Source organism: Streptomyces sp. CB02058 (assembly GCF_001905505.1).
Lineage (GTDB): Bacteria > Actinomycetota > Actinomycetes > Streptomycetales > Streptomycetaceae > Streptomyces.
Genome location: NZ_LIPG01000007.1, coordinates 510,832 through 565,071, shown reverse-complemented (window position 1 = coordinate 565,071; position 54,240 = coordinate 510,832). Strand labels below are relative to the sequence as shown.

The following is a 54,240-nucleotide window of genomic DNA, read 5'->3' as shown; positions in this document are numbered from 1 at the left end:
GTGTGGTCGCGGGTGAGGAACTCGCTTCGCTCCTGCGCGAACACCACGTCAACCATGTGATGCTCCCCCCGGCCCTGCTGGCCACCCTGCCGGACACCGACCTGCCCGACCTGCGCACGATCGCCACCGGGGGTGCCGCGGTGGGGGAGGAGCTGTCGCGGCGTTGGGCGGTGGGGCGGGCGATGTTCAATGCCTATGGGCCGACCGAGGCGACGATCTGTGCCACGCTGAGCGAGCGGCTGGAGCCGGGTGGTACGCCTCCGATCGGGGGTCCGATCAGGGGTCAGCGGGCGTATGTGCTGGACGAGGCGGTGCGGCCGGTTCCGGTCGGGGTCGCGGGTGAACTGTATCTGGCCGGGCCGGGTCTGGCGCGTGGTTATGTGAACCGTCCCGGTCTGACGGCGGAGCGGTTCGTGGCTGATCCCTTCGGTCCGGCGGGTTCGCGGATGTATCGCACCGGTGACTTGGTGCGCTGGCGCGCGGACGGCCAGCTGGAGTACCTGGGGCGTGCGGACGAGCAGGTCAAGATCCGTGGCTTCCGCATCGAGCCGGGTGAGATCGAGGCGGTGCTGGCCCGTTGCGCGGGAGTCCGCAGCGTGGTCGTGCTGGCGCGGGACGACACCCCGGGTGAGGTGCGGCTGGTGGCCTACGTGGTCCCCGAGGACGGCGCCGAGGCGGACCCCCGGGAGCTGCGCGGATTCGTGGGGGACCGGCTGCCGGAGTACATGGTTCCGGCTGCCGTCGTCCTTCTGGACGCCTTCCCGCTGACCTCGAACGGGAAGGTGGACCGGCAGGCGCTGCCCGCTCCGGTGCTGGAGGGCGGCGGCGAGGGCCGTGCGCCGCGGGGGCCGTACGAGGAGACGCTCTGCGTCCTGTTCGCCGAGGTGCTGGATGTGTCCTCGGTCGGTGTGGAGGACAACTTCTTCGACCTGGGCGGGCACTCCCTGCTGGGTACGCAGCTGATCAGCCGGATCCGGGCCGTGCTCGGCGCCGAGGTCTCGATCCGGGCCCTCTTCGAGGCCCCGACCGTGGAAGGGCTGGCGCGCAGGCTGGAGGCCTCGGCGGACATGATTGCGCGTCCACCGGTGGTTCCCATGAGACGGCCCGAGTCGCTGCCCCTGTCGTTTGCCCAGCGACGCCTGTGGTTCCTCCAGCGCTTCGAGGAGTCGTCCACGTATCACATTCCCATTGCGCTCCATCTGAAGGGAGAGCTGGTCGTCGAGGCGCTGCGCTGGGCCCTGGACGATGTGATGGCCCGGCACGAGAGCCTGCGCACCATCTTCCCCGAGGTCGACGGCGCACCTGTGCAGCAGATCCTCTGCCCGGCCGAGGCGGCCGTCGACTTCGAGGTCGTACCCGCCAGCGCCGACACCGTGGAGGACTCGGTCGGGGAGGAGTCCCGCCGGCCGTTCGATCTGCGCAAGGAGCCGCCGCTGCGCGCCCGGGTGTTCACGATCGACGAGAACACCCACCTGCTGCTCCTGGTGCTGCACCACATCGCCGGTGACGGCTGGTCGATGGGTCCGCTCACACGGGACCTGGCGCGGGCCTACGGGGCGCGGTCCATGGGGGCCACTCCCGACTGGGAGCCGCTGCCGGTGCAGTACGCCGACTACACCCTGTGGCAGCGACGGCTGCTCGGCGACCAGGGCGAACCGGACAGCGTGCTCACCCAGCAGGTCGAGTACTGGACGAAGACCCTGTCCGGGCTGCCCGACCGCATCTCGCTCCCCGTCGACCGGCCGTACCCGGAAGTCAGCTCCTATCGGGGCGCGTGGCGGCCGTTCGGGCTGGACGCCGACGTGCACCGGGGGGTCATCCGGATGACCCAGGAATCCGACGTCACGCTGTTCATGGTGTTGCAGGCGTCCTTGGCCGCGCTGCTCACCCGTATGGGCGCCGGTTCGGACATCCCGCTGGGCAGTCCGATCGCGAACCGCACGGACCGGGCGCTGGAGGATCTGGTCGGGTTCTTCGTCAACACGTTGGTGCTGCGCACCGACACCTCGGGTGATCCGACGTTCCGGGAGTTGCTGGACCGGGTGCGCCAGGTCGACCTGGCCGCCTACGCACACCAGGATCTCCCCTTCGATCTCGTGGTGGAGCGGCTCAATCCGCAGCGGACTCTCTCCCACCACCCTCTGTTCCAGGTCATGCTCGCGCTGCAGAACACCGCGCAGGGGCGGCTGTCCCTGAAAGGGCTGTCCGCCACCTACCAGAAGGTGGACACGGGGACGTCGAGGTTCGACCTCTTCTTCAGTCTCTGGGAGCGGTTCGAGGAGGAGGGCGAGCCGGCCGGTATCGACGGCACGATCGAGTACTCGGCGGATCTCTTCGAGACCGCGACCATCGACGCGCTCGTGCGGCGGTGGGCCACGGTTCTCCAGCAGGTGGTGGCCGACCCGGACCTGCGCATCGACGCGATCGAGATCATGACCGAAGAGGAACGACAGTGGCTGCTGGGTGACTGGTCGCAGGGTGACTGACGCACCAGGGCCCCTCCTTCGCCAAGGGGTGAAGGAGGGGCCCTCGTCTCGCGTACCGGGCTGCGACACCGCCTGCCGGCGGTGCGGACCGTCATGACGTCAACGGCAGATGGGTCCGGCGCCCGCGTTCGTACGCCGCGATCTCCTCCGCGTGGGAGAGGGTGGCGGCGATGGGGTCGAGCCCGGTCATCAGCCGGCGCCGTACCTCCGGGTCGAAGGTGAAGGACTGGGTCCGGTCGAGCCAGCGCACCTCCAGCCGTTCGAGGTCCACCGTGACCTCGGTCACCGGGTCGGCGGTGGCAGCCGCCCACAGCGACTCCACCACCTCGGTGGGGACGACTACGGTCAGCAGGCCGTTGAGCGCCGCGTTCCCCCGGAAGATCTCCCCGAAGCGGGGGGCGATGACGGCCCGTATGCCATAGTCCTGGAGTGCCCAGACCGCGTACTCGCGTGAGGAGCCGGTGCCGAAGTCGGTTCCGGTGACGAGGACCGACGCCCCTTGGTGCTCCTGTCGGTTGAGGACGAACGACGGATCGTCGCGCCAGTCCGCGAACAGCGCGTCCGCGTGGCCGTGCCGGGTGGACCGGGTGCAGAAGCGGACCGGGATGATCTGGTCCGTGTCGACGTTGCTGCGGCGCAGCGGTACCGCGGTGCCCCGGTGGACGGTGAACCTGGCCATGGCCGCTCAGCCCCTTGCTTCCAGGTCGGCGGGCCCGGCCAGTCGGCCGGCGACGGCGGTGGCCGCGGCGACCGCCGGGGCGACGAGGTGGGTACGGGCACCCTTGCCCTGGCGTCCTTCGTAGTTGCGGTTGGTTGTCGACGCGGCACGTTGGCCCGGGCCGAGCCGGTCCTCGTTCAGGGCGGCGCACATGGAGCAGCCGGCCGCTGCCCGGAAGTCGGCCCCGGCCTCCGCGAAGACCAGGTCCAGCCCTTCGGCGACGGCCTGTCTCCGCACCTGAGCCGAGCCCGGGACGATGATCACGCTGACCTCCTCGGAGACCCTGCGGCCCCTCAGTACCTCGGCCACGACCCGCAGATCCTCGATGCGGCCGTTGGTGCAGGACCCGATGAAGACTGTGTCGACCCGGATGTCGTGCATCGGGGTGCCGGGCTTCAAGTCCATGTACTCCAGAGCACGTTCGGCCGCCGCGCGCTCCTCCTCGTCCTGGATGGCGGCGGGGTCCGGAACGGTGTCGTGCAAGGGCACGCTCTGCCCGGGGTGCGTCCCCCAGGACACATAAGGACTCAGCTCGGCGGCGTCCAGGACGACCTCATGGTCGAAGACCGCGTCCTCGTCCGTGCGCAGCGACTCCCAGAAGGCGGTCTCGGCCTCCCAGTCGGCGCCCTGAGGCATGCCGGGACGGTCGCGCAGAAACGCGAAGGTGGTCTCGTCGGGTGCGACGAGACCGGCCCTGGCCCCCGCTTCGACGGACATGTTGCACAGCGTCATCCGCCCCTCCATGGAGAGGGAGGTGACCGCCTCACCCCGGTACTCGATGATGCTGCCCCGGCCGCCCGCCGTACCGATGCGGGCGATCAGGGCCATGGCGAGATCCTTCGCGGTCACTCCGGACGGAAGTGCGCCGTTCACGGTGACCGCCATGGTGCCCGGCCACCGCAGCGGCAGTGTCTGGGTGGCCAGTACATGCTCGACCTGACTGGTACCGATACCCAGGGCCAGGGCCCCGAACGCGCCGTGGGTGGTCGTGTGCGAATCGCAGCAGACGATGGTCATCCCCGGACGGGTCAGGCCCAGCTCCGGCCCGATGACGTGGACGATGCCCTGCCCCGGATCTCCGAGGCGGTGCAGCGGGATACCGAACTCCTGGCAGTTCGCCCGCATGAGCGCCGACTGCTCCACCGCCCTGGGGTCCTGGACGGCACGGTCGACGGAGATGGTGGGAGTGTTGTGATCCTCGGTCCCGACGGTCAGGTCGGGCCTGCGAACCGTGCGCCCCGCCGCGCGCAGCCCGTCGAACGCCTGTGGCGTGTTGACCTCGTGCAGCAGGTGCAGGTCGATGTAGAGGAGGTCGTCGCCCCCCAACGATGCCACCCGATGGAGATCCCAGATCTTCCTGGACAGTGTGGTGCCCATGCGGACGCGTCCCTCGGCCGACGCCACTCAGGCCCGGGCCGCGGCGCTGTCACGCTTGGCGAAGGCCACGCCGAGTCGCTCTTTGAGGACGTCCAGGTCCTCGCAGTCAGCGTTCACCCGCTCGGCTATGTGGACCCGGTACAGCTCGGCCAGCTCCGCCTCGTCGACCTCGACCCCAAGCTCTCCCAGGAGGTGACGCAGCACGGCGCGCCCGGAGTGGCGCCCGATCAGCAGGGAGCGCTCACGGCCGAACCTGGCCGGCTCCACGTACTCGTACGTCGCCGGGTTGCGCAGCACGCCCTGCTGGTGGATACCCGCTGCCGTGCCGAAGGCGTAGGTGCCGAAGACGGCCTTGGTCCGCGGCTCAGGCAGCCGGATCACGTCTCGCAGCGCGGAGTAGGCCGCGTACATGTCCTCGGTCGCGATGGTGGTGTAGAACCCGTAATGGTCCTTCTTGTAGAGGAGCAGAGCGGCCAGCTCCTCCAGGGGGGTGTTGCCCGCCCGTTCTCCAATGCCGCCCAGGGTGACCTGTGCCTCGTCGGCACCTGCCTGAAGTCCGCTCACCGCGTTGGCGAGGGAGAGCCCGAAGTCGTTGTGACAGTGGGTGGAGACCCCCACCGACGGCGGCGCCCATTCCCGGAAGGCGGCGATGACGTCGGCGTACTGGTCCGGTGTCGAGTATCCGCAGGTGTCCGCCGGTACGAGGCGTGTGGCGCCGGCCTCGACGGCGCCCTCCGTGTAGGCCCGCAGGAGATCGTGCTCGCCGCGACTGGCGTCCTCGATCGCGAGAGCGATGGACTCCACGCCGAGGGAGCGTGCGTAGGCCACGGCGTCGACGACCTCACGGATGCCTTCGCGACGGCTGATCCCGCGCTTGTGTTCCAGGTGCAGGTCGCTGCCCGAGACGAGCACCTGGATCTCGTGCCGCTCCGTGCCACCCGCCCGTACGGCGGTCTCGACATCCTCGCGGACCGCTCGGGAGAGGGTGGCGAATTGCGCCGTCGTCAGGTGCTGGGAGATGAGTCGGGCGGCTTCGAAGTCACTGGGGGAGGAGGCCGGGAAACCCAATTCGATACGGTCGACGCCGAGCTTCTCCACGTGGAGCGCGATATTCAACTTCTGCTTTGGAGACATGGCGTTTCCCGGAGCCTGTTCGCCGTCCCGCAGTGTGGTGTCAAAGATGGTTATTCGGCGCATTGGGTGGTCTCCCTCGGTGAGCTCCGGTGTGCGATGGGGGAACGGCCGATGAACACCCTGGACGGAGAGTCGCCCTGACGCCGCGTCTCCGGGCGGGAGGTGGACTTGATCAAGGGTAGCCCATCTCGTTGAGATGTTAGCTGAAGTCCTCCTTCTGGACAGCGACTTGGTGATGGATCCCCGCGGTACCCGGTGGAGGAACGGCTGCGGGGGAGACGGCGGAGGACACCGGCCACTCGACCTCACCGCCTCGCGCCGGCGCAGGGGTGACTACGGCCCATGCACGTTTGTCCTTGCAGGTCCGGCGTCCCGGAGCGGCAGGAAAAGCGCTGCTGCCGAATACCGCAACCTTGGAATAGGTACCTGGTTCCAGGTGTCCGGGCGAAACTGGATCCGATGGTGGTTACGAGGCTCGGCGAAGCCCGAGAAGACAGAAGCTCGCGACCCTGGGTGTTACCGCCCCACGCGGGTGTCGTTCGCAAAGATGCCCGAGCCCGCATGCCGAGATACTGATGGTCGTCCTTGCGGAGCAGGGCGCTCAGTCGTCGGCGATCTGAGGAGCCGGCGTGAAGTGCTCGCCGTCTGTCCCCGCGAGCAGGCTGTCGAAGAGCATCGACTGGCCACTCCGACGCGCACGCCTGGGGTGTCAGGCAGTGGGGCTGGGCGCGGACGGCCGTTTGGCGGTGTCCCGCTGGGAGATGGCCTCTGCCACCTCATCAACGGCGGTGCGCAGCAAGGCGCCATACGCGTCCTGGCGGAGGTTGGGGGCGTGCTCCTTGGCCGCGTTGATGTGGTCGGTGGCCGCATCGAAGGATCCGAGTCGGCGGTAGTTGTCGGCCAGGTTGAGGTGGAGGGAGGGATAGAACCCGGCGATGCTGAGGCCGGCGTGGTGCTCTTGGACGCGTTGCTCGGTCATGGCGCCGGCGGCGTCCAGGGCTCGGACGTCCCAGGCGAGGGCCTGGGCAGGATCTTCGTAGAGGTCTGCCAGATAGTGGGCGACTGAGCAACGGTGCAGCGGGTCGCCGGTGACGCCGATCACCGACCACAGGTTCAGAAGCTTCTGACGGGCAGAAAGCGTGTTGCCCGTTAGGCCCTCGGTAACGGCCTGGCCGATGGCTTCCATGGTCGGGTCGGGACTGGCGGGTGCGGAAAGCATGAAGTGTTCCTCGTTGTCGTTCTGAGGATGAGCGGTCGATCTTGAGGGGCATGGCCGGGGTGGTGAGATGGCCGCGGTCGGTGGAGCGGATGGTGACGAGCCCATCGTGTCCCCGGGGGCCGCCCAGTACGTCGGGACTGATGTCGGTGCTCACGGCGTGACAGAGCGTGGTCATCTTGGACCGGATATGGAGAGCCCCGCCCGCCACGGTGGCGGGGAGCTGAACACCAGGTGGGTCGTCGTCCGGGGCCGGACGTTCACTCCATGACCGGAGACGACGTCAGGCCGCCGACGTGGTCGTCCGGCAAGTCCAGGGACGGAGGGAATCTTCGTTTCCGGAAGGGCATCAGCTGGGAGACGTCGTTGCGGTTTCCGCCGGTCGGACACATCGCGAGTGGGATGCCCGTGCCCGTCGACGAGTGTGCGGTGCTGGCTGCCCGGCCGTGCGCGGTCAACCGGGCTGGGCCCGCTTCTGGGCCTCGCCGAGCGGCCCGCCCATGGGAGGAGACGATCACCGCCCGTGACCGGTCCAGCCGTTTCGCCGCTCACAGCCTTGCCGACAACACATCGTGGAGCCGGTCCCAGACGTCGGCCTCGCTCCAGGCCGCAAGCCGACGCAAGCATGTCATGCCCGAACCGAAGTTCGTCCCCTGCGGCAGGAACCTTCACTGGATCCCCGGTATGCAGCACGAAAAGGATCCCGCACAGCGCTTGGCGGTCAGGCATTCTCGGCCGACCTGCCACCAGTTTCGGCGCCGGATCAGGCAAAAACCGCTCGATCAGCGACCACGGTTCATCCGAGGCGACCCACGGACGCGACTCTCTCTTCCCCACGAACAACCCAACGAGCATCCAAGTCAACAGTCACAGCACCAGCGACTTCTGATAAGGATCACTGACTTGACTCTGTCGGGGATCTTGCAATTCCTCGGTGCGGCAGCATGCTCGGGCAGTTCCGACGACCGATGCGACTGCCCGAGGTGCGCGTTGTCCCTTCGCCCTCCTCGTACCGGTGAGCGAGCCCCTTCTCTGACCGCGCAGATCGCGCGGGCGAGCACCGTCCGTGTGCTGCAGTTCCGTCTTCTGGCCGGCTTGGCGGCCAGGGTCGTGTGGCCGCCATCGGGGATGTGGTGATCACCGTCACCGCACCCAACCTCCGTGGTGCGATACTCGCCTTGTGGACTGGTCGGAGCGAGCTCGGGCGGCGGAACAGCTTCAAGACTGGGATGAGGCGATCGCGCTGGTGAGCGCCCACGCCGAATGCTTCTCCTGCGATCCAGACATGCACGACAACCATCTGTGGCACATGGATCTGCTGGCCCGAGCGGAACGGATTTCAGAACTTACGGAGCGCGCCCTCACGGATAGCCACGCACGTCGAAGACTTAACAGATCGCTTCGAGAGCGGGGTATGGAGGCGGCGCTGTGTGACCGCGCCGAAGACGGCGACCGTGACGCCCTGTACGTCCTTGTTCGACTGATGTGTGAGACGGGTCGAGTGCAAGAAGCTCAGAAGGTGGTTGCGGACATCGGCCCGGAGGACCAGTACGCACGCCAGGTTGTGGCCGGCGATTGCTGGACATAGGTGTCCGGCTTCGGCCTTCTCGCGAGGTTTCCGGTGTCGGCCTCGGTGAGGATACCGAGCTTGACCAGGCGTTTCAGCTTGGCGCGGGCGCCTTCTACGTTCTTCGGCAACAGTTCGTGGCCGAGGGCTTCGCAGGCGTTCTTGGCTCGTAGCGGCCCGGTCGCGTGGTTGAAGGCGTCGAGGATGCGGGGACAGTCCGGGTGCTCCGGCAGATCCGGCGCGACAGCCGGAAGCCGGTCGGCGAGGCCGGTGACGGTCTTGCGGGTGATCGCGAGGTGCTCCAGGTACGGGCTCGGCCTGTCGCAATCGGCTCCGCAGGCCGTCGATCTGTGCACGGAGGTCGTCGGCCAAGGCCCGGGCGGCGTGTTCCGGCTCGATCAACGACCACTGCTCGTCCGATAAGTCACTCGGGTGCGGCTTGCGTTCACTCATCCGATCACAGCACCAGATCACCAACCGCGGACCGGCGGATTCTGCCCCGCCACCACACCATCAGGCGACAGCAAACCCATTCAAAGACTCACGAACCACCCGCTCGGAGCGGCTTCGAAGGAGCCGACGAACACGGCACACCTCCTGCCGACTGGCCGCGCGCCCGCGGGGTGGAAGACGCCGATGTGGTGGGCATCGCCACCGACCACTGTGTGAGGGCGACAGCGTTGGACGCCGTCAAGGCCGGCTTTCGCGCCCGGGTGCTCCTGGACCACTCGGTTGGCGTCGCCCCTGGCGCGACTGCGTCGACCCTGGAGGGCTTCCGCCAGGCCGGCGTTGCGTTTTCCGGAGAGACACCCGCCGTGGCACAGGGCTCACAGCCGGGGATCCGGAACCTGACCGAAGTCTGCCGAGCCGCGGAGTCCATCCGGCCGTCGACTCCGCGGCTCAGCCATGAGGGCCTGCGGGGCTTGCGTCAACGCAATGCGTGAAGGCACCCATTGGTGACTTTGCAGGCCGGGTGCCCGCATGTCTTGTTGGAATCGATCTGGAACCGGCTGTAGTGGGCGGCCGGTGAAGAGTAAAGGGATGACGATGAGCATTGCTGGGACGGAAGCCGGCGGCGAGAATTTCGATCCTGACATCAGCACGGTCGCGGGGACGGGGGTCGCGGGGTTCAAGGGAGACAACGAGCCGGCCGTCGCGGCTCAGCTGAACCGCCCGTACGGCATTGCGCTGGACAGCACCGGCAGCCTCTACTTCTCCGACTACAACAACCACCGGGTCCGGAAGATCAGCACGGACGGGAAGATCAGCACGGTCGCCGGTACCGGTGCCGGCTACCGGGGTGACGGCGGTCCCGCTGTTTCGGCCCTGCTGAACTGCCCGCGTGAGGTGGCGGTGGACGCTGCGGGCAGTGTCTACGTCACCGACGCCGCCAACCACCGGGTCCGGGTGATCACCCCTGATGGGAAGATCGACACAGTTGCCGGAACGGGCACCGCAGGGTTCAGCGGTGATGGCGGTCCTGCCGCCAAGGCCCAGTTGAACTATCCGTTGGGGGTGGCGGTGGACAGCTCCGGCGCCCTCTACATTTCCGACCACAGCAACAACCGGGTCCGGAAGATCGGCACGGACGGGAAGATCAGTACGGTCGCTGGGAACGGTGCAGCGGGATTCAAGGGAGACGATGGCCCGGCGGCCTCAGCTCAGCTGAATCGCCCGTACGCATTGGCGGTGGATGACGCGGACATCCTCTACATCACCGATGGGAACAACCACCGTGTCCGCAAGGTCGCGGCCGACGGGACCATCAGCACGGTCGCCGGCAAGGGCACCGCGGGGTTCAGCGGTGACGGCGGCCCGGCGACCTCCGCACAGCTGAACCTGCCCCTGGGGGTGGTCGTGGACAGCACCGGCACCCTCTACATCTCCGACTACAACAACCATCGCGTCCGGAAGGTCGGACCGGACGGCAAGATCTCCACGCTCGCCGGTAAGGGCACCGCGGGAATCGGCGGCGACGGCGGCCCGGCCGCAGCTGCCCAGTTGAACTACCCGTTCGGGCTCGCTGTGGACTGCGTCGACACCCTCTACATCGCCGACCACCTCAACAACCGCGTGCGTAAGGTCGCCTCGGCGAGGATGGCCGGGCTGCCCGAGTCAGGCACGGTGGTTTCCTGGGCCAACGTCCGCAGCAGGCTGCGGATGGGTGTCCTGCGCGAGTCCACCAGGGACGGCGCCGAGATCCACCAGTCCCTCGCCTCCCCCCGGGCACACCAGCAGTGGCGGCTGATCGCGTCCGGCCAGGACGAGGCCGACATCCTGTACCGGATCGAGAACGTGCGCAGCGGCAAGGTCCTGGAGGTCGTCGGAGGAGGCACCGTCGACGGGGCGGTGGTCGCGCAGCGTGCCTACGAAGGCACCGCAGCCGACCATCAGCAGTGGAGGCTGATCCCGGTGGGTTCGGTGACGGACACCCCGCGGGTGTACGAGATCGCGAACCGCAACAGCGGTCTGCTGCTGCGCGTCGATACCAACGCCCCAGCGGTGGTCAAGCAGTACGGGGCACAGGGCGACCACCGCGACCGGCAGTGGCAGCTGCTCCCGGTGTGAACGCACGAGTACGCACGAGTGGCCGGGGGCGGTACCGCCCCCGGCCACTCGGCACCTGTGACCCCTACTTGGGATCGGACGGCTTCTCGGCGGTGGCCTTGGGCGCCTTGGGGGGCGCTTCGGCCGTGGGGGAGGCCGGGGCGTCGGGCGCCTTGAAGTCGTCCCTCTTCGGTGCCCGCAGGCCCTCGTCCTTCTGCAGGTCGCCGTGCTGCGTCACCGTCTCGCTCGACTTCTCCATGCCGGCTGCTGCGGCTGTGGACACGGATCCGGGGTCCTGGGCGTAGGCGGCCTGGGTGCCTGCGGATGCCTGGGTGGTCTGGATGAAGGAGGCCAGGAAGCCCAGGATGGCCCGGGCTTCGGGTGCCTGTTCCTGCACGATCTTCGCCCGGTGGGAGGCCCCGTGGACCCCGCTGGTGAACAGGCTCGTGGTCGTGTCGTCGTACGTGTCGTCGTCGGCGTCCTCGAAGTCGACGCCCGCTCCCGGTCGCGGTTTGTGGCCGTCGGTGGTCACCGAGAAGAGTCCCGCGCCTGTCCCGGCGGAGTCGAAGACGTTTTTGAACACCATGGTCGTCACCTCTGGTCGTTGTGGCGGTGCCGCCCGCCGGTCACGGCTGCTTGTACAGGTCTCGTTCGCTGTCGGTCAGGCTCTCGCCGTCGAACATCGTGTGGTGTACCTCCAGGGCGGAGACGACCTCGGCCAGCCCTTTCATACGGAAACCACCGCCGGCCAGGCCGAGGTCGGCGATGTCGCGGGCGACCAGCTCGTCGAGTCCGGGGTAGGTGTCCGGCTGTGGGGGAGACAGGACGGTCACCGGCACGTCGTACTTCACCGCGAGCAGCCCGGAGAAGGTCACCGGGATCTCGTACGTGTACTGCTTGAGGGCTCGGCGCTGCGTGACGATGGTCTCCACGCGGGAGTTCGGCGGAACCGTCCCGGAGATCTGGGATTTCGACGCCCAGCTGGTGGTGAGGGAACCGCCGACGGAGGCCGTGATGCCCTGGGCCAGGGCGGCGTTGAGGCCCGCGGTGCCGGAGGCGGTGCCCGTGGTGGTGAAGTCCACGGAGCCGGTCATCGAGGCGGAGGCGGAGTTCGTCATCCCGTTGCTCACCGAGGTGTCGACGGTGTTGGCGTTGTCCACGCCCACACTGTCCTTGCTGTTCTTGTTGGTCACCGTGTTGGCGTTCTTGTTCGCCATCTCGTTCTTGAGCTGCGTCCCCAGCTGCCCCTGAAGGTTCAGGCCGAGCTTGTTCTGGAGCTGGAGCTGGAGCTGGGCGCTGACGTTGCCGCCGAAGGTGAGCTTGGTGTCTCCCGAGAGCGACCAGGTTGCCCCGTTCGACACGTTGAAGTCGACGGAGTCGGTGAAGTTCATGTCGGAGCCGCTGCGGTTGACGTAGGTGCGCGAGGAGAACGTATCGGGCGGGGGCTGGGTGATGTTGCGCCGCTCCTCGATCAGCGGCTCCCCGAGGTTCATGTAGGCGAGCCAGCCCAGCCCGAACGCCGTACCCGGGAAGGAGCCGAAGCTCGACTTGTTCACGGAGAAGCCGACGGGCTTGTGCCGCACCCCGTAGTCGTCGACGTAGACCAGGTTGGGGTGCTCCAGGATGGACTGCCAGGTCTGCTCGATGTTGAGTTCCCGCAGGTTCTTCTTCGTCAGCGGCTGGCGCTTGGCCCGTTCCAGGTTGTACGCGTTGGAAGGCAATTTCTGTCCTCGACTGATCTGGCCGAAACCGCACTCGGTGAAATGGCGAAAAGGGAATCTGTACACGCTCCGGCAAATTAAGCTAACAGGCTTCCCTTTGGTGGAGTGGTCACTTATGCGCATCGCACTCAAACGGGTGATCAAGATTCCTGGGTGCTCTTGATCACCCGATCGAGGGTCTCCCTGCTCTCCGCTGTAGCGCCATGACCTCGAATGTTGCCACTTTGGGGCTATTTGCTTCGGTCGCACATTCGGTTATGGAGGCACCTGCGCTCGCGCATGATGGAGAGTGCGGTAATGCCGCGTGATAAACCATGTCACTGAGCGCCTGAGGCGTTGTTTCCCCACATTGAGAAACAGGTGAGGTTTCCGCGATGTACACCCAAGAACGCACGGCAATGGCGAATTTGGTGGTCGGCGGCCCGGTGGCGGTGAACAGCTACGACAACGCGATTGTGGCCGCGCTGGTCGAGAACCGGCCGGTCATGCTCGTTCACGCCTTCAACGGCGGCTACCTGAGGCCCGCGGAACTGGTGGCGAGCAGCCACGACAAGGGCGTGAAGTTGGCCACCGCGCTCGACCCGGCCACCAAGGAGGCCCAGGGCCACCTCTGGCACATCACCCCCGGGGGCTTCTTCGGCCAGCGCCCGCTGTACTTCATCGAGAGCGCTGCGGGACAGGTGACGCCCCCGCCGGCCGGTGCGGCCGACGCGGACACGGGGCGGGGCGACGACGGAACCCCGAAGCCGCAACGCAGGCGCGTCACCGTCCACCAGGACGCCCCGCAGAGCACGGCCGACACCCTGCAGGTGGGCCTGCCCGCCAAGGTGGCCGACAAGTGGCGTGGGAAGAACGGTGCGATGGAGGACACCCAGCTGTGGGTGGTCACGGTGACGCCGTGGGGCGGGATCACCTTCGTGCCGATCACCCACCCCGACGCCATCCTCGGGTTCAAGGACCACACCGTGGCGAAGGACAGCGAAGCGCGGCTCACCTACAACTGGGGCGGGGACTTCACCGGGACGGTCATCAACACCTTCTACCCGCGGCTGCCCAACGAGTGGGACGTTCCCTACCACCACGTCTTCACGTGATCCGCGGTCACCACCGCGCCGCACCTGTCCCGAGCCGTCGCACCAACCGCCTGGAAGAGGCACCACGATGCCCGTGCCCACGCAAGAACTGAAGCTGGAGATCGTCAACGCCGCCACAGGCCGGCCCCTCGGTGCCAAGGCCACGCCGGCCGCGGACGGGACGCTCGTCGTCCGCGACTACCCCGAGGGCGGCCCGCGACCGGAGCTGTGGCAGTTCACCCCCGTGCCGGGCTCGCAGGACGACCCCGCATACGTGATCCGCAACACGGCCGGCAGCAAAGTGCTCGACACCCCAGCCGCTGCGGGCCAGGGCGTCCGCCAGTCGGACGCCTCGGGCAAGGAGGGCCAGCAGTGGCGCCTCGTCCCCGTCGCGGGTGAAGCGGGCCTCTACTTCATCGAGGGCGTGGCCGACGGCGCCGTGCTCGACCTCGACGAACCGGGGAAGGACGACACCCGGATCGTCCTTGGCGAGTACGACGACCTCGCGGAGAGCCAGCGGTGGCGCCTCGTCCCCGCCGAGCCGGAGCGCACCAGCGACCTCGTGCTGGACTGGGCGCCGCTGAGCCACTGGAACAGCCGCCAGTCCTGGCGACTGACCCACCACCGGAGCGCACTGCGGCCGGCACCCGACGCGACGCCCTCCTTCAGCAACGTACTGCTGGTTCTGGAGAAGTTCGGGAGCGACCAGGACACCGCCGGCTGGAAGAACGACGCGCTCACCCCTTCCCCCGGCGGGGAACCGGGCCGCTGGGCCGGGGTCGGTGCGCGGTTCCTCGCCGACACGGAGGGAACGGGGCGGGCCGACATCGTGGGGATCAGATCCACGAAAGGAGCCGTGACCTCGTCCAGCCGGGGCGACGGGACGTTCGACGACGAGCGCCCGCTGCACCAGGGGGTGGCCACTCCGAACTCGTCGGATCTGTGGTCCGTCGTGGATCTGACGGGCAACGGCAGGCCCGACGTGGTCGCCCTGTGTACCGGCGGAGTCCGGGTGTCCGCACAGGACGAGGGCGGGGCGTTCACACCCGAAGGCGGCGAACTGGTCCTCAAGGCGTTCGGCCATGGCAAACAGGCCGGCGGTTGGCTGGTCGACAAGCATCCGCGCTTCCTTGCCGATACCACCGGTGACGGCAGGCTCGACATCGTCGGCTGCCACGACGACGGCCTCTGGGTATCAATCCAGGACGAGGAAGGGAAGTTCGCACCGCTCTCCGACGAACCCGTCCTCCGGGCGTTCGGCCACAGTGAGGAGGCCGGTGGCTGGCTGGTCGACAAGCATCCGCGCTTCCTTGCCGATACCACGGGTGACGGCAGGCTCGACATCGTCGGCTGCCACGACGACGGCCTCTGGGTATCAATCCAGGACGAGGAAGGGGCGTTCGCCGAACCTCTTTACGTCCTCGACGACTTCGGGGTCGACCACGGATGGAGCTCGATCAGGGAGCACCCCCGTTTCGTGGTCGCCACCACCCGCGACGGGGCAGCGGACATCGTCGGCTTCGGTCCGCAGGGCGTCACCGTCGCACGCGGACGCGGCGACGGCACGTTCGAGCCCTCCCGGCTCGTCCTGAACGACTACGGGCAGGCCCAGGGATGGAGGGGCGACAAGCACCCCCGGTTCCTGGCCGACGTCACCGGCGACGGGACCCCAGATATCGTCAGCTTCGGCAACGAGGGCGTCTGGGTATCGCACAACAACGGCGACGGCACCTTCGAGCAAGCCCAGCTGGTGTGCCGCGGATTCGGGTACAACGACGACGCGGGCGCCTGGCGGGTCGACCGTCACCCCCGGTTCCTCGCCGACATCACCGGCGACGGACGCGTCGACATCGTCGGCTTCGGCGGGCCGGGCGTACACGTGGCCCGAAACCTCCACCGCCGCTTCCGGACCCGGTGACCCCGGAGGCACCCACAACCCATCACGGCACGTCTGCGCGAAGCGGAGTCGGCAAGTGGGCAGCACGAGTCCTGAAAGACCTGGGGACAGCTGACCGCGCATGCGAATCGTTGTAAAGTATGGATACAGCACTTGACCTGCAAAAACGCAGGCAGGGAGCCTATGTCCAGGAGTACAGCAATGATGCGAACGATGTTCAAGTCCAAGATCCACCGTGCCACCGTGACCCAGGCCGACCTGCACTACGTCGGTTCGGTGACCATCGACGCCGACCTGATGGACGCCGCGGATCTGCTGCCGGGCGAGCTCGTGCACATCGTCGACATCGACAACGGCTCCAGGCTCGAGACGTACGTCATCGAGGGCGAGCGCGGTTCCGGTGTCATCGGGATCAACGGCGCCGCCGCACACCTCGTGCACCCCGGTGACCTGGTCATTCTCATCAGCTACGCCCAGGTCGACGACGCGGAGGCGCGGGCGCTCGTGCCGAACGTCGTGCATGTCGACGCCGCGAACCGCATCGTGGAAGTGGGTGCCGACGCATCCGCCCCCGTGCCGGGCACACGCACCGAGCGCAGCCCGCACGCCGTTCCCGCACGGAGCTGACCCGCTCACGCGCCCGTAAGAGGGAGCACCCGCCATGGCAGCAGAGAACACCTCGGTCGAGATCCGGGACGACCGGGAGCACGGCAGGCTCGTGGCGTACGAGGACGGCTCGGCCACGGGTGTCATCGCGTACTTCGTGATGTATCCCGAGCCCGGCGCCCTCGTCGCCGTGCACACCGTCGTCGAGCCGGAGCACGAGGGCAGGGGAATCGCGGGCGCCCTCGCGCGGGAGTTCTATGCCATGGCGGGGCGCGAAGGGGTGCCCGTCGTGCCGCTCTGTCCGTACGTCGTCAGGTGGGCGCAGCGCCATCCCGACCTGGCGCCGGAGGCACCGGAGGAGCTGGTGCGCGGGGCCGAGCGGCAGCTCGAATCGCATCCCGAGCTGTTCTGACAGCCGGCCGGGACCGCAGGCGTCACAGTGTGCACGTGTGGACTCGGCAGGCGAGGGCAGCCGCACGGGGAGACGGTGGAGATGAGATCCACCGGCCCTCGTCAGCCGTAGCTGGAGGCATGTGATGACGCATCCGTATCCCGACCCCGTACCGCCCGCGCCGACGCCCCCGCCGGTGCCGGGACCGCCGACGCCGGTGCCCTCCCCGCCGCCCGTACCGCCGGGCCCCGTACCGCCCGGCCCCGCGCCGGACCCGATTCCCCAGCCGCCCAACCCGAACCCCGAACCGGTGCCCGAGCCGGAGCCGTCGCCCCAGCCGGCCGGGTGAGGGCGGCGGCCTACGGGCCGGCGGTCCCGCAGAGCCCCGTCAGCGCGTCCGCGTGGCGCAGCCCGCTCTCCGCCGCCACCTCGTCCAGCGACTGGGCGTCGCGTACGGGCGCGAAGCGCAGCCCCGCGCCGCCCGGGTCCCCGGCGAAGCCGTACACGGCCGGCCGGGGGAGGCTGTTGTACGCCCACGGGGTGGAGAAGTAGTACGCCCCCGTGTCGTACAGCGCCACGAAGTCGCCCTCCCGCAGCTCGGGCAGTTCCCGGGCGTGGGCGACGATGTCCCCGGCGAAGCAGCAGGGCCCCGCGATGTCCTGGACGACCGGCCGCCCGCTCCGGGGACGGCCCTCACCGTCGAAGGCGCCCACCCGGAGCGGCCAGGCGTCGGGCATGAAGACGGTACGGGTGGCGATCTGCGCGCCCGCGTGGGTGAGCGCGATCCGCCGGCCCCCCGCGTCCTTCGTGTATTCAACACGCGCACCGATGAAACCGTTCTTCGCGAGCAGCGACCTGCCGAACTCGGTGACCAGGTCGTAGCGCCCGTCGAAGATCCCGGGCGCCGCCTTCCTGAGTTCCGCCACATAGTCCGCGAAGGCGGGCCGGACCTCGTCCCCCGCGAAGTTGACCGGCAGCCCGCCACCGATGTCGATCCCCGTGATCCGCCGGTCACCCAGTGTCCCGTTGATCTCCTCGGCGAGCCTGTACGTCTCGGCGATGCCCGCCGCGATGAGCTCCAGCGAGCAGCCCTGCGAGCCCACGTGCGCATGCAGCCTGGTCAGCCAGGGGCGATCGGCGAAGGCGCGTACGACCTGCTCCCTGGCACCGGGGTCACGCAGGGCCACCCCGAACTTCGAGGTCGTCGTGGCGGTGCTCATGGCACCGATGGAACCGCCTCCCACCTGCGGATTCACCCGCAGCCCGAGAACGGAGGGCGAGTGGGGGGAGCGTAATTCCTCGATACGGCGGAGCTCCCCGAAACTGTCCGCGTTGACGGCGATGCCGAGCGCGAGCGCCAGTCTGAGCTCGTCCCGGGTCTTGGCGGGCGAGTCCAGGACGATCCGCTCCGGCGGGAAGCCCGCCTCGACCGCGAGCCGCAGCTCGCCCGGGCTCGCCACCTCGCAGCCCATGCCGCACCGGGCGAGCAGCCGCAGCACCGGGACCAGCGAGGCGGCCTTCGCCGCGAACGTGTGCAGCACCCGTACCCCGGGCTCGACGGCGAAGGCGTCCCGCAGGGCGTCGACGGACGCGCGTACCCCGTCCGCGTCCAGGAACCCGGCGACGGGCCGCCGCTCGCCGAGCAGCCCCTCGGTCACGGCGAGGCGGAGTGCCTCGGCGAACCGGGCGGAGCGCGGTGCGGGAACGGATTCCTCGGGGGCCGGCGGCGTGCGGCGGGTTTCGTCGATGGGAGCCTCGCAGGTCGGAGCCTTCAGGCGATGAGCGGGATCACGGCCTCGGGAGTCAGCATCCGGAAGGTGAACGCCTGCTGGAAGTAGAGCCGGATGCTCGTGGCGTCGTGGTCCAGATAGCCGATGGACAGGTCCTGGCCCAGACACAGCTCGAAGTCGCCGCCCCGGGTGGACAGCAGCACCCCGCCGGCGACGGCGGGCGCCCAGAGGATCGGGTCGTCCAGCAGCCTGGCCAGATGGGTGGCCACCGGGTATCCGTGGTCGGAGGTCTCGGTGGCCTCGGTGAACGCGTCGGCGCCGAGCAGCAGCCGGTACGGCCCGTCCACGCCGGCGAGCCGCAGTTTGGTCAGCGCCTGGCTCACTGCGGCCGGGTAGTCGCGCGCGTCCGCCGGGAGCGGCACCGGGGCGTGCGAGGAGCCGTCCCGCAGACCGGTGATGCCGGCCGCCGCGTACCCGTCGATGACGGCCATGTCCTCGGCGAACGCGCAGGTGCGGGCCGCGTCCTTCACCGGCTGCCAGTCGCTGTCCTCGGAGCCGCGCTCCACGTCGTCGACCGCCGCCCTGGTCACGGTGAAGGGGACCCGCCACTCGATGACGGGCGTCGCCGTGCGGGCGCGGGCGATCACATCCGGTGCGGGCGGGTCGATGTCACGCAGATGTCCGTCACCGATCGCCGCCAGCGCCGGGCCCTGCGGATCGCTGACGTCCACGACCCGGCGGGCGGCGACATGACGGGTGAAGGTGCGCGTGGCCTCCTCCTCGATCTGGTCCCAGGCGGCATCGGTGACGGGGGCGAGCTCACGGTGCAGGTTGTTCATCGCGGGGCGCTTTCTCGCAGGCTGCCGATACGCAGCGAACCGTCGCGCGTCTCCGCCGGATCCCGGGGCCGCGGCTGCGGCCGGGTTTCGGGGGCGGCGGTCGTCGCGGCGGGGGAGGGCGGCGGTGGGGGAGCGTCGAGGAAATCGGCGCGAGGGGCGTGGAAGAGGGTGCCGGTGACCGCCGTGGAGAAGTCGAGAATGCGGTCATGGATGCCGGGCGGACTGCCCAGGAACATGTTGCGGAGCATCTGCTCGGTGACCCAGGGATCGGCCGCGTACCCGATGAAGTACGTGCCGAACTCGCCCTGTCCGAAATTGCCGAAGGGCATGTTGGCCCGCAGGATGTCGCGTTCGGTGCCGTCGGCCCCGGTGATGGTGTTGAGGGCGACATGTGAATCCGCGGGCTTGACGTCGTCGGAGAGCTCCATGTCGGTGAACTTCGTACGGCCGATGATCTTTTCCTGCTGCTCGGTGCTCAGCGCGTTCCAGCCGGCCAGATCGTGCAGGTACTTCTGTACGACGACGTAGCTGCCGCCCTCGAAGTCGGGGTCCTCCGGACCGATCAGGGCTGCGGCCCTGGCGTCGTCGCCCACCGGGTTCTCCGTACCGTCGACGAAACCGAGCAGGTCACGGTGGTCGAAGTAGCGGAAACCGTGGACCTCGTCGACGACCTTCACCGCGTCGCCGAGCCGGCCGAGCAGCTGGGAGACCCACTCGAAGCAGACGTCCATCTGCTCGCCACGGACATGGAACAGCAGATCGCCCGGTGTGGCCGGAGCGTGGTGCAGCGGCCCCCTCAGCTCCTGGAAGGGGTGGAGCCCGGCAGGCCGGGGGCCGGCGAAGAGGCGGTCCCAGGCGTCCGACCCGAAGCCCGTCACACACGCGAGCCCGGCGTTCGGCACCCGGAAGCCGATCGAGCGCGCGAACGCCGCGAGGTCGGGAAGCACCTCACGCACGGCGGCCTCGCCGCCCGGCTCGATCGTCGCGACCAGGATCACGGCTGCGCTGGTCAGCGGTGCTACGACGGGCTGGACCACGACGGGTTCCGGTACGGCGTCGGACATGCGCGCACTCCGTGGCTGGCGGACGGGGCTCACTGCCACTAACCCACACCCCGCACCCGGCCGCACGCCCGCCCGGTCCGGCCGGGCGACGCCGATCGCCCGCTCTCCGTACGAGTGCGGATGGGGCTGGTGTACGGCGCGGAACAGGAGACGCGGGCAGGCTCACATGCGTAGTGCCGACTCGGTACTGAGCTGGCATCACCGCGTCACCTGCCCCCGGGGCCCGCCCCGGTCCGCTCGTCGTGTCCGGACGCGTTCGTCCCCCGGTGCCGTCCGGCACCGGGGGACCGTCACCACTGGGCGATGAGCGGAGGGTCGGCCTCGTACCGCCGCCAGGCCTCGGTGAGGCGGACGAGGCGGGCCGGGGCGGCGATGCCGCGCACCGTGGCGATCCTGTCGTCCGCCACGTCGAACGTCACGACCCCGAGGATCCTGTCGCCGGGCACGAAGAGGACTGCGGGAGCGCCGTTGACGTGTGCGTAGTGGACGGCGGACGTGCCTCCCGCGAACTGTCGTTTCGCGGGTGTGGGCCTGAAACCCGCCCGTGCGACGGCGGCGATCTTTTGCGGAGTGTCGAACCGCATCAGCCTCCGGGCCAGGCCGGCGCCGTCGGAGATCGCGTTCGCGTCGTCGGTGAGCAGGGCCACCAGCCGTTCGGTGCGGCCCGAGGTGGCAGCCGCGAGGAACTCCTCGACGATCCTGCGAGCGGACGCCGGGTCCACCTCGCCGTCGCCCCGGCGCGCGGTGGTGACGCGGCGCCGGGCGCGGTGGAGGTGCTGCTGGCTGGCGGACTCGGTGATGTCGAGGATCTCCGCGATCTCGGCATGGGCGTAGGAGAAGGCCTCGCGCAGCACGTAGACGGCCCGTTCATGGGGCGACAGGCGCTCCATGAGCGTCAGCACGGCCAGGGAGACCGATTCGCGCTGCTCGAAGGTGTCGGCGGGGCCGAGCATCGGATCGCCGTCGAGGAGCGGTTCGGGCAGCCAGGCCCCGGCGGTGCGCTCGCGGCGGAGCTGTGCCGAGCGGAGCCGGTCGATGCACAGGTTGGTGACGACCTTGGCCAGCCACGCCTCCGGCACGCCGATCCGCTGCCGGTCGGCCGCCTGCCAGTGCAGGAACGCGTCCTGTACGGCGTCCTCGGCATCGACGGCGGAGCCGAGGAGCCGGTACGCCAGCGAGGCCAGCCGGTTCCGGCCGGCCTCGAAGCGATCGATCGCTGTGCTGTCCACTCGGTACCCCTGTGAGGCGGTTGTGCGAACGGAGACGGTTACGCGAACGTCTTCGCGGCGGACGTGTCCGGCACGGCGGCGGCCATGCGCTGCCTGCGCTTGGGCAGGCTGAAGGTAGGGTGCGAGATCGCCCAGAGCGACATCCAGACGATGCCCGCCTTGATCCGCGCGGCCTTCCCGCCGCCGGTGTACTTGGGCTTGGCCCGCCCTTCGCCGTCGACCATCTGCAGGATGCCGTCGCGGCGCCCGAGGCTGATGTGGTTGCCGATGTACTTGAGCTGGGTCTTCGAGACCTTCCGGCCGGTCAGTTGTGCCACGATCGCGACCGTGGCCTGCATACCGGTGTTGCCGGCCGACGCGCACGACATCGGCTGCGGCAGGCCGTTGTCGCCGATGGCGAAGGCGCTGTCGCCGACGGCGTAGAAGTTCGGGTGCGAGACCGACCGCATCGTGCGGTCCACGACGATCCGGTTGTTGTCGGTGACCGCCAGCCCGCCGGCGGCGGCGATGGGGCCGGCCGTGAAGCCGGCCGTCCACACGGTGGCGTCGGACACCACGGCCGTGCCGTCCGCGCACAGCGCTCGCGTCGCTTCGACGGCTTCGACGCGGGTGTGCTCCACAACGGTGATGCCCAGCCGTGCGCAGGCCGCACGCAGGTGGTCCCGGGCCCCGGGGGAGAGCCGGGCGCCCAGCTCTCCGCGGGCGACCAGAGTCACCGAGAGGCCGGGCCTGGACTCGGCGATCTCGGTCGCGGTCTCGATGCCGGTCAGCCCGTCACCGACGACCAGCACCTTCCCGCCACCGTCCCTCCTGCTCAGGCTGTCCAGGCGCTCGCGCAGGCGCAGCGCCGAGGGCCTGCTCGCGATGTCGAAGGCGTGCTCGGCCGCGCCGGGGACGCCCTGGTCGGCGCCGTGGCTGCCGAGCGCGTAGAGAAGCGTGTCGTAGCCGAGCTCGCTCCCGCCCTCGTCGTCGGCCAGGGCGACGACCTGTCGCTCGGGGTCGACGGCGGTGACACGGGCCAGGCGCAGCCGTATCCCCGTCCCCGCGAAGACGTCGGCGAGCTGCGGAGCCTCGATGTCCTGCCCGGCCGCGAGCTGGTGCAGCCGCAGCCGCTGGACGAAGTCCGGTTCGGCGTTCACCACGGTGATCTCGATGTCCGCGGCGGACAGCCGCCGCGCCAGGTTCCCGGCCACGTACGCCCCGGCGTAACCGGCGCCGAGGACGACGATGCGGTGCTTCATGTGAGGCTCCTGTCTGGTCGCTCGTTCCTACTGACTTGACCGGGACAGGGGGCCGATTGCTGACAGGAATCGATTGTGACCTGGGTCACAGTCGAAGTGGAGCCCGGGGTGGCGGCGAACCCGGGGCGGGGCGCGCATCGCGGCTTCACGGACCTGGGAGGAGCATCCGCGTACGTGGCGCCGCGCTGGTGATCCGCCGGGTGCCGCGGACCCGGGCCCGGGTCCGCGGCCGGGCCGCTACCGGTAGCGGATGTGCAGGTGGTTGTCGTGGTTGGCGTAGCTCGTGGTCAGCCCTTCCGCGATCAGCTGCGGGTCGTTGAAGAAGATGAGCTGGACGTGGCCGGGGGCCTTCGCCCGGATCTCCTGCACCAGCCTGCGGGTCGCCGCGCGGTCGTAGGTGCTCGACTGCCAGGTGATGCGCCCCGCGGTGCACTGCGCCGAGTCGGTGCGGGCCGGCCACACGTCGATGTCCATCCCGACCTCGTGGCTGCCGTGACCGGGGATGTCGCCGCCGTGCTCGAAGCCCGCGTCGCCGACCGGCAGTCTGCCGTTTCCGGTGGCGGCGAAGCCGGCGGCGGCTGCCTCCAGCTGGCCGACGGCGCCGGCAGTCGCCCAGTGTGCGCCCGCGTTCCCGTCGGGGCTCTGCGCGCACATCGTGCTGCCGCCGAAGTCGATCTTCTCGTAGTGCCACAGCAGGTTCTGCCAGGTGGCCGGCCCGGCGACACCGTCCGCGCCGATTCCCGCATGGGACTGGAAGGCGCGGACGGCGGTGGCGGTGGCGGGCCCGAAGGCCCCGTCGGCCGAGAGGCCGGCGCCCCGTTTGGCATTGAGGAGCGACTGGAGGGCCGTCACCGCCGGCCCGTTGTCGCCCTGTCGGACGGTGAGGGCGAGTGCCCCCCAGGTGGCGGGCCCGACGGTGCCGTCCGCGGTCAGGCCCTTGGACTCCTGGAAACTCAGCACGGCGCTCCGGGTGCCCGTTCCGAAGACGCCGTCCACCGCCACGGAGCGGCCGTGCGCGGCGAGCAGGTGCTGCAGCGCGACGACGTCGGAGCCCCGGCTGCCGTTGCTGGTCAGCGGGAACGCCGCCTGCGGGAAGGCCTGCGCGGGTACGCCCAGGCCGAGGAGCAGGCCCGCCAGGGCGGTGAACAGCGTGATGATGCGTGCGAGTCGTCTCACGGCTTCTGCCTCGTCTTCCTCTTCATTCGTCTGGTCATTTCCCGGCCTGGAGGGCGCTCCAGGTGGCGGGCCCGACGATGCCGTCCGCGCCCAGCCCGCGCGAGGACTGGTAGTCGCGTGCGGCCTGGGCGGTGCCCGACCCGAAGACGCCGTCGATGGACACCGTCCGGCCCAGTGCGGCGGTCAGCGCGCGCTGCAGCCGGGTGACGGCCTCTCCTGTCGAGCCGTCCTGGACGGTCGGGGTGGAACCGCGGGACAGCAGGGCCGTCCAGGTCTTCGCGCCGACCACACCGTCGGCCGTGAGCCCCTTGCCGGCCTGGAAGTTCCGGGCGGCGGCGGTCGTGTCGGGGCCGAAGATCCCGTCGGGCGTGCCCGGGTCGAAGCCGGCGGACTTGAGCAGGCACTGTGCGGCCTTGACCCGGTCTCCGGTCGAGCCGTTCTGGACGGTGGTGTACGAGGTGAAGCCGAGGTTTGCCCCGGTGCAGGTGGGTGCGGGGGTGGAGCCATTGCCCACGTCCAGGTAGTCGCGGTCGATGTTGATCGAGTAGCCGCCGTACGACTCGGTGACCTCGCCCGCGTACTGGTGGATCCGCTGGTGGCCGGACCAGGAGGAGGACGGCACGTAGGAACCGGTGTCGGTGTCGGCGGCGCCGTTCCACCACACTAGAAGAGGTGGTCGACCCGTGTGTAGGCGCCGTTGGCGTACTCGGCTGCTGCGTCCCTGATCCCGGAGGCGGCGCTGGAGTAGAAGCCCGACAGGTAGCCGCTGCTGTGCAGTCGTTCGGTCCACCCGGAGAGGTACGACAGCACGGACGCCTTGCAGGCGGCTGTGGAGGTGTACGCCTCGATGTCGCTGTAGATGGCGCTGCCCGCCGGGATACCGAGGCCCGCGGCGGCGGTGATGGCCCCGGCCGCCGCGGTGACGCCCTGGGACTTGGCGGTGGCCGGATCGTTGGACATCTTCAGCGAGTAGCTGGTGCACGGTGCCTGACGGCCGACGTCGATGGGGAACAGACGCCATCCGTTGCCGGTCTGGCTGGTCACCCAGCTCGCCGTCAGATTCGGCTGGGCGCAGCCCCGGAACGAGCCGCTGATGTAGACGCCGACCGCGCTGTACGGCGAGCTTGCCTGCCAGGCGTCCATGGCGGCCTGGGAGGGCGCCGCGCAGGCGTCGAAGCCCTTGCCCAGGTAGGTGCCTGGCTGCGGTCCGGCCGCGGCCGAGGGGGTGACGTCGGCGCGCTGGGCCGTGCTGGGCAGCTCGGTGCGCTCGGCGCCCCGGGTGAGCTCGGCGGAGGCGAGGACGTCGCGAACGAGGGTCTCGGTCTCCGGTGTGTGGGCGGCGGTCACGAGGACGCCCGCGTCCTCGACGGCGATCCGGATGGTGCCGTCGGTGGACGTGGTGGACGGCGCGGTGGCCCGGCCCCGCTGGGTCCGCGCGGTCGCCGCCGTCGTCTGTCCGGCGGAGCGGGCGGTGATGGGCTCCACGACGATGCCCGCCGAACGGCCGACGACTCCGGCGGGGCAGTCGCTCTGTTCGGCGGGCTCGCCCAGATAGACGGCGGGTCTGTCGAACCGGAGGCAGGCACGCGGGTTCTCGGCCAGATCGACCACCTGCCATTCGGCGGGCACCTCGATGCGGTAGCCGTGGTAGGTCACGCTCTGCCGGTTCTCGGGCGAGGAATCCGCCAGGGCGGGGGCGGGGGCGGCGAACGTGCCGATACCGGCGAGCACTGCCAGCAGGGCCGTTCCGGCGCGGGCGCGCCAGGGGATCCAGGACGACATCGGTTCACTCCTGCTCGGATGTGGGGGGAGGGTGGGGGAGGAGCGCGGAACGGCAGGTCCGATCCGGTTCGGCCGCGAGCGGCGCCCGCCCGCGGCCGTGTCCGATCGGCCGCGCACCCTGTGGAAGGTGCGGGGCCCACGGCCGTGCAGTGATATTGCCATGGCCATGACACATCTTGAGCGCGGGCCGGATCGTACGCGTTGGCACGGCGCCTCCGTTGTGAGTCCTTCCCGGTTTCCCCGTAGAGGGCTGAGGCGAGTCTGGCCCCCTTCGTTATGGCGTGTCCACACCATCACTGTCTGCCACAGGATCAGACCTCCGGCACAACCATCCTGCTGCGGAGTGGAGTTGCTTCACCTGCGGTGACGCGGTGTCCGGCTCAGGCCGGGCCGGACGTGCGCGGAAAGGCGGAGACACCACTGACGGGCCCACAGGTGGCAGCGGCGATCAGCGCCCCGCACCCGACGGTCGTGCCGTGCGTTGGACGACGGTGGGGAAGTTCGCCGACCGTCCCGCGCGGCGTCCTGAAGGCTCTCGGACAGATCCGCGACGCCGGCCGGGCGGCGCCGGGCGAACTACGCGCCACCGTGGGCCCGCTGTGCGCAACTGACCCGTCTGCCCCGGCCGCGTTGTTCGACGGCTCCAGCGGCCGGGTCACGCGGTTCGGTCCGGCGCCAGGTCCGCTACCCGCTCAGCTCTCGACCTCGGTCTTGTCGCCGCCCCAGAGGGTGTGGAAGACGCCGTCGCGGTCGACGCGGCGGTAGGTGTGGGCGCCGAAGTAGTCGCGCTGGCCCTGGGTGAGGGCGGCGGGGAGGCGTTCGGCGCGCAGGGAGTCGTAGTAGGCGAGGGTGGCGGCGAAGGCGGGGGTGGGGACGCCCTGGGTGACGGCGGTGGCGATCACCGAGCGCCAGTCGTCCTGTGCGGCGGCGATCTCCTCGGCGAAGCTCTTGTCGGAGAGGAGGCTGGGCAGCTGGGGCTGCGCCTCGTAGGCGCTGGTGATCCTGTCGAGGAACGCGGCCCGGATGATGCATCCGCCGCGCCAGATCGAGGCGACCTTGCCGAGGTCGACGTTCCAGTCGTACTCCTCGCTGCCGGCCGCGATCTCGTGGAAGCCCTGGGTGTAGGAGACGATCTTCGAGGCGTACAGCGCCTGTTCGACCTGATCGGCGAAGGCCGCCGCCTCGTCCGTGCCGAGCTTGCGGGCCGTCGGTCCCGCGAGGTGGCGTGAGGCCTCGCGGAGGTCGGCGTGGCCGGAGACCGAGCGGGCGAAGACGGCTTCGGCGATACCGGAGACTGGGACGCCCAGGTCGAGCGCGATCTGCACCGTCCAGCGGCCGGTGCCCTTCTGCTCCGCCTGGTCGACCACCACGTCCACGAAAGGCTTGCCGGTCGCCGCGTCGACATGGGAGAGCACGTCCGCGGTGATCTCGATGAGGTAGGAGTCCAGGCGCCCTGTGTTCCACGTGCGGAAGATGCCCGCGATCTCCTCGGCGGAGTAGCCGGCCACGTCACGGAGCAGCTGGTACGCCTCGCCGATGAGCTGCATGTCGGCGTACTCGATGCCGTTGTGCACCATTTTGACGTAGTGCCCTGCACCGTCCGGGCCGATGTGCGTAACGCACGGAGCCCCGTCCTTGGCCTTCGCCGAGATCTTCTCCAGCATCGGGCCCAGCGACTCGTACGACTCCTTGCTGCCGCCCGGCATGATGCTCGGGCCGTTGAGCGCGCCCTCCTCCCCGCCGGAGACACCGGTGCCGACGAAGTGGATGCCCTGCTCGCGCAGCTCGCGTTCACGGCGGCGGGTGTCCGCGAAGTGCGCGTTGCCGCCGTCGATGATCATGTCACCGGATTCCAGGAGAGGCGCGAACTCCGCGATCACCGCGTCCGTGGCTTCCCCCGCCTTCACCATGACGACCAGACGCCGCGGCCTCTCCAGGGCCGCCACGAAGTCCTCGGCGCTCTCCGTCGCGATGAAATCACCCTCGTCGCCGAAGTGTTCGACGAGCTCGTGGGTGCGGGCGGCGGTGCGGTTGTGGAGAGCGACGGTGTAGCCGTTGCGTGCGAAGTTCCGGGCCAGGTTGCGCCCCATGACGGCAAGCCCTGTGACACCGATCTGCGCTGTGCTGCTCATTGTGACCCTGCCTGCTTCCGGTCTCGTCGCGTTCGGCACTCCGGCCGACCGCCGTGCTGGAACGGGCTACCGAGCTTACGGCGCGGGGGTGGCCGCGGCCCGGGAGTCCGCCAGGGTGTCGCGACCGCGCCCCGGATGGTCCCACTCCCGCGCAGGTCAGCGGCCGGCCGCCCCGCGGCGGCGTGTGGCGGCGTCGGTCAGGGACGGCGGCTGGTAGCCCTCGTCGGCCGGGCTGATCGTGACTCCGGGCGCCACGATCTCGTCGATCCGGTCCAGCACGTCCCGCGTCAGGCGGACGTCCGCGGCACCGAGCTGGCTCACCAGGTGCTCCTGGGTACGCGGACCGATGATCACGGTGGACACGGCCGGGTGCTCCAGGACGAACGCCAGCGCCAGGTGGATCAGGGACAGTCCCGCCTCTTCGGCGAGCTCCCCGAGCAGCTCCGCGGCCTCGCGCTTTCGCCGGTTCGCCTCCAGAGCCGGATCGTGGCGGTGCGGCTGGCGTTCCAGGCGGCTGGACTCCGCGTGGCCCTGGTCCCCCTTGCGGTAGCGGCCGGACAGCCAGCCGCCGGCCAGCGGACTCCAGGGCAGCACCCCGAGGCCGTACCGCTCGGCCACGGGGAGCACCGCGCGCTCGGCCGCCCTGGCCAGGACGGAGTACGGGGGCTGCTCGGTGACGGGGCGCTGCAGACGGAGGCGCTCGGCGGCCCACTGTCCCTCGACGATCTGATGGGGCTCGAAGGTGGTGGTGCCGAAGTAGCGGATCTTTCCCTGCCGCACGAGGTCGTCGAGGGCCCCGATGGTCTCCTCGATGTCCGTCGACGGATCGGGGCGGTGCGCCTGGTACAGATCGATGTGATCGGTGTTCAGACGGCGAAGGCTGTTCTCGACGGCCTTGAAGATCCAGCGGCGGGAATTGCCCTGGTGCTGGGGGTTGTCGTCCACCTGGCCATGGAATTTGGTCGCGAGGAAGACGTCGTCGCGACGGCCGCCCGCGAGGGCCTTGCCGACGATCTCCTCGTTCTCGCCCCGCGAGTAGACGTCCGCCGTGTCGATGACGTTGATCCCGGCGTCGAGAGCCTGATGGATGATCTTGACGGCCTCGTCGTGGTCGCGGTTGGCCCAGGCGCCGAAGTTCATGGCGCCGAGCGTCAGCGGGCTGACCTTCACACCCGTACGGCCGAGGGTTCGGTAGGTCGTCATGGTTCTGCTCCCTTTCCAGGGTGGTACGCGCACAACGCGCGGGGGGTGTGCGTCCGTACGAAGGCGGCGCGGGGGACCTGCGGGACGGCCGCTCAGCGGCGGCCGGGACAGGACGGGCGCGCCGGGCCGCCGTCGCGTGCGGACGACCCGGCGGCCTCGAAACGGGTCCGGGCGGGGATGCGCGGTATGCCGATCACGCCGGAGAGCCTGGCAGATACACATATCGAGGTCCAGGGGATACGGCGGTACGCAACACGCCGTTCTTCTTCGGCGGTCCGCCGGGCCGTCGAGGGCCGTGGGCGAGGGGCCCGACCCTCCGGCCGGCCCCTCGCGCGGCGGTCCCCGTGGCGTCAGGCGGAAGGCTCCCGGAGCAGGGGAAGAAGCTGGTCCCCGATGCGGCCGATCTCCTGCTTGTAGGGAGTGTCGGAGAGGACGAAATGCGTGATGCCGAGCTTGGCGTAGTTCTCCAGGGCCGTGGCTACATCGGCGGGGGAGCCGACGAGCCATGTGGTCCCCGCTCCGCCGCCTCCGTATCTGCCCGGGGTGGTGTAGAGGCAGCTGTCGAGCACCTCACCCCGCGCGGCGAGGTCGAAGAGCCGCTGCTGACCCACCGCGGTCCGGCGGTTGCCCGTCCAGGGGGCGCCGTCGGCCGCCGCCATCGCGGCGACCTTCTCCTCCGCCGCCTGCCAGGCCTCCTCGGTGGTGTCGCGTACCAGGGTGGTGATGCGCAGCCCGAACTCCAGCGGCTCGTGCCGCCGGCCCAGCTGCCCGCTCAGCGCCCTGAGCCGGTCGATGCGTTCGGCGACCCCGTCGAGTGGCTCGCCCCAGAAGAGCTGGACGTCCGCCTCGGCCGCCGACACCCGCTCCGCGGCCGGGGACGCGCCGCCGAAGTAGAGCGTGGGATGCGCCCGCTCCCCGGTCACGTACGGGCGCGGGGCCACCGTGGAGCCGGTCACCTGGAAGTACTCGCCACTGAAGGTGACGTCCTCCTCGGTCCACAGGCGCCGCAGGAGATGGAGGAACTCCTCCGTACGCGCGTACCGCTGGGCCGGTACGACGTTGGTGTCGCCATAGGCCCCGAGATCGTCCAGCCCGCTGACGATGTTGAACAGGACGCGACCACGGCTGAGTTGGTCGAGGGTGGCCGCCGCGCTCGCGAGATGTGCCGGCTGCCAGTATCCGGGGCGGACGGCGATCAGCGGCTCGAACGTCGTGGTGCGCGCCGCCAGCGCCGTGGCCACCGTGAAGGTGTCGGGGCGTCCCCAGCCGGTGCCGAGCAGGGCGCCGCTCCAGCCGTGCGCCTCCGCGGTGAGGGCGAGGTCGGTCGAGTACTCGATGGACCCCCAGCCGGTCGTCGTGTCGTCGCCCCGGTGACCGGGCTCGACGGTGTTGGGGATGTACCAGAGGAACTTGGGGCTCATCGTGGTGTTCCGATCACTGATCGGCCGGCGCGCCGGGGCGCGGCGGGCCAGGCCGGTGGCGGGGAGGGGGGACGGGGGCGTCCATGCCGGGGACATCGGCCGTCGTGCCGCTGGAGTCGGGCCGGACGCGGCGCGCACACGCCGGTATGCGCGACGCGTGAGGGGCGGGCCTGAATCAGGACGGACGGCCGATGCCGGGGCGCGCGCCGGCCGGCCGCGCACCACGTATCGGCGGTGCGGGGCTCTGAGGCCGGATCAGGCGCGGGGGCCCGGGCGCGGAAGCGGGAGGGGCGCGGTGAAGGTCAACACCCGGCGCGCGACGCGCGGACGAGACGGGGACAGCGCTCGCTGGGAAGGGGCCGGACCTCGTACATGCGATCGAGTCTCGGTGTGATCCTTCGCCGTGTCAATGAGCCCTGGGCGCGGGCGCGGCGGCCGACGGGCGCGATCTGCCCGGCAGCGAGGCCGCGGTCCACCGGCACGGAGCGTGTGATCCACCGGCCGGGAGGGAGCGGTCCGCCGGCCGGAGACGCGCGGTGCCCCGGTGTGCGAGCACCGGGGCACCGCACCGGTCAGCGTGCCTGTTCGGCCGGGGCGGCGGGCCGGCCGACGGCGGTGTCGACGAGGAATCCGCCGGACTGGTGGTGCCAGAGCTTGGCGTACGCACCGTCGGTGAGCAGTAGTTCCTGGTGCGTGCCCTGCTCGGCGATGCGGCCGTGGTCCAGGACGATCAGGTGGTCCATGGCCGCGACCGTGCTCAGGCGGTGGGCGACGACCAGTGCGGTCCTGCCCTCCATCAGCTGCCACAACGCCTGCTGGACGAGCGTCTCGCTCTCGGAGTCCAGCGCGCTGGTCGCCTCGTCCAGGAGCAGGACCGGCGCGTCGCGCAGGATGGCCCTGGCGAGGGCGACCCTCTGGCGCTGCCCGCCCGAGAGCTTCACGCCCCGCTCCCCGACCATCGTGTCGAAGCCCGCGGGAAGGCCGTCGGCGAACTCGGTGACGTGCGCGGCGTCGGCGGCCGCACGGACCTCCGCCTCGGTGGCGTCGGGCCGGGCGAAGAGGATGTTCTCGCGCAGCGTGCGGTGGAACATCGCGGGTTCCTGGGGAACGTACGCGATGAGACTCCGCAGGTCCGACTGGCGCAGCCGGCTGATGTCCTGACCGCCGATCAGGATGCGGCCCGACTGGACGTCGGACATCCTCAGCAGGAGCCGGGTCAGTGTGGTCTTCCCACCGCCCGACCGCCCGACGAGCCCGATCCTCGATCCGCTCGGCACATCCAGATCCAGGCCCTCGAAGATCGGGTCGGCGCCGCCGTGGGCGAAGGTGACGTGCTCGAAGCGGACGTCCGCCGTCTTCGTGAGCAGGGGCTCAGGCGCCGGGGGATCGACCACGGTCGGTTCCGTGAGGAGCAGTTCGGTGAACTGCGCGGCCTCGGTCATCGAGCTTTCGAGGCGGCGGTAGATCTGGTTGAACTCGAACATGATGCGGGTCGAGCCGGTGTAGTAGGTGAAGGCGACGACGATCGCCTCCACATTGCCGCCCCCGGCGCCGATTCCGACGGCGAGCAGCAGGCCGAGCGCGTTGGTGAGCACCGACATCGGTGCGACGAAGGTGTCGATGCGGAGATTGCCGTAGTCCCACGAGCGCAGCGTCAGACGGCGCGACTCCGCGACCCGTGCGCGGTGTTCGGCGGCCTCACGCTCCTCGGCCGCGAAGGCGCGCACGGTGTCCATGTTCATCAGTGCGTCGGAGACATGGCCCGACACCCGGGCGATCGCCGCCTCCCGCCGGTTGACGAGCTTCTGACGGCGCCGGATGAGCGGCGCGGCGCAGACCGCGGTCAGTGTGATCATCACCAGCAGGCCGACCACCAGCAGGGGGTCGTAGCTCCAGAGGATCACCGTGCCGAACAGCAGCGGGGCCACACTCCCGATGACGTTGAACGTGAGGGTGTCGACGAACTCCTCGAAGCGCGAGGCGAAACTCAGCACCCGCTTGGTCAGCGATCCTGCGAAGTTGTCCTGGAAGAACGCGGCGTCCTTGGCGAACAGGTCGTCCATGCCGGTGACGTACAGGTGCTCGATGCCCCGTGCGTCCACGCGGTTGAGGCAGTGCAGGCCCACCCGCCACAGCGTCTCGGCCAGCAGCAGGACTCCGGCGAAGAGCGCGACGTAGGGGAGCGCCTCATCGATGCTCAGCGTCCCGTCCTCGGCGATCCGGCCGACGAGCTTGGCGACGACGAGCGGTGCGACGTACGTGATACCGATGTTGCCCAGCGCCGGGAGCGCGAGGGCGGGAACGGACAGTAAGCGCTGGCGGGTCAGTTCCCGCAGGTAGCGGCGGAGAGCGAGCCGGACCGGGCCTCTGCCCGGTCCGGTGCCCTGGGACTGCTGCGATTCCATGCCGACCTCATGTCGTGTCGCGGGCAGTTGTTCCGGGCCTCGGCCGCGGCAGGAGTCATCGCTGCGAAAGGCGTGTCACCGCACCGGGCGGAAGCGCTCGCCGCGCGTCCGCGGTAAGGGATCCGGCGGAGAAGAGTCTCCCCTCGCCGGGCAGTCGGAGTCCAAAGGTTTTCGGGGGCATGGGCAGCACAGCGGCTCGTTCCGACCGGTGTGTCCGCGCACCCTGGCACCACGGGCGCACGCACGTCTCGGAGGTGCGGGACGTGACGAGCGGGAGTGCGCTCCGGGGCGCGGCCGGGCGGAATGGTACGCGCGTATGTCCTGATGCGCATGATCTGCGCCTGGTGCGCGACGGGCCCGCATCCGTGCGGATGCGGACGCCGGGGAGGAGGGGACGGCCTGACCGCGCGACCGGGGCGGAACAGCGCCCCGGCGGTGCCGGCTCCTACCCGAACAGGTCCTCCTCCTCGGGGATCACATGCATCGCCGCCTCCTCGGCGGAGGCCGCGGCCCCGTCGATGCCGACGTCCTGGGCGGTGAGTGTGGAGGGCACATGGCCGTCGCCCCCCTGAGTGAGCCGCCCGGCGCGGTCCGTGCCCACCTCGGTGTCGTACGGCTCGCCGTCACCGCCCGGCAGATCGCCGATCCAGTCCTCGGAGGCACCCGGAGTTTCGGGAACCTCCCTGGTCAGGCGGCTGTCGAGGGACTCGCCCGTGTGCTGCTCGGACGCGGTGGTCCCCTCGTCGTCGACGGCCCACGGCCGGTCGGGCGGGGAGTAACCCTCCTCCAGCACGTCGGTGACACCTGTCGTGTCGAGGGTGTCCTCCACGTCCAGCAGGTCAGCGGGGTCGGAGGCCTCCGGCTCCTGCGGCTGGTAGACGTCGTCCCCCCGGTCGCTGTCGCTGTCAGTCATGGCGAGTCCCTTCCTCCGGGTCCCCTGTACGTCATTCCACTCCGGTCCGGCGAGAGACGCAACGGAAAGCGGCTCCCAGCGGCAGTGACACTGTTTTAGATGACAATGAAAACGATTATCGATAGCGTGTGTGCGGGCGGGCCGCCACCGCCGCAGGGGGTGACTTCTGCCTGCCCGCATTCCCAACGGCACTGTGAGAAGGGGGAACCAGTGGCTCATCTGCTGGTTGTCGAGAGCTGGGTCGGGTCGATGAGCAGGCTGCTGCCGAAGGCGCTGGGGGAGGGAGGGCACGACTTCACCTTCCTCACCCGCGACCTGCGGCACTACCTCCGCTCGGCTCCGGAGGGTGCGGATCATCCGCTGCTCACCGCGCGTCATGTCGTCACGGCGCCCACCAATGACGTCGACGCCCTGCTTCCGCAGGTGGAGCGCCTGCACGGCGTTCTCGGGTTCGACGGGGTGGTCACTTCCTGTGACTACTATCTGCCGACGGCGGCCCGGATCGCCGCTCGTCTGGGCCTGCCTGGTTCCTCACCGGAGGCCATGGAGAACGCCTGCCGCAAGGACGCGACCCGCCGTGTCCTCGCGGACGCCGGTGTCCCGGGACCCCGGTTCGCGGTCTGCGCCGACGGTACCCAGGCCGCGGCGGCAGCCCTCGACCTCGGGTATCCGCTGGTCGTCAAGCCGGTGGACCTGTGCGCGGGCATGCTCGTACGCCGGGTCGACGACGAACGGCAGCTGGCCGAGGCCTGCCGGGCGCTGGCGGACTTCCCGTACAACGCCAGGGGGCAGCGGCGCACGTCCCGCATCCTGCTGGAGGAGTTCCTCCCGGGTCCCGAGGTCAGCGTCGAGACCGTGACCTTCCGAGGGGCCGTCACCGTCGTCGGCGTGACGGACAAGAGCCTCGGCGGGGCCACGGCCTTCGTCGAGACCGGCCACATGTTCCCTGCCGCCCTCAGCCCCGGCGACCTCGCCGCGGTGACCGCCACCGCGGTCGGCGCCGGCGCCGCGCTCGGGCTCGACGACGTCGTGGCGCACACCGAGATCAAGCTGACGGCCGACGGGCCCCGGGTCGTGGAGGTCAACCCCCGGCCCGCGGGGAACCGCATCACCGAACTGGTCCGCCATGTCACCGGGATCGACCTCGCGGCCGTCTGCGTCGATGTGGCGCTCGGCAGGGAACCCGCACTCCACCCCAGGGACACCGGACTGCGCAGCGCTGCCATCGGCTTCCTGGTCCCCGACACCGCGGGCACCCTCGCGTCCTTCGACGGTGCCGCCGCGGTGCGGGAGGCCGACGGAGTGCTGGAGGCCCAGTTCGCCGAGGCCGGCCGTGCCGTGCAGGCGGCGGACAGCAACAACGGCTACCTCGGGCACATCATGGCGGGCGACGCCGCGGGGCTCGGCGCCCGGCGCCGTGTCGAGGCGCTGCTCTCGGGCGTGCGGCCCCGGCTGGTGCGCTCATGACGACGTCTCCCCGCACCCTCGCCCCCTGCCTCGACACGCTCACCGGCCAGGCCCTGCGCGGTGAACTCGGCCCTGATCCCCGCAACCGCCGTATCGCCGTCGCCTTCACGACATCCCAGGCCGTACGGCACGACGGGCGGCGCGGCGGATACCGCAACGAGGTGCTCAGCCTCCGCCTCGACCGAGCCGTCGGCTCCTGCGCCGTCGAGCCGGGCGCCCTTCCCGGGGGAGCGGTCGAGGAGTGCGCCGGCGCGGACGTGGCGGCGCTGCTCGCCCATCCGCTCCTGCCCGTCCGCGTCGCGGCGCTGGACGCCTATCTGATGGACGTCCTGCCGCACACCCCGGAGCACGGGGCCCGTCCGGCGCACATCCCCGCCGGAACCTCGCTGGAACGCTCCCGGGCGCGGGCGGCCGTCGTCGTGGATCTGCTGGAACTGCCGCCCGGCAGCCGGGTCCTGGTCGTGGGAGTCGTCAACTCCCTTCTGGCAGAACTTCGTTCACGCGGACTCATCGGCATCCCGCGCGATCTGAAGGGTGGCACCACCGAATGGGGAGAACCCATCGGCACGGACGCCCTCGGGGACGTCGGCCACTGCGACGCGGTGCTCGCCTCGGGCATGACGCTCGGCAACGGCACCTTCGAACCACTGCGCCGGAGCGCACAGGAGCACGGCAAGCCGCTGGTCATGTTCGCCCAGACCGGGAGCGCCGTCCTGCCCCGGCTCCTGGGCGCGGGAGTGGCGGCGGTGTGCGCGGAACCGTACCCCTTCTTCTGGCTCGACGGGGGTCCCGGCACGGTCCACTGCTACCGCGACGACGAGGGAGTCACCTCATGACCACGGTCTCCCCGCCCGTCCTCGCCCCCAACCGCGAACTGCTCTCCCTCATCGGCCGGAGCCCGCTGGCCCGGATCACCACAGGACTGCCCCGGCCCCACCCCGGCTTCTGGGCCAAGCTCGAGGGGCACGCCGTCGGCGGCATGAAGGCCAGGGCCGCGGTGTCCATGCTCCTCGGTGCGGAGGAACGCGGCGAACTCCTGCCCGGCGCACCGGTGGTGGAGTCCACCTCCGGCACCCTCGGCATAGGCCTCGCCTTCGCCGGACAGGCGCTCGGGCATCCCGTCGTACTCGTCGGGGACAGCGAACTGGAGCCGTCGATGCGGAAGCTGCTCCGCTCCTACGGCGCCCGCCTCGAGATCGTGGACCGCCCCGCGGCGCACGGCGGCTGGCAGGGCGCCCGTCTGGAGCGGCTCCACGACCTGCTCGGCCGGCTGCCCGGCGCGTACTGGCCCGACCAGTACAACAACCCCGACAACACCGCCGGTTACGCCTCGCTCGCCGCCGAACTCGCCACCCAGCTCGACCATCTCGACATCCTCGTGTGCAGCGTCGGCACCGGCGGACACAGCGCCGGGATCGCCGGACCACTGCGCAGGCACTGGCCAGGACTGCGCCTCGTCGCCGTCGACTCCACCGGATCCACCATCTTCGGCCAGGCCCCCGGGCCCCGGCTGATGCGAGGGCTCGGCAGCAGCATCCATCCGCGCAACGTCGCCTACGACGCCTTCGACGAGGTCCACTGGATCGGCCCGGCCGAGGCCGCCGACGCCTGCCGCCGCCTGGCCCGGGGCAACTTCGTCAGCGGCGGCTGGAGCACCGGCGCGGTCGCCCGCGTCGCCGCGTGGGCCGCCCGTACCCACCCCGGGCAGGCCGTCGCCACCGTCTTCCCCGACGGGCCGCACCGCTACCTCGGCACGGTCTACGACGACGACTTCACGACCGCCCACCGCCTGGAACCCGGCCTCGCCGCCGAACACCCCGTCGACGTCCCGCACCCGCGCGCCGCGCAGGCCGTGGGATGGGCCAGGTGCACCACCGTCACCGACCCCCTGGCGGAAGGCATGGAGAAGAAGCCGTGAAACTCACCCAGCACACCGTGCGGCTCGTCCTGGCCGAGCCGCTGCGCATCTCCCGCTCGACCATGACCGCCCGCGACGCCGTACGCCTCACCGTCGAACACGACGGGCTCAGCGGCCATGGAGAAGCCGTCACCAGCGTCTTCTACGGCCTCGACACCCGCACCCTGCAGGGCCTGGCCGCCCGCACCGCCGAGCACCTCACCCGCTTCGGCGGACCGGAGACCGCGCTGCACGCCCTGCGCTCCGGTGAACTCGCCCCGCCGGACACCCCGGCCGCGATGACCGCCGCGACCGAGGCGGCCCTCCTCGACCTGGTGGGCAAGCGCACCGCCACCGCCGTCCACCGGTTCCTCGGTTCCCCCGTGCCGCCTCGGGCCGCCACCGCCCGCACCATCTCCCTGGTGTCGCCGGGCCGGGCGGCGGCCCAGGCCCGTGGCCTGGCCGACGCGGGGTTCTCCGTCATCAAGATCAAGGCGGGTGACCGGGACCCGGAGACCGACCTGGACCGGGTACGCGCCGTCCGTGCCGCGGCCCCCGCCGCCCGGCTCCTCCTCGACCCCAACGGGGCCTGGTCGGCGGCCCAGGCCCGCGCACTCCTGCCCGAGTTCGCCGGACTCGGAGTCGAGGCGGTGGAGCAGCCCCTCGCCCCCGGCGATCCCGAGGCCCTCGCGCGGCTCGCCGCCCGCTCACCCGTCCCCGTCATCGCGGACGAGGACGCCGTCACGTACGAGGACGCGCGGCGGCTCGCCGGACGCGTCCACGGAATCAACGTCAAGCTCGCCAAATGCGGCGGCGTCCACGCCGCCCTGCGCATCGCGGCGCTGATCGAGGACAGTGGCACGGATCTGATGCTCGGCTGCCTGACCGCCAGCACGCTCGGCATCGCCCCCGCGGTCCACATCGCCGACCGCGCCCGCTGGACCGACCTCGACGGCCACCTCCTGCTGGCCCACGACCCCTGGACCGGCATCGGCGGCACCGACGGATTCGTGAGCACCACCGGGGAGCCCGGACTCGGCGTCCGGCCCCGTGCCGAAGCCGGGACCTGGAGCGAGGCCTCATGAGGACCTGGCACGAGATCCGGAGCTTCCCGCTCGCCATCCGACTGCTGCTCGTCAACCAGTTCGGCGTCAACACCGGCTTCTACCTGCTCATCCCCTACCTCGCCACCCACCTCGGCGACGACCTCGGCATGTCGGCGGCCGTCGTCGGCATCGTCCTCGGTGTCCGCAACCTCAGCCAGCAGGGCCTCTTCCTCATAGGCGGGTCCGCCGCCGACCGGCTCGGCGCCCGGGGCGTCATCATCACCGGCTGCGCGATACGCACCGTCGGCTTCGCCCTCTTCGCCCTCGGCGACGGACTGCCCGTCCTGCTCGCCGCATCCGTGCTCAGCGGAGTGGCCGGCGCCCTCTTCAACCCCGCCGTCCGCACCTACCTCGCCCTGGAGGCGGGCGAGCGCAAGGCCGAGGCGTTCGCCCTCTTCAACGTCTTCGCCACCACCGGGGCGCTCGTCGGCCCGCTCCTGGGGAGCGCCCTGCTGCTCGTCGACTTCCGCGCCTCCGCGCTCACCGCCGCCGGGATATTCGCCCTCCTCACCGTCGCCCAGGCCCTGGTCCTCCCGGCCCGCGACGTGGCCCCGGCCAGGAGCCGCATCACCGCCGACTGGCGGGAAGCCGTCGGCAACCGCGCCTTCCTCGCCTTCGCCCTGGCCATGGTCGGCATGTTCACCCTGGAGAACCAGCTCTATCTGCTGCTGCCCGACGGCGCCCGGCACGCCAGCGGCTGGGACGGTGCCGCAGGCCTGGTCTTCCTCACGGGAACCATCGCGGGGATCACGCTCCAACTGCGGATCACCCGCACGCTGAAGGGGCGCGGTACCAGAGGCCGTTGGATCGCCGCCGGGCTCGTGCTGATGGGCCTCGCCTTCGTACCGCCGATGCTCGTCGCGGGCGACGGCACACCGCCGGACGGCACCCTGGACGCGGCCCTGCGCGTGCTGCCCGTGCTGGCCGGAGCGCTGCTGCTCCACCTCGGGGTGATGACCGCGCAGCCCTTCGTCATGGAACTGATCCCCGGCTTCGGCCGGCAGGATCTGACAGGAACGTACTTCGGCATCTTCTATGCCGTCTCCGGCATCGCGGCAGCCGTCGGCAACACGGCCGTCGGATGGGCCATGGACGCCGCGCAGCGGGGCGGGGCGGACAACGGCGCCGTCGAACTCCTGCCCTGGGCCTGCTGCCTGGTGACCGGCCTGATCTCGGCCGCCGCCGTGGCCCGGCTGCAGCGCGGGGGCGGCCTTCCCTCGACCCGGCCCGAACCCGTGGCGGTGACGGCGTGAAGCGGCGCACGGGCAACCTGCTCACCGACCGGCCGGAGCTGTACGAGGCACGGTTCCCCGACCCCGAACGGCTTGCCGGACGCTGGGCGGAGGACTGCCTGCGGCGGTACGGGGCGGGGCCGGCCGTCCTGGACCTCGGCTGCGGGACCGGCCGCGACGCGGCCTTCCTCCACCACGCGGGCCGCCGGGTCACGGCCGCCGACCTGTCCGCCACCATGCTCGCCCACGCCCGCACCCACCACCCGGGCCCGGAGCACGTACTGGCCGATCTCAGCCGGTTCGATTTCGGACAGGGCGTCTTCGACGCGGTGGTGTGCCTCGACAGCTCACTGCTCTACTGCCACTCGAACGAGCAGCTCGACGGCTTCCTCACGTCCTGCCACCGCACCCTTGTGCCCGGCGGTCTGCTGGTCGCGGAGATGCGCAACGGCGCCTGGTTCCTGGGCCGGGCGGAACCTCCCGCCGAGCCGGCCGTCTCCCGCTTCACCCTGGACGGCATCACCTACCGCTCCACCACCGCCCTGCGCATCGACCGCGCCGCGCAACTCCTGCGGCGCACCCGCCACTGGACCGCCGACGACGGCACCCCGCCCGTCGAGGAGCACTCCGCGTGGCGGCTGCTCCTGCCCCAGGAACTGCGCCACTTCCTCACCGCCCACGGCTTCGACGTCCTCGGCCTGTACGACGGCCCCGGGCCACGCACCGAACCGGCCTGGCGGCCGGGCGCCGGACCCGGCACCGCCGCAGACGGCGACCGGCTCCACCTCGTCGCGAGGAAGCCGAGGAAGCCGCACACGACATCAGCACCACCCCCAGCCCCAGCAGGAAAGCGAGTACGGCCATGACCGCACCCCACGACAGACACGAGAGCTTCCCCGCCCTGCGCAGGCGCGGCTTCCTCGCCGCAACCGGGGGAGTGGCCGGCGCCGGGGCGCTCGCGCTCGCGGGATGCTCGGGACCCGGCGCCACCCAGGACCCGGCGGGGAAGGCGACCGGCGCTCCCCGGCGGGGCGGCCGGCTCCGTGCCGCCTTCGCCGGAGGCGGCGCGAGCGAGACCCTCGACCCGCACCTGGGCAACCTCTTCGCCGACGCGGCCCGGGGCAAGGCGCTCTTCGACAAGCTCGCCGACTACGGCGCCGACCTGTCGGCCGAACCGCGCCTCGCCGAGACCTGGGAGCCGAACGCCGCGCTCGACCGCTGGAAGGTCACCCTGCGGCAGGCGGACTTCCACGACGGGAAGCCGGTGACCGCCGCCGACGTCCTGTACAGCTACCGCCGCATCGCCGACCCCGAACAGGCCTACCGCGCCCGCGCGTCCCTGGAACCCGTCGATCTGAGGGCGAGCCGCGCCACGGGCAGGCGCACCCTCGAATTCGTACTCAAGCGCCCGACGGCCGAGTTCCCCAACGTCATGGCGGCGTTCGGCACCCACATCGTCCAGGACGGCGCCACCTCCTTCGACCGTGACCCGGTGGGAACGGGCCCCTTCAGGTTCGTCTCCTTCACCCCCGGGCGCTCCACCGTCCTGCGGCGCAACGACGCCTACTGGGACGGCGCCCCGTATCTCGACGAGCTCGAATTCATCGTCGCCAACGAGGAGTCCGCCCGCGTCAACGCCCTCCTCGGCGGCCAGATCGAATACGCCCACGAGCTCAACCCCGCCACCGGACGCGCCCACGAGAAGGCCGGAGCGATCGAGATCGTGCGCCTGCGGAACAGCGCCATGCAGGCCTTCGCCATGAAGACCGACCGGCCGCCCTTCGACGATCCCCTGGTCCGCCAGGCGTTCTTCCACATCGCCGGCCGCAGGGAACTGGTGGACGGCGCACTGTCCGGCGCGGGGGAGGTGGGCAACGATCTCTTCGGCAAGGGATACGAGTACTACGCCGACGAACTCCCGCAGCGTGAACAGGACATCGACCGCGCCCGCGCTCTGCTCGCGCGGGCGGGCGCGGACGGACTGAGGGTCACCCTCGACACCTCGGCCGTCGCCGCGGGCTTCACCGAGGCCGCCGGAATCTTCCGGGACCAGGCGGCACGCGCCGGAGTCACCGTCGAGGTCCGGATGGGCAGCAAGGACTCCTACTGGAAGGACATCCTCGACTCCGGCACGCTCTGCTGCTACCGGTCCGGGGCCATGCCGATCGAGTCGCACATCTCCCAGCGGCTGCTGACCGGATCCACCACCAACGCCACCCGATGGCAGGACAAGAAGTTCGACGCGCTCTACCAGCAGGCCCAGTCCACGAAGGACAGGACGGCGCGCGCCGCCCTCTACGGCCGGATGCAGCGACAACTGCACGCCGAAGGAGGCTTCCTGGTCTGGGGGTTCGGTGACTGGATACTCGGCACCACCCGCTCCCTGCGCGGCGTCGCACGCGAAGCGCCCGCCAACACCCTGGACTGGGCCCGCTTCGACAAGGTCTGGCTGGCGTGAACGGACCGCGCTCCTGGATCGCCCGGCGGCTCCTCCTCGGAGCGGCACAGACCGCGGCCGTCGTGCTGCTGGTCTTCGCGCTCACCGAGGCGCTCCCGGGCGACGCGGCCGTGGCCTTCGCGGGCGACCAGCCCGACCCGCAACGCATCGAGGCGGTACGCGAGGCGATGGGACTCGACCGGCCCGCCCACGAGCGGCTGGCCGAGTGGGTCACGGGCCTGCTGCACGGCGACCTCGGCACCTCGCTCACCTCCGGGCGGCCCGTCTCCGGCTTCCTCGCCGACGGCTTCGGCCCCACCCTGCTCCTTGCCGCAGTCACCGTCCTGCTCCTGGTGCCCGCCGGGGTGGGCCTCGGAGTGCTCGCCGCCCGCCACGAGGGACGGTTCACCGACCGGCTGATCAGCTCCGCCACACTCGGCGTCTACGCCGTCCCCGAATTCGCCCTCGGGGTGCTGCTGGTGAGCGTCCTCGCCCTGCGGCTCGGCTGGCTCCCGCCGACCGCCGTCGGGTACGGCGACGGTCTGCTCGCCCACCCCTCCGTGCTCGTCCTGCCCGTCCTGGTCCTGCTCGCCCGGCCCGTCTGTTCGCTGGCACGGCTGGTCAGGGCGGGCATGATCGAGGCGCTCGCCACCCCGTACGCCGCCCAGGCCCGGCGGTACGGCATCCCCGGCGCCCGCATCCGCTACGGGCACGCCCTGCCCAACGCCCTCGCACCCGCCACCCAGCAGCTCGCCCGCACCATCGACTGGCTGCTGTGCGGAGTCGTCGTCGTGGAGGCCCTGTACGTGATCCCAGGACTCGGCACCGTCCTCATGAACGCGGTGGCCGACCGCGACATCCCCGTCGTGCAAGGTCTCGCCGTCGTGTTCGGGCTCGCCACCGTCGTGCTCAACCTCGGCGCGGACCTCGTCACCCACCGGCTCGCACCCCGCTCGGCGGTGGCCGCGTGAGCCGTCTGCGGAGATACGGTCCCGGAGCCGCCGTCGCCGCGCTCCCGCTGGCCCTCGCCCTCGCCGGACCGCTCCTGGCCGGTGACCCACCGGCACGCGCCGCCTCCTTCACGCTCGGCGGAGGCCACTGGCTCGGCACCGACTTCGTCGGCCGGGACGTCGTGCACCAGATACTGCTCGGCGGCCGGTCCGTGGTCCTCGTCGCCCTCGCCGCGACGGCCCTCGCGTATCTCGTCGCCCTGCCCCTCGGACTGATCGGCGCGCTCACCCACCGCAGATGGCTGGAGGAGGTGCTGATGCGCCCCCTGGACGTGCTGCTGGCCGTTCCTTCCCTGCTCATGCTCCTGCTGGTCGCCGCCGCGTTTCCGCCCGGCGCCGCCGGACTCACGCTGCTGGTGGCCTTCGTCTCCGTACCGGACGCGGCCCGGATCGTGCGCGCGGCGGCTGCCGAGGCGGCGTCCCGGCCGGCCGTGGAGGCGCTGCGGATGCAGGGTGAGAGCTGGTGGCGCATGGCCGTCGGATACGTCGGCAGGTCCATCCTGCGCACCCTGGCCGCGGACGCCGGTATCCGGCTGACCGGAGTGCTCTACCTCGTCGCCACCGCGGCGTTCCTGGGCATCGGAGTCGCCCCGGACGCCGCCGACTGGGCGGTGATGGTCGACCGCAACCGCACCGGACTCCTCATCCAGCCCTGGGCCGTCGTCGTGCCCGCCCTGCTCATCATCGCGCTGACGACGGGCAGCAACCTGCTCGTCGACGCCGCCATGGAGAAGCCCACCCCGTCCCGGAAGGGCCGCCGCCCATGAACCACAAGCCCCCGCTCGCCACCGTCACCGGGCTCACCGTCGAGGTCGACGGTCAGGTGCTCGTCGACCGGGTCTCGCTCGAGATCCGGCCCGGCACCGTCACCGCCCTGGTCGGCCCCTCCGGCAGCGGCAAGACCACCACCGGCCTGGCCCTGCTCGGCGAGTATCCGGCGGGCGCCCGGGTCACCGGCGAGGTGACCGTGGACAGGGCCCTGACCGGCTACGTCCCCCAGCACCCCGCGGCCGTGCTCAACCCCGCCCGCAGGGCCGGCACCCTCCTGCACGACATGGCCCGGCAGCAGGTCCGTGACCTGCCCCGCGCGAGGCGCCGCGGCGCAGCCGCGGAACGCGTCACCGGCGCGCTCGCCGACGCCCAGCTCGACGACGGCGACGCCCTGCTGCGCCGCTATCCGCACCAGTTGTCCGGCGGCCAGCAGCAACGCGCCGTCCTGGCACAGGCGCTGCTGCTCGGTGCCCGTATCGTCGTCGCCGACGAGCCCACCACCGGGCAGGACGCCCTGACCAAGCGCCGCATCGTCGACGAACTGGCCGCCGTCACACGCAGGGGCATCGCCGTCCTGCTGCTCAGCCACGACCTCGACGTCGTCCGCGAACTCGCCGACGAGGTCCTGGTGATGCGCGGCGGCAGAGTGGTGGAACAGGGCCCGGCACACGTGGTCCTGGACGCGCCCGCACACCCGTGGGCGGAGGAACTCCTCGCCGAGCCGCGGACCGTGCCGTACGCGGACCCCGGCCGGACCGGCGACGAGGTTCTTACCGTCACCGACATGACGGCCCGTCATCGCAGCGGCGGCGCCCGTGTCCCGGTGCTCCGGGTGGACCGTCTCACCCTGCGCCGCGGCGAATGCCTGGCCGTCGTCGGACGCTCGGGCAGCGGCAAGACCACCCTCGCCCGCTGCCTCGCCGGACTCCACAGCGACCACACCGGCGAGATCCGGCTGGACGGCACGACGCTGCCCCGCAGCCTGCGCGCCCGCGGCCGGGAACAGCTCGCGGCCGTGCAGTACGTCTTCCAGGACGCGCGGGCCGCATTCGACGAGCACCGGCCGGTCGTCGACCAGGTGGCCCGCACCGCGGTACGTCTGCGCGGTGCGGGCCCGCAGGAGGCGACGGCTCAGGCCCGGCGCGCCCTCGCCGGCCTCGGTCTGGACGAGAGCCGCGCCCGCAGGCCGCCCTCCCGGCTGTCCGGCGGCGAACTCCAGCGCGCGGCCCTCGCCAGGGCGCTCCTCGCCCGGCCCCGGGTGCTGGTCTGCGACGAGATCACCTCAGGACTGGACCCCACGGCCCGCCGCTCCCTGCTGGACCTGCTCGCGCAGCTGCTCCGCGGGAACGACGGGCTGAGCGTCGTACTGATCACGCACGACCTCGACACCGCGGCCCCGGCGAACCGCATCGCGGTGCTGGACGACGGCCGGATCGTCGAGGAAGGGCTTGCCGGACAGATCCTGACCGCCCCCGGGCACCCGTTCACGGTCTCCCTGCTCGGCGCATCGACGCGATGGGGAGCCGCCGTACGCCCATGAACCGTGGCGCCCTACGGCACCGTGGCGACGACCGCGAACCGGTCGGCCCCGCCGTCGTAGGGTGCTCCGGCGAGGTCGCCGAGGACCTCGACACCGGTGAACCCCGCACCGAGGAGCTCCTCCTCCAGCTCGCCCGGGGCGAAGTAGCGGATCCAGTTGCAGAACGTCCGGTGACACCCGGCCTCGACGATCTCGTACTTGTCCAGCGACACCCGCTCGTCCTCGTACCTGAAGGTGTCGTGGAAGCCGAAGTAGGGGCGGGCGGACCAGAACCCGTCCATCAGGGAAGGCGCGTAAACCGCCTGCTCGCGCACCGCGGCGAACGCCGGAACGGCATCGACGTCGAAGGCGAACGCACCCCCTGGGGTGAGGTGCTCCCGGACCGTGCGCAGCAGTGTCCGGCGGGCGTCGGGCGACAGGGCGGAGAAGTCGCGCATGACCATGATGACGAGGTCGTACGCGGCGTTCTCGTCCCGGTAGGCGAGGTAGTCCTGGTGCAGATAGCGGATCGCCAGGCCCTCGCGGCGCGCGTCCGACACGGCGTGGCCGAGCGAGCGGGACGACACGTCCAGCCCTGTGACAACGGCCCCGGCGCGCGCCAGCCGGGAGGTGTACAGGCCGGGCCCGCACCCGAAATCGGCGACGCGCCTGCCGCCGCCGAGGCCGAAGCGGTCGACGAGCCAGGCCACGACACGTTCGAGGTACTCCTCCCGGTAGGAGGAGAGGTCCAGCAGCGGATCGAGATGGGCGGCGAGCATGTGAGCGGAGATATGGGGGTCGGCCCACATCTCCTGGGTGGTCACCAGTGAGTAGAGCGGGGGACGGGCGACGACGGCCGAAAGTTCTGCGAACACGTGGATATACGTCCGTTGTTCTCGTGGGACGGGTGGGGGTGAGGCATGCCAGGCACCCCGGGCCGGCGAGAACCCGCCGGACCCGCCGGGGTGCGGGGTGATCGCCGAGGGCGCCCGCCGCCGGATGCGGCGTGGAGCGGGGTCCTGCCCGGTCGCGGGCATGCCGTCGCGCACAGACCGGACGGCCGGCGGTGCCGTGACGGCATCACTCGGGTCCGGCGGTCTGCCGGGGCACGGGGACTGCGGGTTCACTGGCGCATGACGAGACCGTAGGCCGGGTGCCTGCCCTCCCGCAAACGGTTTCCGCGCGGCGGCCCGCAGGCCGACGCCGTCTCACTCGGGCCACGGCGAGTCGAGAATCGTGCGTACGAAGTCCCCGCGCTCGAAGCCGGGAACATAGTGCTGGAGCACATCGGCCTTGACGTTGCCGAAGGTCGTCTCCGGTTTCGGGCGGATCCCGTCGGTGAAGGCGGCGAGGATCCGCCGCTTGAAGTCCGGGCGGGGATGGAGGGCGACGATCGCCGCGCGGTCGGCCTCGGAGATGTCCGCGTAGCCGATGCCGAGCACGTCGTACTCCACACCGGCCGTCACGAGCGCCACCTCGGGTTCCATGAAGGCCGGGATGCCGGGGGTGGTGTGCAGGGCGATCGCCGTCCACACCCGCCGCACACTGTCCTCGGGCACCCCGTGGGACTGCAGGAAGCGGCGCGCCTCGTCCGCGCCGTCCACCTCGAAACGCCTGCCGCTGGAGCGGAAGCGCTCGCCGAGTCCGAGGTCGTGGAACATGGCGCCGACGTACAGCAGTTCCGGGTCGAAGGAGAGGTCCCGCCGACGGCCCTGGAGCGCGCCGAAGAGGAAGACCCGGCGCGAGTGGTGATAGACGAGATCGTCCGTCGTGTCGCGCACCAGCTCGGTCGCCTCGACGGCGAGTCTCGTGTCCGGGACGCTCACGTCCGCTGCCGGGGACGGGCCGTTCGCCATGGTGGCACCGGGGCTTTCCGTGTGAGGGGTCGGTTCTGGGCCCTGCCAGGATCGGCGCACGCGGGTGGGGTGAGGGGGGCGACAGGCCGTGAGGTCGCCCGACTGATTCACATCGGGTGTGCGTCAATAGGCGCCGATCAGGTGTTGGCCAGGGCAGCCCGGCCGGTGCGAGGGTGATACCGGATCGGCAGGGGAGCGACGGGGGAGTGCGGATGAGCGTCTTCAGGACGAAGGCCGGAGCGGTCGAGGGGCGGCCGGGCGAACGTGATCCCGGCATCACCGTGCTGCGCGGAATCCCTTACGCCGCACCGCCGTTCGGTGCCGGCCGGTTCCGCGCCCCGCGCCCCGCCGCTCCCTGGGACGGGGTGCGGTCCTGTGCCGCGTACGGTCCGGTCGCCCCGCAGTCCGCACGGCTGCCCGGTGCTCCGGCCTGGTCCCCCGGCGAGGAGGACGTGCTCAGCCTCAACGTCTGGACGCCCGGCGGCAGCGGCGACGCGCTCCCCGTGCTCGTCTGGATCCACGGCGGTGCCTATGTCTTCGGCTCCTCCGCGCAACCGGACTTCGACGGCACCGTCCTGGCCGGCCGGGGCCTCGTGGTCGTCACGCTCAACTACCGCCTGGGGTTCGAGGGGTTCGGTCATGTACCGTCCGCGGGGGCCGACGGAATCTGCCCGGACAACCGGGGCCTGCTCGACCAGATCGCCGCGCTCGAATGGGTGCGTGACAACATCGCCGCGTTCGGTGGCGACGCCGACCGTGTCACCGTGGCCGGCCAGTCCTCCGGGGCCACCTCGGTCGCCTGTCTGATGGCGATGGACGGGGCACGCGGCCTGTTCCGCCGCGCCATCGTCCACAGCGCGGTGAACGCCTGCGCATCGCTCGCGTCCGCGGCCCGCACCACGGCGGAGGTGGCCGCGGAGGCGGGGGTGTCCGCCACGTACGCCGGGCTGGTGTCCACGTCCCCGAAGGCGCTGGTCGACGCCTCCGACCGGGTCGTGGAGGCCTGTCGGCGCGACCCCGGGTCAGGGCGGCGCCACTACGATCCCGCGATCTACGGACCGGTGGCAGGAGGCGACACGCTTCCCCTCGACCCACTCACCGCGTGCGCCGCGGGCACCGCACGTGAGGTGGACCTGATGGTGTGTCACACGGCCGAGGAGTACTGGCTGCTCGATGCGGTGGGCAGCTGCGCGAAGATCACGACGGAGGAGCAACTCACCGTCTTCGCAGCGGACTTCCAGCTCCCTGAACCGCTGGTGGAGGCCTATCGGGGACTGGCCCCGGAGGCATCGGTGCAGGACGTCCACCTCGCCCTGTACGGGGATCTGATGTTCGGCGAGTACAGCAGCAGACTGGCCGAGGCCCATGCGCGGTCAGGCGGCCGGACGCGTCTCGCGCGCTTCGTCCGGCGGCAGGACGGCCGTGGGGGACCGGTCAGGGCGTGGCACTGCGCCGACATCCCGTTCGCGTTCGGCACCCTGGACGACGACAGCGTCCACTTCCTCATCGGTGGACCGCCGGGTGCGGCCGACCGTGAGCTGGCGGCGCGGATGACGCGGGCCTGGGCGGACTTCGCGGCCTCCGGCGATCCGGGCTGGCCGCGACTCACCCCCGACGGCGGCCCCGTGCGGATCTGGGACACCGCGACAAAGGCTCCCGGCGGCCGGTGGGACGCCTTCCGGGAGCCGTGGCGTGCGACGGGACTGCCGCTGCTCACGCCCTGACGCCGGGGCCGGCGTCGCGGGCCGGGACGACTGCTGGAACGGCCGCCGTGACGACCGGTGGAACGGCCGCCGTGACGACCGGTGGAACGGCGGCCGTTCCGAGGGATCTGCCGTCGGGCGCGCCGCCTCGCGGTCATTGGCATGGACCTGCCCGTCGAACTGCACTACAGTCCGTAGCGGCACTTCTGAGAGCGCTCTCAGACGGCTTTCGGATGCTTCCTGTTCCACCCCCACGATGCTGGAACAACACGAAGGGGCACTCCCTTGAGACATACGACGATGGTGCGGACCGGTCTCTCCGCACTGCTCATCATCGGAACCTGGGCGACCGCCGGGCTCACCCAGGCCTCCGCGGCGGACGCCACCTCCTCCACCGGCCCCCAGGCCTCTGCCGGGCTCCTCACGGCCATGCAGCGGGACCTCGGGCTGACAAAGGGCCAGGCGGTGGCCCGGATCACCGCGGAGAAGGCGGCGACGGCCCTGGAGGGCACCGCGCGGAGCGCGGCCGGGACGTCGTTCGGCGGCTCCTGGTTCGACGCGGGCAGCGGCAAGCTGACCGTGGCCGTCACGGACAGCGCCAAGGCCCGCGCCGTCCGCGCCACCGGCGCCGAGGCGCGCGTCGTCGACCACACGGCGCGTCAGCTCGACGCCGCGAAGGACAAGCTCGACGCGCTCTCCGCCCCCACCGGGGTCAGCAGCTGGCACGTCGACCCCCGCGCCAACAGCGTGGTCGTGAACGTCGTCGCCTCCGAGCGGGGTGACAACGATGTCCGCGCCTTCCTGACCAAGGCGCGGGCACTCGGACCCGTCACGGTGAAGCAGACCACCCAGGCTCCGCAGACCTTCGCGGCGGGCACGGTCGGCGGCGACCCGTACTACACCGGCAACGTCCGGTGCTCCATAGGCTTCTCGGTGCACGGAGGCTTCGTCACGGCCGGCCACTGCGGCCAGGCGGGCGGAGCGGTCAGGGGCTGGGACGGCTCGGCCATCGGCAACTTCCAGGGATCGTCCTTCCCCGACAACGACTACGCCTGGGTGAACGTCGGCAGCGGCTGGTGGACCGTCCCGGTCGTCCTGGGCTGGGGCACCGTCTCGGACCAGCTGGTACGCGGCTCCAACGAGGCCCCGATCGGCGCCTCGATCTGCCGCTCCGGCTCCACCACCCACTGGCACTGCGGCAACGTCCTGGCCAAGAACGAGACCGTGAACTACAGCCAGGGCGCCGTCCACCAGATGACCAAGACCAGCGTGTGCGCCGAACCGGGCGACTCCGGCGGCTCGTTCATCAGCGGCGACCAGGCGCAGGGTGTCACCTCCGGCGGCTGGGGCAACTGCAGCAGCGGCGGCGAGACCTGGCACCAGCCCATCAACGAGATCCTCAACCGTTACGGGCTGACCCTCCACACCGCCTGACCCATGACCCCGCCGGGTCACGGTGACCCGGCGGAACGCGACCGGTCTGCTGCGGCAGCAGGGTGGCCCCCTGCCGCGGCAGACCTCGTCGTTTCCGGGGGAGTTACCGGGCGAGCGCCCCCCGCACCCCGGTTCGGCGCACTCACGGCGCGCGGTCTCCCGGCGGCTCTGTCACGTATCGGAATCGGGGGCCTCCGGGGCGCTGGGAATGGGGTCGTACGCGCCTTCGGCGAGCTCGTGGGCAGGCTCCGGGCGTGGTGCGCGGCGCCTGGGCCGACTGCTTGCCGGTACGCCCTCACCTGCCCGGTCACAGCTTCGCCGCAACCGCTCTGACCTGGTGTTCTGTCGGCCTTCCCGTACGCTCGGGAGGTCTGCCGGCACCATGTGGGGGGTCTTCGTGAGTGGGGAAACGACGGGGTACGACGCTGTCCGGACCGAGGAGCTGCAGGGGCGGGAAGGTGTTCGGAAACGGCCCGGTATGTGGGTGGGATCGACCGGCGAACGCGGTCTGCACGAAATGGTGTTCCAGGTCATCGGCCGGGCGGTGAATCACGCCCTGGCCGGCCGGGGCGGCGGCGCCGTCGATGTCACCCTCACCCCCGACGGTGGCGTGCGGGTCTCCGACAACGGGTCGGTCGCGGCTGCCCGTGACACCGGCGGCACCGGTCTCGAAGCCCTGCTGACGAGCATGCCCGTCGCGATCGAGGCCGGCAGGCCCCTCGTGTACATGGGCCACGGCTGTGCAGGAGGTGAGCTCTTCGTGGCCAACGTCCTGTCGAGCCGGCTGACGGCCGAGGCGCGGTGCGGGGGGACCCGCCGGGTCCAGGAGTTCGCGCGTGGTGTCGCGGTCGCCCCGCCCGCCGCCATGGGGCCGGCGGCCGGCAGCGGGACCACCGTCACCTTCTGGCCCGACCCCGAGATCTTCGAGACGACGCGGTGCTCGTTCTCCCAGCTGGAGGAGCGCTTCCGGCAGGTGGCCTTCCTCAACCGTGGCCTCGGGCTGTCGCTGACCGACGAACGTCCGGGGGGCGGGTCTCGGGCGGTGAGCTTCCGGTTCCCCGGCGGAGTGCGGGAGTGCGTGGCGGCCCTCGGCGCGGAGACGGGGACCGCCCTCCAGGCGGACGTCATCGGCTTCGAGCGCGAGGATCCGCGGATGGCGGGGACGATGGAGGTGGCGCTGCTGTGGAGCGGCTCCCACCAGGAGCGGATACGCGGCTTCGCCAACAGCCGGGCCACCCGTCAGGGCGGCACGCATGTGGACGGCTTCAGGGACGGAGTGGCGGCGGTGGTCACCGCGTACGCGCGAGCACGAGGGCTCCCCGACGTGGAAGGTGATTCCTGGGCCGACCGGATCTGCGAGGGCCTCACGGCCGTGGTGTCGGTGAAGCTCGAACGCCCCGAATACCTGGGCGCCACATGTGAGTTGCTCGGCAATCCCGAGGTGCGGGACTGCGTCGCGGAGGCCGTCCGGGAACACCTCGGCGCCTGGCTCGGGGACCGGCCGACGTACGCCGCGCAGGTCCTCGACCGCATCCTGCGGAACGTCCCCCGGGACTGAACGTCGGCCGAGCGGTCCGTCGAGTCTTCGGCTCCCGGCCCGCAGGGGACGAGCCGGCCGGTGGAACGCCTCTCCGGCCCCGAGTTCGTCGCGTGCTCGTCGGGCGCCGCCCGGCTGCCCGTTGCCGCAGGCCGAGGAGGCGGTGGGTGCCCGTTACGCAACTCCCCGTGTGCAGGGCACCGTTCACCAGCTATTGACATGTTCTCAGCGGCGACGCAACACTGGCACCGCTTCGGAGAGCGCTCTCCGAAGGTTTCGCGCACGATGCACCAGCCAGCTCCACTCTCCCCCCACCGTGCACCCGATGTGCACGGGACGCAGAGCGGTACGGAGGTCCGCATGGCCGAAAGAATCAGCAGAACCACCCTGGTGTCAGCCCTCGTCGTCGCCACAGCGCTCGCCCTGGTCGTCATGGGGCTCACGGCGATCACGGGTGCCGGTGCCCCGAAGGCCGGGGCAGCCCCGCAGGGCGCGGGGGCGCCGGCCGCCGCGTCGCACATGGCGCAGGGGCACGTCATGGCGGCGGCCGATCCCGTTCCCTCGGGCGACGACCCCGACGGAGACGGCTACATCCCGGCGAACCCGCCGGTCACCGGCGTGCAGCCGTCCACCGAGATACCGCCGCACCGGTACTTCCACGAGTTCCAGGCGAACTGCTCGGTCAACCACACCGGATCGGTCGACCCGATCGTCTACCCGGGGCAGACGGGCAAGTCGCACAACCATACGTTCATGGGGAACGACACCACCGACGAGAACAGCACCACCTCGTCGCTGGGTGCGGGCGGTACCGCGTGCAAGGCGCCCGGTGATCTGTCCGCCTACTGGATGCCGACGCTGTACAACGGCGACCAGGAAGTGCGCCCGGTCGGTCCGCAGACCATCTACTACAAGGCGGGAGTCACCGACTACCGCACCGTCCGGCCGTTCCCCAAGGGGCTGCGCTTCGTCGTCGGCAGCCCGACGCAGACGGCAGAGGAGTTCCGCGACCACCCGGGCACGGTCGAGGGCTACGAGTGCGGTGAGAGCTACCACAACTTCGACTTCCCGGCGAGCTGCCCGACCAGTCGGGACACTCAGCTCAACCTGCGTATGCAGGCGCCGAGTTGCTGGGACGGGAGGAATCTCGACACCCCGGACCACAAGGCCCACATGGCCTATCCCGTCGTGATGGGCGCCAACCAGGACGTCTGCCCGACCAGCCACCCCGTCGCACTGCCGATGATCGAGTTCAAGATGGCGTGGCCGGTCAACGGTGACATGTCGCAGGTGAGGCTGGCCAGCGGCACGGGCCACTCCTTCCACTACGACTTCTTCAACGCGTGGGACGACGCCACGCTCGATGCCATGGTCGGTCACTGCATCGTGGGCGGCCTCCAGTGCGACGCCCGGGGGTACGACCAGAACAACCCGGGCGAGGGTGCCGCCCTCGACGAGAACTACGAACTGCCCTGACCCGCCGCGCTCTCCCTCATGGGTGCTCCATGCCCATGAGGGAGAGCGCTCTCCGATACTCTCCCCCCACGAGGAGTTCCAGGACCATGAAACGGACACGTCCCACCCCCGCGGCCCTCGGCCGCAGACGCACGACAGCGAGGCTCGCCGTCGCCGCTCTCCTCGCCGCCGGAGCGGCAGCCCTGCCCGTGCCCGCCGCCCAGGCGGCCGGAACCGTGGTGAAGGTCGAGGGATCACAGGGCGCCTGGCGCCTCACCGTCGACGGGGCGCCGTACACGGTGAAGGGCCTGACCTGGGGTCCGGCCGTCGCCGACGCCGGACGGTACATGCCGGACGTCAGGTCGATGGGCGTCAACACCATCCGCACCTGGGGCACCGACGCCACGACCGCACCGCTGCTGGACAGCGCGGCCGCCAACGGCATCAAGGTCATCGCCGGCTTCTGGCTCCAGCCGGGCGGCGGTCCGGGCAGCGGCGGGTGTGTCGACTACCTGACGGACACCACCTACAAGAACAACATGCTCGCCGAGTTCCCCAAGTGGGTGGACACCTACAAGGACCACCCCGGTGTCCTCATGTGGAACGTCGGCAACGAGTCCGTGCTCGGCCTGCAGAACTGCTACAGCGGCGATGCCCTGGAGCGGCAGCGCGACGCGTACACGACGTTCGTCAACGACATCACCAAGAAGATCCACGCCGTCGACCCGGACCACCCGGTCACCTCGACCGACGCCTGGACGGGGGCCTGGCCGTACTACAAGAAGAACGCGCCGGACCTCGATCTGTACGCCGTGAACTCCTACGGCGCCGTCTGCGACATCCGCAGGACCTGGGAGGACGGAGGCTTCGACAAGCCCTACATCGTGACCGAGGGCGGCCCGGCCGGTGAGTGGGAGGTGCCCGACGACGCCAACGGCGTACCGGAAG

41 protein-coding genes and 2 pseudogenes (1 of these 43 only partly in view) are annotated in these 54,240 nt (G+C 70.8%); 22 read left to right on the top strand and 21 right to left on the bottom strand.

The window, feature by feature from the left end:
• Nucleotides 1-2,486: condensation domain-containing protein (locus tag AMK10_RS33330; RefSeq protein WP_143195002.1), on the top strand; the 2,486-nt coding region annotated here is incomplete at its 5' end.
• A gap of 91 nt (nt 2,487-2,577) precedes the next feature.
• On the opposite strand, the gene leuD is transcribed toward AMK10_RS33330, so the two are convergent.
• The 5 genes from leuD to AMK10_RS33295 all read right to left on the bottom strand — a co-directional run bounded on the left by leuD (nt 2,578) and on the right by AMK10_RS33295 (nt 8,854).
• The gene (leuD, locus tag AMK10_RS33325; protein ID WP_073752848.1) at nt 2,578-3,165 is read right to left on the bottom strand and encodes a 3-isopropylmalate dehydratase small subunit; all 588 of its coding nucleotides are present in this window, start codon (nt 3,163-3,165) and stop codon (nt 2,578-2,580) included.
• A gap of 6 nt (nt 3,166-3,171) precedes the next feature.
• Entirely contained in the window at nt 3,172-4,581 is a 1,410-nt protein-coding gene (leuC, locus tag AMK10_RS33320; protein ID WP_073752846.1) for a 3-isopropylmalate dehydratase large subunit, read from the bottom strand.
• Nucleotides 4,582-4,608: 27 nt separating this feature from the next.
• Entirely contained in the window at nt 4,609-5,778 is a 1,170-nt protein-coding gene (locus AMK10_RS33315) for a LeuA family protein (RefSeq protein ID WP_073752844.1), read from the bottom strand.
• A 646-nt stretch (nt 5,779-6,424) separates the two neighbouring features.
• Nucleotides 6,425-6,934 (bottom strand): hypothetical protein, encoded by a 510-nt coding sequence (locus tag AMK10_RS33310; protein WP_073752842.1) that lies wholly within the window; start codon nt 6,932-6,934, stop codon nt 6,425-6,427.
• Nucleotides 6,935-8,443: 1,509 nt separating this feature from the next.
• Entirely contained in the window at nt 8,444-8,854 is a 411-nt protein-coding gene (locus AMK10_RS33295) for a hypothetical protein (protein ID WP_241839749.1), read from the bottom strand.
• A gap of 198 nt (nt 8,855-9,052) precedes the next feature.
• Between AMK10_RS33295 and AMK10_RS38360 the strand changes: the two are divergent.
• Both AMK10_RS38360 and AMK10_RS33285 read left to right on the top strand, forming a co-directional pair.
• A pseudogene (locus AMK10_RS38360) lies at nt 9,053-9,304 on the top strand (isochorismatase family protein); the annotation flags it as partial.
• Nucleotides 9,305-9,539: 235 nt separating this feature from the next.
• Complete coding sequence (locus AMK10_RS33285) at nt 9,540-11,066, top strand: NHL domain-containing protein (RefSeq protein WP_073752838.1); 1,527 nt, start codon at nt 9,540-9,542, stop codon at nt 11,064-11,066.
• A 64-nt stretch (nt 11,067-11,130) separates the two neighbouring features.
• Here AMK10_RS33285 and AMK10_RS33280 read toward each other — a convergent pair whose 3' ends face one another.
• Nucleotides 11,131-11,631 (bottom strand): hypothetical protein, encoded by a 501-nt coding sequence (locus AMK10_RS33280; RefSeq protein ID WP_073752836.1) that lies wholly within the window; start codon nt 11,629-11,631, stop codon nt 11,131-11,133.
• A 40-nt stretch (nt 11,632-11,671) separates the two neighbouring features.
• A complete protein-coding gene (locus AMK10_RS33275) occupies nt 11,672-12,766 on the bottom strand; it encodes a hypothetical protein (protein WP_073752834.1) in 1,095 nt (364 codons plus the stop codon).
• A 374-nt stretch (nt 12,767-13,140) separates the two neighbouring features.
• Between AMK10_RS33275 and AMK10_RS33270 the strand changes: the two genes are divergently transcribed.
• From AMK10_RS33270 to AMK10_RS33255, 4 genes are all read left to right on the top strand, one after another.
• Nucleotides 13,141-13,860 (top strand): hypothetical protein, encoded by a 720-nt coding sequence (locus tag AMK10_RS33270; RefSeq protein ID WP_073752832.1) that lies wholly within the window; start codon nt 13,141-13,143, stop codon nt 13,858-13,860.
• A gap of 67 nt (nt 13,861-13,927) precedes the next feature.
• A complete protein-coding gene (locus tag AMK10_RS33265) occupies nt 13,928-15,757 on the top strand; it encodes an FG-GAP-like repeat-containing protein (RefSeq protein WP_073752830.1) in 1,830 nt (609 codons plus the stop codon).
• A 180-nt stretch (nt 15,758-15,937) separates the two neighbouring features.
• On the top strand, nt 15,938-16,363 hold the full coding sequence (panD, locus tag AMK10_RS33260) for an aspartate 1-decarboxylase (RefSeq protein ID WP_073752828.1): 426 nt from the start codon (nt 15,938-15,940) through the stop codon (nt 16,361-16,363).
• A 34-nt stretch (nt 16,364-16,397) separates the two neighbouring features.
• Nucleotides 16,398-16,754 carry a GNAT family N-acetyltransferase gene (locus tag AMK10_RS33255; RefSeq protein ID WP_073752826.1) on the top strand — a complete coding sequence of 119 codons (357 nt, stop codon included), beginning with the start codon at nt 16,398-16,400 and terminating at the stop codon, nt 16,752-16,754.
• A gap of 338 nt (nt 16,755-17,092) precedes the next feature.
• Here the strand turns inward: AMK10_RS33255 and AMK10_RS33245 are convergent, their stop codons facing one another.
• The 12 genes and pseudogenes from AMK10_RS33245 to AMK10_RS33190 all read right to left on the bottom strand — a co-directional run bounded on the left by AMK10_RS33245 (nt 17,093) and on the right by AMK10_RS33190 (nt 33,868).
• Nucleotides 17,093-18,391, bottom strand: coding sequence for a diaminopimelate decarboxylase (locus AMK10_RS33245; RefSeq protein WP_107428545.1), 1,299 nt, complete (start codon nt 18,389-18,391; stop codon nt 17,093-17,095).
• Nucleotides 18,392-18,504: 113 nt separating this feature from the next.
• Nucleotides 18,505-19,302 carry a family 1 encapsulin nanocompartment shell protein gene (locus tag AMK10_RS33240; protein WP_073752822.1) on the bottom strand — a complete coding sequence of 266 codons (798 nt, stop codon included), beginning with the start codon at nt 19,300-19,302 and terminating at the stop codon, nt 18,505-18,507.
• Nucleotides 19,299-20,366 (bottom strand): Dyp-type peroxidase, encoded by a 1,068-nt coding sequence (locus tag AMK10_RS33235; protein ID WP_073752820.1) that lies wholly within the window; start codon nt 20,364-20,366, stop codon nt 19,299-19,301. The genes AMK10_RS33240 and AMK10_RS33235 overlap by 4 nt, the downstream gene beginning before the upstream one ends.
• Before the next feature lie 290 nt (nt 20,367-20,656).
• Nucleotides 20,657-21,595 carry a sigma-70 family RNA polymerase sigma factor gene (locus tag AMK10_RS33230; protein ID WP_073752818.1) on the bottom strand — a complete coding sequence of 313 codons (939 nt, stop codon included), beginning with the start codon at nt 21,593-21,595 and terminating at the stop codon, nt 20,657-20,659.
• 38 nt (nt 21,596-21,633) lie between these two features.
• A complete protein-coding gene (locus tag AMK10_RS33225; RefSeq protein WP_073752816.1) occupies nt 21,634-22,836 on the bottom strand; it encodes an NAD(P)/FAD-dependent oxidoreductase in 1,203 nt (400 codons plus the stop codon).
• A gap of 237 nt (nt 22,837-23,073) precedes the next feature.
• Complete coding sequence (locus AMK10_RS33220) at nt 23,074-24,012, bottom strand: penicillin-insensitive murein endopeptidase (protein WP_073752814.1); 939 nt, start codon at nt 24,010-24,012, stop codon at nt 23,074-23,076.
• A gap of 34 nt (nt 24,013-24,046) precedes the next feature.
• Nucleotides 24,047-25,794: pseudogene (locus AMK10_RS38355) on the bottom strand (glycoside hydrolase domain-containing protein).
• Nucleotides 25,795-26,486: 692 nt separating this feature from the next.
• Nucleotides 26,487-27,926, bottom strand: coding sequence for an NADP-dependent phosphogluconate dehydrogenase (gene gndA, locus AMK10_RS33210; RefSeq protein ID WP_073752812.1), 1,440 nt, complete (start codon nt 27,924-27,926; stop codon nt 26,487-26,489).
• Between the two features lie 156 nt (nt 27,927-28,082).
• Complete coding sequence (locus AMK10_RS33205; RefSeq protein WP_073752810.1) at nt 28,083-29,129, bottom strand: aldo/keto reductase; 1,047 nt, start codon at nt 29,127-29,129, stop codon at nt 28,083-28,085.
• A 350-nt stretch (nt 29,130-29,479) separates the two neighbouring features.
• On the bottom strand, nt 29,480-30,550 hold the full coding sequence (locus AMK10_RS33200; RefSeq protein ID WP_073752808.1) for an LLM class flavin-dependent oxidoreductase: 1,071 nt from the start codon (nt 30,548-30,550) through the stop codon (nt 29,480-29,482).
• Between the two features lie 572 nt (nt 30,551-31,122).
• Nucleotides 31,123-32,955: an ABC transporter ATP-binding protein gene (locus tag AMK10_RS33195; protein ID WP_073752806.1), complete on the bottom strand. Its 1,833-nt coding sequence runs from the start codon at nt 32,953-32,955 to the stop codon at nt 31,123-31,125.
• A 445-nt stretch (nt 32,956-33,400) separates the two neighbouring features.
• Nucleotides 33,401-33,868, bottom strand: coding sequence for a DUF5709 domain-containing protein (locus AMK10_RS33190; protein WP_073752804.1), 468 nt, complete (start codon nt 33,866-33,868; stop codon nt 33,401-33,403).
• A gap of 210 nt (nt 33,869-34,078) precedes the next feature.
• On the opposite strand from AMK10_RS33190, the gene AMK10_RS33185 reads away from it, so the two are divergent.
• The 10 genes from AMK10_RS33185 to AMK10_RS33140 are packed head-to-tail and all read left to right on the top strand — an operon-like array spanning nt 34,079 to nt 45,328.
• A complete protein-coding gene (locus AMK10_RS33185) occupies nt 34,079-35,335 on the top strand; it encodes an ATP-grasp domain-containing protein (RefSeq protein WP_073752802.1) in 1,257 nt (418 codons plus the stop codon).
• Entirely contained in the window at nt 35,332-36,171 is an 840-nt protein-coding gene (locus tag AMK10_RS33180) for a hypothetical protein (protein WP_073752800.1), read from the top strand. The genes AMK10_RS33185 and AMK10_RS33180 overlap by 4 nt, the downstream gene beginning before the upstream one ends.
• A complete protein-coding gene (locus AMK10_RS33175; RefSeq protein WP_073752798.1) occupies nt 36,168-37,253 on the top strand; it encodes a PLP-dependent cysteine synthase family protein in 1,086 nt (361 codons plus the stop codon). The genes AMK10_RS33180 and AMK10_RS33175 overlap by 4 nt, the downstream gene beginning before the upstream one ends.
• A complete protein-coding gene (locus AMK10_RS33170) occupies nt 37,250-38,317 on the top strand; it encodes an enolase C-terminal domain-like protein (protein WP_073752796.1) in 1,068 nt (355 codons plus the stop codon). The genes AMK10_RS33175 and AMK10_RS33170 overlap by 4 nt, the downstream gene beginning before the upstream one ends.
• Nucleotides 38,314-39,591: an MFS transporter gene (locus AMK10_RS33165; protein ID WP_073752794.1), complete on the top strand. Its 1,278-nt coding sequence runs from the start codon at nt 38,314-38,316 to the stop codon at nt 39,589-39,591. Before AMK10_RS33170 ends, AMK10_RS33165 begins: the two co-directional genes overlap by 4 nt.
• The gene (locus AMK10_RS33160) at nt 39,588-40,436 is read left to right on the top strand and encodes a class I SAM-dependent DNA methyltransferase (protein ID WP_079180966.1); all 849 of its coding nucleotides are present in this window, start codon (nt 39,588-39,590) and stop codon (nt 40,434-40,436) included. Before AMK10_RS33165 ends, AMK10_RS33160 begins: the two co-directional genes overlap by 4 nt.
• Nucleotides 40,433-42,028, top strand: coding sequence for an ABC transporter substrate-binding protein (locus AMK10_RS33155; protein ID WP_073752792.1), 1,596 nt, complete (start codon nt 40,433-40,435; stop codon nt 42,026-42,028). Before AMK10_RS33160 ends, AMK10_RS33155 begins: the two co-directional genes overlap by 4 nt.
• Nucleotides 42,025-42,978, top strand: a complete 954-nt coding sequence (locus AMK10_RS33150; RefSeq protein WP_073752790.1) for an ABC transporter permease — start codon at nt 42,025-42,027, stop codon at nt 42,976-42,978. The genes AMK10_RS33155 and AMK10_RS33150 overlap by 4 nt, the downstream gene beginning before the upstream one ends.
• Nucleotides 42,975-43,784 carry an ABC transporter permease subunit gene (locus AMK10_RS33145; protein ID WP_073752788.1) on the top strand — a complete coding sequence of 270 codons (810 nt, stop codon included), beginning with the start codon at nt 42,975-42,977 and terminating at the stop codon, nt 43,782-43,784. Before AMK10_RS33150 ends, AMK10_RS33145 begins: the two co-directional genes overlap by 4 nt.
• Nucleotides 43,781-45,328, top strand: a complete 1,548-nt coding sequence (locus AMK10_RS33140) for an ABC transporter ATP-binding protein (RefSeq protein WP_073752786.1) — start codon at nt 43,781-43,783, stop codon at nt 45,326-45,328. The genes AMK10_RS33145 and AMK10_RS33140 overlap by 4 nt, the downstream gene beginning before the upstream one ends.
• 11 nt (nt 45,329-45,339) lie before the next feature.
• On the opposite strand, the gene AMK10_RS33135 is transcribed toward AMK10_RS33140, so the two are convergent.
• Nucleotides 45,340-46,182 carry a class I SAM-dependent methyltransferase gene (locus AMK10_RS33135; protein WP_073752784.1) on the bottom strand — a complete coding sequence of 281 codons (843 nt, stop codon included), beginning with the start codon at nt 46,180-46,182 and terminating at the stop codon, nt 45,340-45,342.
• Between the two features lie 333 nt (nt 46,183-46,515).
• Entirely contained in the window at nt 46,516-47,163 is a 648-nt protein-coding gene (locus tag AMK10_RS33130; RefSeq protein ID WP_073752782.1) for an HD domain-containing protein, read from the bottom strand.
• Between the two features lie 212 nt (nt 47,164-47,375).
• Between AMK10_RS33130 and AMK10_RS33125 the strand changes: the two genes are divergently transcribed.
• From AMK10_RS33125 to AMK10_RS33105, 5 genes are all read left to right on the top strand, one after another.
• Nucleotides 47,376-48,887: a carboxylesterase/lipase family protein gene (locus tag AMK10_RS33125; RefSeq protein ID WP_073752780.1), complete on the top strand. Its 1,512-nt coding sequence runs from the start codon at nt 47,376-47,378 to the stop codon at nt 48,885-48,887.
• Between the two features lie 279 nt (nt 48,888-49,166).
• Nucleotides 49,167-50,300 (top strand): S1 family peptidase, encoded by a 1,134-nt coding sequence (locus AMK10_RS33120; RefSeq protein ID WP_073752778.1) that lies wholly within the window; start codon nt 49,167-49,169, stop codon nt 50,298-50,300.
• Nucleotides 50,301-50,778: 478 nt separating this feature from the next.
• Complete coding sequence (locus AMK10_RS33115) at nt 50,779-51,858, top strand: DNA gyrase subunit B (protein ID WP_241839748.1); 1,080 nt, start codon at nt 50,779-50,781, stop codon at nt 51,856-51,858.
• Between the two features lie 339 nt (nt 51,859-52,197).
• Nucleotides 52,198-53,313 carry a DUF1996 domain-containing protein gene (locus tag AMK10_RS33110; RefSeq protein ID WP_073752774.1) on the top strand — a complete coding sequence of 372 codons (1,116 nt, stop codon included), beginning with the start codon at nt 52,198-52,200 and terminating at the stop codon, nt 53,311-53,313.
• Between the two features lie 86 nt (nt 53,314-53,399).
• Nucleotides 53,400-54,240: the 5' portion of a discoidin domain-containing protein gene (locus AMK10_RS33105; RefSeq protein ID WP_073752772.1), read on the top strand. Its footprint extends 926 nt past the window's final position; the window shows 841 of its 1,767 coding nt (coding positions 1-841); the start codon lies at nt 53,400-53,402; its stop codon lies off the right edge, out of view.

Coding starts and splice junctions, on each gene's coding strand:
- AMK10_RS33310 (WP_073752842.1), bottom strand. CDS start 6,934: ATGCTTTCCGCACCCGCCAGTCCCGACCCGACCATGGAAGCCATCGGC.
- AMK10_RS33270 (WP_073752832.1), top strand. CDS start 13,141: ATGTACACCCAAGAACGCACGGCAATGGCGAATTTGGTGGTCGGCGGC.
- AMK10_RS33285 (WP_073752838.1), top strand. CDS start 9,540: ATGACGATGAGCATTGCTGGGACGGAAGCCGGCGGCGAGAATTTCGAT.
- AMK10_RS33130 (WP_073752782.1), bottom strand. CDS start 47,163: ATGGCGAACGGCCCGTCCCCGGCAGCGGACGTGAGCGTCCCGGACACG.
- AMK10_RS33200 (WP_073752808.1), bottom strand. CDS start 30,550: ATGAGCCCCAAGTTCCTCTGGTACATCCCCAACACCGTCGAGCCCGGT.
- AMK10_RS33115 (WP_241839748.1), top strand. CDS start 50,779: ATGTGGGTGGGATCGACCGGCGAACGCGGTCTGCACGAAATGGTGTTC.
- AMK10_RS33140 (WP_073752786.1), top strand. CDS start 43,781: ATGAACCACAAGCCCCCGCTCGCCACCGTCACCGGGCTCACCGTCGAG.
- AMK10_RS33225 (WP_073752816.1), bottom strand. CDS start 22,836: ATGAAGCACCGCATCGTCGTCCTCGGCGCCGGTTACGCCGGGGCGTAC.
- AMK10_RS33180 (WP_073752800.1), top strand. CDS start 35,332: ATGACGACGTCTCCCCGCACCCTCGCCCCCTGCCTCGACACGCTCACC.
- AMK10_RS33255 (WP_073752826.1), top strand. CDS start 16,398: ATGGCAGCAGAGAACACCTCGGTCGAGATCCGGGACGACCGGGAGCAC.
- AMK10_RS33205 (WP_073752810.1), bottom strand. CDS start 29,129: ATGACGACCTACCGAACCCTCGGCCGTACGGGTGTGAAGGTCAGCCCG.
- AMK10_RS33120 (WP_073752778.1), top strand. CDS start 49,167: ATGGTGCGGACCGGTCTCTCCGCACTGCTCATCATCGGAACCTGGGCG.
- AMK10_RS33265 (WP_073752830.1), top strand. CDS start 13,928: ATGCCCGTGCCCACGCAAGAACTGAAGCTGGAGATCGTCAACGCCGCC.
- panD (WP_073752828.1), top strand. CDS start 15,938: ATGATGCGAACGATGTTCAAGTCCAAGATCCACCGTGCCACCGTGACC.
- AMK10_RS33240 (WP_073752822.1), bottom strand. CDS start 19,302: ATGAACAACCTGCACCGTGAGCTCGCCCCCGTCACCGATGCCGCCTGG.
- AMK10_RS33175 (WP_073752798.1), top strand. CDS start 36,168: ATGACCACGGTCTCCCCGCCCGTCCTCGCCCCCAACCGCGAACTGCTC.
- AMK10_RS33315 (WP_073752844.1), bottom strand. CDS start 5,778: ATGCGCCGAATAACCATCTTTGACACCACACTGCGGGACGGCGAACAG.
- AMK10_RS33280 (WP_073752836.1), bottom strand. CDS start 11,631: ATGGTGTTCAAAAACGTCTTCGACTCCGCCGGGACAGGCGCGGGACTC.
- AMK10_RS33195 (WP_073752806.1), bottom strand. CDS start 32,955: ATGGAATCGCAGCAGTCCCAGGGCACCGGACCGGGCAGAGGCCCGGTC.
- AMK10_RS33190 (WP_073752804.1), bottom strand. CDS start 33,868: ATGACTGACAGCGACAGCGACCGGGGGGACGACGTCTACCAGCCGCAG.
- gndA (WP_073752812.1), bottom strand. CDS start 27,926: ATGAGCAGCACAGCGCAGATCGGTGTCACAGGGCTTGCCGTCATGGGG.
- AMK10_RS33165 (WP_073752794.1), top strand. CDS start 38,314: ATGAGGACCTGGCACGAGATCCGGAGCTTCCCGCTCGCCATCCGACTG.
- AMK10_RS33125 (WP_073752780.1), top strand. CDS start 47,376: ATGAGCGTCTTCAGGACGAAGGCCGGAGCGGTCGAGGGGCGGCCGGGC.
- leuC (WP_073752846.1), bottom strand. CDS start 4,581: ATGGGCACCACACTGTCCAGGAAGATCTGGGATCTCCATCGGGTGGCA.
- AMK10_RS33235 (WP_073752820.1), bottom strand. CDS start 20,366: ATGTCCGACGCCGTACCGGAACCCGTCGTGGTCCAGCCCGTCGTAGCA.
- AMK10_RS33110 (WP_073752774.1), top strand. CDS start 52,198: ATGGCCGAAAGAATCAGCAGAACCACCCTGGTGTCAGCCCTCGTCGTC.
- leuD (WP_073752848.1), bottom strand. CDS start 3,165: ATGGCCAGGTTCACCGTCCACCGGGGCACCGCGGTACCGCTGCGCCGC.
- AMK10_RS33155 (WP_073752792.1), top strand. CDS start 40,433: ATGACCGCACCCCACGACAGACACGAGAGCTTCCCCGCCCTGCGCAGG.